This window comes from Arthrobacter rhamnosi, assembly GCF_054510975.1.
Window position 1 is genome coordinate 114,367 of record NZ_JBTNDN010000002.1, and the last position, 56,445, is coordinate 170,811.

A 56,445-nucleotide genomic window follows, 5' to 3' on the forward strand; every position below is an offset into this window, starting at 1 on the left:
TATGAGGATTTGCGACCTGCCGGAATTGCCTGCCACGCTCATCTGTCATTAACTGGACATGTCATGTTTTTTCCTGCGCAATGATGCCGCTGGCATCACAGCGGCCCGGACAAGGACTGCCTATGCTGGACGCGACGTCGCTCGAGGTCTACCGGTACGCCGTCGGACATCCCGGCTGGACCCGCTCCGAAGCCTCGGATGCGCTGGGCCTGACCCTGCGCCGCATCGACCAGGCCATCGCCGCCCTCTCCGACCGCCGCCTGCTCAGCCCGCAGGCCGGCAGCGCCGCGGGACTGGTCGCGGTGTCCCCCGACGTCGCCCTCGCCGACCTCGTCGACGCGGACGAGCGTGCCATGCAGGAACTGAAGTCGCGCATCAGCAGCCAGCGGCGTGAACTCTCCAGCCTCCTGCCCACGTTCCTCGAGGCGCGGAAGAACGTGCTCGCCAGTACCTCCGTGGAGACGCTCGAGGACCCCCACCTCATCCACCGGGTCCTCATCGACTACGGGCGTGACGTCACGGAGAAGGTCTACATCGCCCAGCCGGGACAGGGCTCGACGGCGGATGTCCACGAGGAGAGCGTCCGCAAGGACCTGGAACTGCTGGAGAACGGCGTACGACGGCGTACGCTCTACGACACGAGCACGCGGGACCACGTGCCGACCCGCAAGGCCGTCGAGGCGATCGCGGCCGGGGGCGGCGAATTCGGCGTCCTGCCCTTCATCCCCCTGCGCATGCTCATCTTCGATGACAAGCTGGCCCTGGTGGCGCGCCAGCTGACGCGGGACGACAAGGCCGCCCTGGTCATTCGGGACCACAGCCTGATCAACATCTTCACGCAGCTGTTCGACATCGCCTGGGAACTCAGCGAGTCCTTCCTCGCTCCCGACCAGGTCGGGTCGCCCCTGAGCAGCCTGCAGCGCTCGATTATCCAGGGACTGGCGAACGGCCTGTCGGACGAGTCGATCGCACGGCGCCTGGATATCAACGTGCGGACCTGTCGTCGGCACATCGCCTGGATGCTGGAAACGCTCCGCGCGGAGAGCCGGTTCCAGGCCGCCCTGAAGGCCCGCGAGGCGGGCTGGGTCTGAGCGGGGCATCCCGGCGCGGCAGACCGGGGCCTCTGGTCAACAGCTGTTGCCTCTTGGTGAACCCGCGCCTAGACTCGCGGGATGTCCTCCAGTGAAGCCTCCGCAGACCTCCTGCCCGCCGAGACCGAAGCAGCTCTCGAACGGGCAGTCGATTCGCACAACCGCCACGAGCAGCTCTTCTCGGTACGGGCGGCGAACATCAAGCAGTCCGCCGTACGCGACGTCTTCGACATCTCGATCCGCCCCGGGCTCGTCTCCCTCGCAGGCGGCAGCCCGTACCTGAAGTCCCTGCCGCTCGAGGAGCTCGGCCGCACGGCCCAGACGATCATCGCGGAGCACGGCCTCGAGGCGCTCCAGTACGGCGGCGGGCAGGGCATGGAGCAACTCCGTCAGCTCGTTTGCGACGTCATGGCGGCGGAGGGCATCGAGGGGGCCGACCCCGACGACGTCGTGATCACCACGGGGTCGCAATCCGCCCAGGACGTCGCCGCCAAGGTCTTCTGCAATCCGGGGGACGTCATCCTCTGCGAGGACCCGACCTATGTCGGGGCGCTCAACACCTTCGAGGCGTACGAGGTGGACGTCGTCGCGGTCCCCATGGACGACGACGGCCTGATCCCCGATGAACTGGAGCGCACCATCACGGCGCTCGAGGCGCAGGGACGGGTGATCAAGATGCTCTACACGATCCCCAGCTTCAACAACCCGAGCGGCATCACCCTGGCCGCGGACCGACGGCAGCGCGTCGTCGACATCTGCCGCGCGCACAACATCCTCGTCCTCGAGGACAACCCCTACGGCATGCTGCGCTTCGACGGCGAGCCGCTGCGGCCCATGCGCGCGGACAACCCCCACGACGTCATCTACCTGGGCTCCTTCTCGAAGATCTTCGCGCCCGGCGTGAGGCTCGGCTGGGCCCTGGTGCCCAAGCACCTCTACCGCCGGTTCTACCTCGCCTGCGAGGCCGTGGTGCTCTGCCCGTCCCCCCTCACGCAGATGCTGGTGACCGCCTACCTCACCGACTACGACTGGCGCGGGCACCTGCACACCATGCGCAGCCTCTACCGCGAGCGGTGCGATGCCATGCTCACCGCCCTGGCCGAGGAATTGCCCGACGGGGTCCACTGGACCACCCCCGACGGTGGATTCTTCGTCTGGGTCACCCTTCCCGAGGGCATCGACACCTATCCCCTGCTCTACAGGGCGATCGACGCCGGCGTGGTCTTCATCCCCGGAGCCGCCTTCACCCCGTCGGACGAGCCGTCCAACAAGCTGCGCCTCGCCTTCAGCGCCGTGGCACCCGAGGACATCGTCGAGGGCGTCCGGCGCCTCGCACCGATCCTGCGTGCAGCGATCGAGGAGAGCCGGGCCTGATTCCCGGCAAGCGGGGGCCCGGCGTGCGCGTGCCGCCGGGCCTCCTGCCGCGGCGTCAGCAGGGCGGCCCTCCGCCGGGCACCTGCTGGTTCATGCGCCCCTAGTCGAGCAGCAGGGCGGGCTCCTCGAGGATGGAGGCGACGTCGGCCATGAAACGGGCACTGAGGTCGCCGTCCACCACGCGGTGGTCGAAGGAGCCGCCCAGGGTCGTGATCCAGCGGGGGATGACTTCGCCGTCGAGCACCCAGGGCTTCTGCTTGATCGTGCCGAACGCCACGATCGCCACCTCGCCCGGGTTGATGATCGGCGTTCCAGTGTCGATGCCGAGTGCCCCGATGTTGGTGATGGTCAGCGTGCCGCCCTGCATCTGGGCCGGCTGCGTCTTGCCCGCCCTCGCCGTCGTCGCGAGGTCGTTCAGGGCCAGCGCCAGTTCCTTCAGGGACAGGTCCTGCGCGTCCTTGATGTTCGGAACCATGAGGCCGCGCGGGGTGGCGGCGGCGATGCCGAGGTTCATGAAGTGCTTCACATGGATCTCGTCCTCCGCCCAGGTGGCGTTGACCGACGGGTTGCGTGCCGCGGCCCAGATGACGGCCTTGGAGAGGATGAGCAGGGGCGAGACCCGGATGCCCTCGAAGTCGCGGGATGCCTTGAGCCGCTTCACGAATTCCATGGTCCGGGAGGCGTCGACGTCCACGAAGATGCTGACGTGGGGGGCCGTGAAGGCGCTCTGGACCATGGCCTTCGCCGTGGCCTTGCGCACGCCCTTCACCGGGATGCGCTCGATCCGCCCGCCGCCGAGGAGCTTGCGGTCGGCCCAGAAGGAATCGGCCCCGTCCTGCTCCGCGTCGCGCTGCGACTGGTAGCTCATGAGGTCCTGCTTCGTGACCTCCCCCGCGGATCCCGTGGCGGGGACGTCGGCGAGGTTGATGCCCAGGTCGCGCGCTGCCTTGCGGACCGGGGGTTTCGCCAGGACGCGGTTGATCAGCTGGTTGAGCGGATTGCTCCGCGAGGGCGTGCCCGCCTCCGCGGGCTGCGCGGCAGACGTGCCTGCCGTCGGATTCGCCGGAGGATTCGCCGGAGGATTCGCCGCAGGGCTCGGCAGCTCCGTGCCGGCGCCGGCGGCTGCCGGCGCCTTCCGCGGCCGGCGCTTGACGGCGTCGGCCTTCGGTCCGGTGCCCACGAGGGGACCCGGGGCCGATTCGGATGCGGCTGGTTCGGGGGCGTCGGCCCCCGGGCCGGCCGGGTGACCCGCCTCCAGCCCTCCGAGCTCGCCGGGCATGCCGGGCACCGGCAGCTCGCCGTCCGGCACGTGGCCTTTAGCCGGCGGCTGGTGGTCCACGCCGCCCTGCACCCCGTTCCCGGGCGCTGCCGCACCGTCCTGGGATCCGCGCGCTGCGCCGCCACTCCCGCCGACACCCGGCACGGAGACGGCGGAGTCCTCGACGGAGATGATCGGCGTGCCGACCTCGATGGTCTCCCCCTCGGCCACGAGCAGTTCGGCGACGGTCCCCGCATAGGGCGAGGAGAGCTCGACGAGGGACTTGGCGGTCTCGATCTCGCAGATGACGTCGTTCACGGACACCGTAGCCCCGGGAGCCACCTTCCACTGCACGATCTCTGCCTCGGTGAGGCCCTCACCGACGTCGGGCAGGTTGAACGTATTGAGCGTCATGATGGTCCTTCAGTAAGCGAAGGCACGGTCGAGTGCCTCGAGGATGCGGTCGATGTCCGGCAGGTACTGTTCCTCCACACGGGCCACGGGGTAGGGCATGTGGAAGCCGCCTACGCGGATGACGGGCGATTCGAGGGACAGGAAGGCACGCTCGGAGATCCGCGCGGCGATCTCGCCGCCGATGCCGCCGAAGGTGGGAGCCTCGTGCGCGACGATCAGCCGGCCGGTGCGGGTGACCGACTCCGTGACGGTGTCGAAGTCGATCGGCGAGATGGAGCGGAGGTCGATGACCTCGATGCTCCGGCCGTCCGCCTCCGCAGCCGCTGCAGCGGCGAGGGCCACGGGGACCAGCGGTCCGTAGGCGACGACGGTCGCGTCCGTTCCCCGGCGCAGGACCTGGGCGGAGAACGGGTCCCCCGCGGGGGCGGACGTGTCCACCTCACCCTTGAGCCAGTAACGCCGCTTCGGCTCGAAGACGATCACGGGGTCCTCGCAGTTGACGGCCTGCTGGATCATCCAGTAGGCGTCCTGGGGGTTCGACGGCGTGATGATCCGGAGTCCGGCCGTGTGCGCGAAGAGCGCCTCGGGGGACTCCGAGTGGTGCTCGACGCTGCCGATGCCGCCGCCGTACGGGATGCGGATGACAACGGGAGCGCTGAGCATGCCGTCGCTGCGGGTCCGCAGCTTGGCGAGCTGCGTGGTGATCTGGTTGAAGCCCGGGAAGACGAAGCCGTCGAACTGGATCTCGCAGATGGGACGGTACCCGCGCAGGGCCAGGCCGATGGCCGTGCCGATGATGCCGGACTCGGCCAGCGGCGAGTCGACCACCCGCAGCGCCCCGAAGTCCCGCTTCAGGCCGTCCGTCACGCGGTACACGCCCCCGAGCTCCCCGATGTCCTCACCCATCAGCAGGGTCTTCGGATCCGACGCGAGCGACGCCCGCAGCCCCTCGTTGATCGCCTTCGCGATCGTCATCGTCGCCATCAGGCGTGTTTCCCTTCATCGGCGAACCCGGCCTCGTACTCCTGGAAGAACCGCAGCTCCTCCTGGACGAGCGGATGCGGTTCTGCGTAGACGGTGGCGAAACGGTCCGCGAGTTCCGGGGCCGTCATCGACAGCACGGCCTGGCGCAGCTCCGTGGCCATGGCACGGGCCTCCGCGCCGAGCTCCTCGAAGAAGGCATCGTCCGCCATCCCTGCCGATCGGAGGTAGGACTCGAGCCGCACCAGGGGGTCCCGGGGCTGCCACTCCTGCTCGTCGCGTGACAGCCGGTACTTCGTCGGGTCGTCCGCGGTCGTGTGGGCGCTCATGCGGTAGGTGTAGGCCTCGATCAGGACCGGGCCCTGTCCGGACCGGGCATGTTCGAGCGCCCAGCGCGTGACGGCCTCGACGGCGACCACGTCGTTGCCGTCCACGCGGATGCCCGGGAACCCGTAGCCCTCCGCCCGCTGGGCGAGGGGCACCCGGGTCTGGACGCTGGACGGGACGGAGATGGCCCACTGGTTGTTCTGGCAGAAGAACACGACGGGGGCGTTGAAGGACGCGGCGAACACCATCGACTCGTGGATGTCACCCTCGGAACTCGCCCCGTCGCCGAAGTAGGCGATGGAAGCCGCCGGCGGCAGGGACGGGTCGGCGAGCTGGTCCCGCTGCATGCCCATCGCATAGCCGACGGCGTGCAGGGACTGCGCCGCGAGCACCAGCGTGTAGAGGTGGAAGTTCCGCTCGCGCGGATCCCAGCCGCCGTTGGTCACGCCTCGGAACAGGCGGAGGATGTCCGGGAGTTCGACGCCGCGCGTCAGGGCCACGCCGTGCTCCCGGTAGGTGGGGAAGGCGTAGTCCTGCGGCTCCAGGGCACGTCCGGAGCCGATCTGCGCGGCCTCCTGCCCGGTCAGCGGCACCCAGAGGGCGAGCTGGCCCTGGCGCTGCAGGGCCGTGGACTCCTGGTCGAAGCGACGGATCAGGAACATGTCGCGGTAGAGCGAACGCAGATGTGCGGCATCGGAGGCCGAGAGGTACGGGGAGAAGTCGATGGTGCTGCCGGCGATCTCCGCCGTCAGCCCGCCGGCCATGGTCCCGTCGGCCGAGAGGATCTGCAGCATCCCGGCGTCGGGTTCCTGCCGGCCACCGGCGGAGTGCACAGCACGCCCGACTTCCTCGACCTCGAATTCCGCTGCCGGCAATCGGCTGCTGTTCATCCCTGCTCCTCACCCGACGCAGAACATTCCCTTCGAGGAATGTATGCTGTAAGCCATACACCGAAGAACATATGTCCCGGCGACGTACTGATCAAGACTAGTCAGCGCGGGGCCCTGGGCCTATTTAAGACCGCATCACTCGCTGACGGGCCGGTGCGTGTAGCCTCTGCACAGCTCGAGGAAGCGCGTATTCGCGGCCTCCTCGCCGATGGAGACCCGCACGCCCTCCGAGCCGAAGGGGCGTACCGACAGGGCCCGTTCCCCTGCCTTCGCCGCGAAGTCCTCGCTGTGCTCGCCCAGCGCCAGCCAGACGAAGTTCCCCTCGGCTTCGGGCACGGTCCACCCGAGACCGCGCAGCCCCTCCACCACACGGGTGCGCTCGTCGACGATCGACTGCACGCGCGCCTCGACATCCCCGATGTGGTGCAGCGAGGTGACGGCAGCGTGCTCGGCGATCTGTGACACGGCGAACGGGACGGCGCTGACCCTCAGGTGCTCGGTGAGCGCCTGCTGGGAGACGGAGTACCCGACCCGCAGCCCCGCCAGGCCGTGGGCCTTGGAGAAGGTGCGGAGCACGATCACGTTCGGGTAGTCCCGGTAGAGGTCGATGCCGTTGACGGCGTCCGGGCGGCGGACGAACTCCTGGTAGGCCTCGTCGATCACGACCACGACGTGCGGGGGCACCTCCGCCAGGAAGTCGACGACCTCCCGGCGGGTGAGGATGGGACCGGTGGGGTTGTTGGGCGTGCAGAGCAGGACGACGCGCGTCCGGTCGGTGATCGCCGCGGCCATGGCCTCGAGGTCGTGCGTGCCGTCCGCCCGGACCGGCACCTGGACGCCGGCCGCACCGGCGAGTCCGACGCTGATGGGATAGGCCTCGAACGACCGCCAGGCGTAGACCACCTCGTCGGGTGCATCGAAATCGTTCTGCCCCGCGAAGGTGGCGAGGATCTGGTTGAGGGCGCCCAGGCTGCCCGCGCCGGTCACGATGTCGGTGGCGGGGACACCCAGGTAGCCCGCCAGTTCGGTCCGCAGGGCTGTGGTCAGCGGGTCCGGGTACCGGTTGATCGACGTCTCGGACGCGATCGCCTCGAGGACGGCGGGCAGCGGCGGCAGGGGGTTCTCGTTCGACGAGAGCTTGAAGCTCTCCAGCCCCTCGACGACGACCGGCGGCTTGCCGGCCGCGTAGCGGGGAAGCTTGCCGAGGACACCGCGGGGACGGATTCCGGCGGGGCCGCTGCCCGCGCCCGGCTCGTCGGAGGGCGTTACCGGCAGGTCATCGATCGACGTCATGGCCATAGCCTAGACCGGCTTCCCTGCGCCCCGTGTGCACGCGGGGTCCCGGTGCCCCTGCCGGGCGGGGACGCCGGAACGCCCTGAAGGAATAGCGGCGCGCGGTTCCGGCGGCGCCGGCCGCGGCGAGGAGGGCCGTCGCGGGCGCAAGCGACGGCGCCTCGCTCGCGTCGACGAGGCGGGCCCCTTCCGCGTAGTTGTCCAGCTTGTGCGCCGGGCCGAGGCCCCACGGCTCCTGCGACCCGTCCGTGCTGCGCCCGGGGTCCGGCACCGGGGTGTGCAGGGTGACGGTGGTGCGGTGGCGGTCGTCGCTGTTGAGGGTCGAATCGAGCTCCGGGACGGCGTCGGCGCTGTGTTCCAGGTGGAGGTACTCGCTGCTGCCGGATGCGTGCCAGCCGGTGGGAGAACCCACCGTCAGGACGAGCTGCACGTCGTACCGCCCGCCCATCGCGCCGGCGAGGTTGACGGCGTGGAGGCCACCCTGGCTGTACCCCGCGACGATCAGGGAATCACCGGGATGGGCGCCGGCCCGCCCGAGGGCATCCAGGACGGCCGCCCCGGTGAAGCGGCTGTCTTCCGCGAGCGCCTCCGCGATGCCGCCGATGTCGAAGGGATTGCTTCCCGCCGCCTCCCCCGGTCCGGGCTGCGTTCCCGGCAGCACGACGACGTAGACCGGGCTGCCCGCGGTGCCTGCCCGGAGGACCTCGAAGGTCCCCGGGTCGTCGGCCTCCACCGAGGCCAACCGGCCGACGACGCCCTCGACCGTCCCGTCGAACGCCACCGGAGTGCCGGCCGCCCGGTTCCGCAGTGCGATCGGACCGACCTCCACCACTCCCCCGCTGATCGCTCCGCGGGCAACCGCGCGGATCGTCGCCGCACTCCCGGCCCGCGCCGCATCCGCGGCCGCTGTCGCCACGGTATCCGCCATCCGGTAGGCCCGCAGGCTCGCCCGGAGCCGTTCCTCCGTCGAGGCCAGGGAGCGCCCGTTGTCGGCAGCGGTCGTCCGCGCGCCGTCGAGCTGCGAGAGTGCGTCCTGGTAGTGCAGTCCCGCACCGGCCCCGAGGGGCTGGAGGTGCAGGACCCGCCAGGGCAGTTCGCACACCTCGCGATCGAGGCGCGCGAGGGAGACTGCGACATCCCCTGCCTCCACTGCGAGGAGGGAGAGCACGCGGGCCGCCTCCTCGAGTTCCTCCCACTGGAAACGGATACCGCCGACGCCGCCGCGGACGGTCAGGGGGCCGTCGTCGCCCTCCACGGGGCGGAGCCCGTCCGTCACAGTCCTGCCTGCCGCCGGAATGCTTCCGCCTCGAGGACCAGCCGGCCGTACTCGTCGAGGTCGCGGGCTGCCGACTCGAGCAGGTCGATCGTCCGGGAGAGTTCCCTGCAGCGCTCGCCGAGGTAGGACCTGAAGTTGTCCCCTGCCGGGGATTCCCAGGACCACAGGGAGACGGACAGTGCATGCCGCCGGATGCCGGCGAGCCTGCCGGCATGCCACCGCACGGCTGCCGTCAGGGCGGCGACGTCCGCGCCCGCCGCCGCTCCGTGTCCGAACGCCGGACCCGCCTCCAGCCGCTCCATCGCCGTGCCCCTTTCCTGGCCGTTCCCCAACGCTAGGAACACGCAGGGCGCCGGGCCGGCGGGGCCGCAGGTATGTGGACAGCAGCGTGAACTCCGGGGCCGGCCTCGTGAAAGAATGGCGCAATGGCTGACTCCACGCTCTCCCGGGTTGAATTCGCTGCACAGTCCCGAGGGGAGGCCACGTCCCTGACCCTCGGTCCGCTCGACGGCCGGTACCGTGAAGCGGTTGCCCCGCTCATCGACTTCCTCTCGGAAGCGGCCCTCAACCGCGACCGCGTCCATGTCGAGGTCGAATGGCTGATCCACCTCACACGGTCCGCCGTGCTGCCCGGCACGGAGCCGCTCAACGAGGACCAGGAGGCCCGGCTCCGCGCCGTCGTCACGTCCTTCGACGCGGACTCGGTCACCGAACTCGGCGAGATCGAGAAGGTCACGGTCCACGACGTCAAGGCCGTGGAGTACTACATCGGACGGCGCCTCGAGGGCATCGGCATCGGCCGGTTGAAGCCCCTGGTCCACTTCGGCTGCACCTCGGAGGACATCAACAACCTGTCCTATGCCCTCGGCATCAAGGGTGCCGTGCTGGACATCTGGCTCCCCGCCGCACGGGACCTCGTCGCCTCGATCGCGGAGCTGGCCAGGACCTCGAGGGACACCCCGATGCTCTCGCGCACGCACGGCCAGCCGGCGACGCCCACCACGCTCGGCAAGGAGATGGCCGTCGTCGCCCATCGCCTGAACCGGCAGCTGGACCGCATCGCCTCGACGGAGTTCCTCGGCAAGATCAACGGCGCAACGGGCACCTATGCCGCGCACTACGCCTCGGTCCCGCAGGCCGACTGGCAGGAGGTGTCTCGGTCCTTCGTCGAGGGTCTCGGGCTGACCTGGAACCCCCTCACGACGCAGATCGAATCGCACGACTGGCAGGCGGAGCTGTACTCGGACGTCGCCCGGTTCAACCGGATCCTGCACAACTTCTGCACCGACGTCTGGAGCTACATCTCCATCGGCTACTTCGCCCAGATCCCGGTGGCCGGCGCGACGGGCTCGTCCACCATGCCCCACAAGGTCAACCCGATCCGCTTCGAGAACGCGGAAGCCAACCTGGAGATCTCCTCGGCACTGCTCGACGTCCTGGCGTCGACCCTCGTGACCTCACGCTGGCAGCGGGACCTCACGGACTCCTCGAGCCAGCGCAACATCGGCGTGGCCCTGGGCCATTCACTGCTCGCCATCTCGAACGTGGCAAAGGGACTCGCCCGCCTCGACGTGGCCGAGGACGTCCTCGCTGCGGACCTCGACGGCAACTGGGAGGTCCTCGGGGAGGCCGTGCAGATGGTCATGCGGGCCGAGGCGATCGCCGGGGTGCCGGGGCTCGACGATCCGTACGAGCGCCTGAAGGAACTGACCCGCGGCCACCGCGTGGACGCGGGACGCATGCGGGAGTTCGTCGGCAGCCTGGGGCTCAGCGCCGAGGCCGAGCAGCGGCTCCTGGACCTCTCCCCCGCCACCTACACCGGGATCGCCGCGCAGCTCGTGGACCACCTGGGCTGATCCGGCCCGGGCCGGTGCCCGCAGGCCCGCCAGGGAGCGTCCGAAGAACGGTCCGACGCCGCTAGCACGACGCACCGCTCCATGGCGTACGGACGTGTCCTTGACGCTGCCTCGGCGGCAACAGGACGCTGGAGGAATGGAGTGGTTGACCGACGTCCTGGCGGCCGAGGACTACGAGGTGGGCCGGCAGATCGTGCAGCGCGGCGTCGCGGCCGTGTACCTCGTGGCATTCCTGTCCGCGGTGGCGCAGTTCCCGGCGCTCCTCGGCGAGAAGGGCCTGATGCCCGTCCCGGAGTTCCTCGAACGGGCCGGGAAGCGGGCCGGTCCCTCACTGTTCCACCGGCGCTACTCCGACCGGCTGCTGCTGACCGTCGCCTGGTCCGGGGCGGCCATCGCCGCACTGCTCGTGGCCGGGCTCCCGCAGGCGGGGCCGCCATGGCTGCCCCTGGTGGCCTTCCTCGTCATCTGGTGGCTCTACACCTCGATCGTCAACGTGGGACAGACCTTCTACGGCTTCGGCTGGGAGAGCCTCCTCCTCGAGGCCGGGTTCATCGTCGCGTTCCTCGGATCGAACGAGGTCGCCCCGCCCTTCCTGGTCCTGCTGATGATCCGCTGGCTCGTCTTCCGCCTCGAATTCGGGGCGGGCATGATCAAGATGCGCGGCGACCGCTCCTGGCGCGACCTGACGGCGCTGTACTACCACCACGAGACCCAGCCCATGCCGAACCCGGCCAGCCGCTTCTTCCACCTGCTGCCCAAGCCGCTGCACCGCCTGGAGGTGGCGGGCAACCACGTGACGCAGCTCGTGGTCCCGTTCCTCCTCTTCGCACCGCAGCCCGTCGCCGGATTCGCGGCCCTCGTCATGATCCTCACGCAGGGCTGGCTCGTGCTGTCGGGCAACTTCGCGTGGCTCAACACGCTGACGATCATCCTGGCCTTCGCCGCCGTCCCCGATTCCTTCTACGCCGCGGTGGTCCCGGCCTTCGACGCCGCCGGGACCTACGAGGGGACCCCGCTGGAGTTCACCGCCGTCGTCGTGCTCGCCATGCTGTTCCTCGCCTATCTGAGCTGGCCGTCGCTCCTGAACCTGTTCGCGAAACGGCAGCTGATGAACGCGAGCTTCAACCGCTGGCACCTCGGCAACGCCTACGGCGCGTTCGGCAGCGTCACGAAGGTCCGTTACGAGGTGATCGTCGAGGGAACGCTCGACGACGTCGGACCGGGCGCCCAGTGGCGGGAGTACGAGTTCAAGGGCAAGCCGGGAGACCCGTCCCGCATGCCGCGCCAGTTCGCCCCGTACCACCTGCGGCTCGACTGGATGATGTGGTTCCTGGCCCTCGGCTCCGAGCGGGGCTGGTTCACACCGTTCCTGGTCAAGCTGCTGCAGGCGGATCCGCTGATCCTGAAGCTGCTGCGCAAGGACCCGTTCGACGGCGCCCGGCCGCGCTATGTCCGGGCCCGCATCTTCCTGTACCGCTTCTCGACGCGCGCGGAGAAGCGCGCGACCGGGCTCTGGTGGATCCGCGAACCGCAGGGCGTCCTGGTCCATCCGGCGTCACTGCGGGCCGAGGTCTCCTGAGCGCGGAGGCCCCGCTCCCCCGCCCAGCTGGATGAGGCGCTTCTCCTTCGCGTCCCAGCGCCGGACGATCCCGGCGTCGAGCCGCTCCGGCGGACGGTCCCGCAGGATGCCGAGGGCTACGGCCAACTGGTCCGCGGTGAGTCCGTGACCGAGCGTGATGTGCGGCGTCCAGGACCCGGGAACGGTGGTCGGCACGACGTCCGGGACGCCGTCGAGGGCTCCCCAGAGGCGACGGTGCAGATCGGTCAGGGCGGGGTCTGCCACGACCTGCCGCGCGAGAACGAACTTCCGTCGCGTCGGGAAGACGAGGAAGCCGGCCGTCACCAGTTCCAGCGCTTCCCCCACGGCGGCGGCGGCGAGGTCGGCGTCGTAGCGGTCGTCGATCCGTGCGGCAGCCGCGAGCGTGATGTGCGGGGCGTTGCTGAAGGACTGGTGCTGTGACTGGTTGGGCAGGCCTGCTGCCTCCAGCGCGGCCCAGTCGTCGAGCAGGAATCCCTCCGACGCCGGGCCCAGCAGGAGTTCGACGCTATCGGCCATGCCGTGCTTGTCCTCCTACCGGTCCCTGCGACGCGTCCGGTGCATGCACCGTGCTCAGCGCGGCGGGCGCCGGAAGTCGCCGACGCCCGTGGATCCGTCCACCTCGGTACTGCCCGTCCGTGGATCACGCTGCGGCCGCTGGTAGGCGAGTTCCCCGCCGTTGCGCCCGCCGAAGGGCCGACCGTGGTCGGCGTACTCCTCACGGAAGTAGGCCAGCGCCCACTCGCCGAGCAGGATGCGCGCGCCGGTGCGGAGGACCGATTCCTGCCGGCCCCCCATGCTTCCCGTGACGACCCCGTGGGGGACGAGCACGTACTCGTCGTCCTCCGTGTGGAGGACCTCGGCGTGGAGGTCGTCCAGGCCTGCCAGGTGCAGCATCGCGTCGTCACCGCTTCCGATCGTGGTGCGATCGGCGGTGAGTTCGAATTCACGCGGAACCTGGCCGTTCCAGGTCGCGGAGTTCTGCACGAAGATCAGCCGCGGGCGGCCCCCGCCGCGCACGTAGTGCGTCGTCGTGATCGTCCGCCTGATCCGTCGGTTGACGGTTGGCACCAGCGGGAGCGGCGTCGACGGGGGAAGGAGCGACTGCGAAGGGGCCGAGGGCGACGCACCCTTCTCGAGTGCGCGGCGGCCGACGCCGAGCAGCGGCGCGAGCGTGCCGGGCGAGCCGAGCCTGATGTGCGGGGACCTCGTGATCAGCCGCTGCGCGAGGGAGGGTTTCACTGCGCCGAGGCTGATCAGGGGCCCATTGGGCCCGGTCACCGAGAGTGCGAGGCCGCGCGCTGCGAGCTGCTCGGCGAAACCGCGCACCTGCCCCAGGCTGGGGAGGTTGGTGCCGCGGAAGGACCCGGGATCGTCGACGAAGACGTCGACCGTGGTGCCGGCCGCCTTCACGGTGCCGGACAGTCTCGCCTCCGGTTTGCCGTCGGTGGCCGGCTCCGCCAGCGAGAAGTCGATGTCGATGTCGAACCTGAGTGACGAGGCCATGTCGGTCGGGGCGGTTCAGCTCTGGGAGGTGCCGGCGGTGTTGTCGCTCGTGGTGATGCGCAGCGTGCCGTCGAACTTCCAGGTGGCGCGGGGAGCGTCGGGGCCGATATCGCGCGGCACCTCGATGGTCATGTCCTGCAGGGTGTAGTTGATCGCGGCGCCCCGGCCGGTCAGGTAGGACCACATCTCCTCGGCGAGGTCGGTCCAGTCGCGGATGGTGTGCGATTCGCCGGCGGGCGAGGTGTTCTCAGTCATGTCGATTCCTTCGTGGATGAGCCAACAATGACAGACGTCCTCTAACTCCGTCTGACTTAGGTACTGCACACCCTAGCCCAGGGCCGGGGTTACCGGAACCCGTCCCGAAGGACGGGTTCCGGCCCGCGGGTCACCGGCCGCGGGTCACCACTTCGGATGGACGGTGGCCCGGAAGTGGCGGTCGTAGATGTCGGCCACGGCGGCGCTGATCTCCGCACCGAGGCCCACGGAGTCGGCGGCCGCAGCATTGGCCCGGGCCTGCTCGGGATTGCGCGCTCCGGGGATCACGGTGCTGACGCCGTCCTGCGCGATGATCCAGGCAAGCGCGGCCTGCGCCGTGCTCACGCCCTCCGGGACGAGTTCCGCGAAGTCACGTGCTGCCTGCAGTCCGGTCTCGTAGTCCACGCCGGAGAAGGTCTCGCCGACGTCGAACGCCGCGCCGGTCCGGTTGTAGTTCCGGTGGTCGTTCTCGGCGAACGCGGTGTCCTTCGTGTACTTGCCGGACAGCAGGCCCGATGCCAGGGGCACGCGGGCGATGATGCCGACCCCCGCCGCCTTGGCTGCCGGCAGGACCTCGTCGAGCGGCTTCAGCCGGAACGCATTGAGGATGATCTGCACGCTGGCGGTGTTGCCCCGGGCGATCGCGGCGAGCGCCTCGTCCGTGCGCTCCACGCTGACGCCGTAGTTCCTGATGACACCGTCGTCGACGAGGGTGTCGAGGGCGTCGAACACCTCGTCGGAACCGTAGACGGCGGTCGGCGGGCAGTGCAGCTGAACGAGGTCGAGGGCGTCGACGCTGAGGTTCTTCCGCGAGCGGTCGATCCACTGCCGGAAGTTGGACAGGGTGTAGTTCTCGGGCACCTGGTCGACCCGGCGGCCCATCTTGGTGCCCACGAGGATGTCGAGGTCCGGATTGGCGGCGAGGAATGACCCGATCGTCGTCTCGCTCCGCCCGTCACCGTACACGTCCGCCGTGTCGAAGAACGTCACGCCGGCTTCGACGGCCGCGTCGAGGACGGCGACGGCGTCCTTGTCCTCCACCTCACCCCAGTCGGCGCCGAGCTGCCAGGTACCGAGGCCGACGACGGAGACGGGCCTGTTGGTTCTTCCAAGGGTTCGTTGTTCCATGCTTTCGACTATAGGCCGGGCAGGGTGGACTGGGTCACCGGTGCCTCCTGCGCCGGCCGCGCGTCCGCCGGGCGCTCCTCCAGCGGTGCCCTCGCCTCCGTCCGCGTGCGCGCGCCGGTGTGCACGCCGTGGCGGTACCCGTCCGCCGCCGTCGATTCCTCACCCGGGATCCATCGTGCCGCCTCCTGACGCAGGTCGGATCGCCGCTCGGCGTCCATGCGGTCGTAGAGCATCACGCTCATGCGCGACCTCGGATTGCGGGCGAACAGTTCCCGGTAATCGCCGACGAACTCCCAGTAGAGCGCGTCCCAACTGAACCGCCAGGGGCCGTCCTTGAAGTCGCTCATCTTCTTGATGTAGTTGCTGCCGCTGACATAGGGCTTGGTCGTGATCATGGTGCCGGCCGCATATTGGCTCATGGCATAGACGTTGGGCACCATCACCCAGTCGTACGCGTCGATGAACATCTCCATGAACCACTCGTAGACGGCGTCGGGCCGAGCCCGCATCAGCAGGGCCGCGTTGCCGAGCACCATGAGGCGCTCGATGTGGTGGGCGTACGCGGTGTCGAGGACACGCGTGATGACGGAGTCCACCGGTTCCAGCCCGGTATCCCCGGTCCACCAGCGGGGGTCCAGGTCGGCCGTCAGCTCCAGGGTGTTGCCGGTCCGCATCTCCCGGCCGCGGAGTACGTAGGACGCACGGATGTACTCCCGCCAGCCGATGACCTGGCGGAGAAAACCCTCCACACTGGCGATCGGCGTCTCATGCCGCTCGGCGAAGTCGAGCGCGAGGTCCACCACGTCGGCAGGGCTGAGGAGCCCGGTGTTCATGCTGGAACTCAGCGCCGAGTGGAACAGGTAGGTCTGGCTGACGGCGATCGAGTCCTCGTACGGGCCGAAGAGCTCGAACCGTTCGACGAGGAAGGCTTCCAGGGCGTCGAAGGCCTGGCCGTGGGTCACGGGCCAGTTGAAGGACTCCGCGTTGCCGGGATTGTCGGGGAACGCCGACTGCACCCAGGCGATGGCTGCCGTGACGTCCGGCAGCCGCTCGAACTGCGGCAGGTCCGGCAGGGCGATCGTTTTCGGCAGCTTCTTCCGGTTCTCGGTGTCGAAGCTCCACTTCCCGCCCGTCGGGGAGCCGTCGGCCTCCACCAGGATGCCCAGTCGCTTGCGCTGCCACTCGTAGAAGGTCTGCATCCGCCAGTTGTGCGAGGAGAAGTAGGTGCCGATGAGCTCCCGCGGCGTGAGGAACTGCGGCGTCTCCAGGATGCGTGCCTCGACCGCGGCGTCGGCGAGGGTGCGAGTGAGGCGGCGCTCGAGCCAATCATCCACGACGTCATAGTGGGTCACGAGGGTGGCCCCGCGATCGGCGAGCACGGCGGACAGGCGTTCCTGGCTGGCGTGCTCGGCCGAGGTCTCCACGTAGTCCACGCCGAAGCCGGCGTCCTCCACGCGGCGCGCGAAGAGGGTCATGGCCGCCCGGTGCAGGACGAGTTTCTGCTGGTGGAACCGGAGGCTGCGGAACAGGAGGTCGTCCTCGAGGAACACGAAGTGCGTGTCCGGGGACGCCTCGAGGTGCTCCTCGAACAGCTGCTGCGGGAGGACGAGCTGGACGTGCACGGAGGGTGCCTTCCTGAAGGGAATGGTCGTCGCGGGCAACCCTATCGCCCGCCTCCGACAGGCCCTCGGACCGCTTGACTGTAAGCATGCTTAGTGGTTCCGTGGGAAGACCGATCGGCTCGCGAAGGGACCACCATGAGATCGCTCTGGCTCGACACCGCTCCGCACATTCCGTCCGACACCCTGCAGGACGGCGCCGCGTACGACTCCGTGGTGGTGGGAGCGGGACTGACGGGCCTGACGACGGCGCTCCTGCTGGCACGGGCGGGCCACCGTGTGGCGGTCCTCGAGGCCCGGACCGCCGGAGCCGTGACCACGGGCAACACCACGGCGAAGCTCTCCCTCCTGCAGGGAACCAGCATCTCGACCATCCTGCAACACCACGACGCCGAACTCGCCCGTGCCTACGTTCTGGGCAACCGCGAGGGCCAGAGCTGGCTCCTGCGCTTCTGCGACGAGCACGGGATTGGCTACGAGACGCGCGACGCCGTCAACTACGCGACCACCGACACCGGCGCCCGCAAGCTCGTCGCCGAGCACGAGGCATGCACTGAGGCGGGCCTCGCCACCGAACTCGGCGTTGCCGCCGACCTTCCCTTCCCCGTCCGCAAGACGCTGCGCCTGAAGAACCAGGCGCAGTTCCACCCGCTCGAGGTGTTGGCCGGCCTGGCGTCGGAGCTCCGGCGGCACGGCGGTGCACTGATCGAGGGCGTCCGGGTCGAGGGCGTCGCGAAGACCGGGTCCGAGGGCGTGGAGCTGAAGACCAGTGCTGGTGCCGTGACGGCGTCGAACGTGGTGCTCGCCACGGGCATCCCGATCCTGGACCGGGGCGGCTACTTCGCCGTCCTGCAGCCCATGCGCTCGTACTGCGTCGCCCTGACCGTGCAGGACGACGTCCCCGAGGACATGTACCTCAGCGTCGATTCGCCCACCCGTTCCCTGCGCACGGCGACGGTGGACGGGACCAAGTACCTGATCGCGGGCGGCAACGGCCACCGGGTGGGGCACAGCTCGAACACCCAGGGCCGGGTGGACGACCTCACGCGCTGGGCGCAGGAGTACTTCCCCACGGCGCGGCCCGCCTACGCCTGGTCCGCCCAGGACTACGCCCCTGCCGCCGCCGTGCCCTACGTCGGCAAGGTCCCGGCCGGCGGCGGGCACATCTACGCGGCGACGGGCTACAACAAGTGGGGCATGACGAACGCCGTCGCGGCGTCACTGGCTCTGTCCTCCGAGATCCTCGGGGGCAACATGCCGTGGGCCCAGACGCTCTACCGGACGAAGGTCAGCCCTGCGGACGCGCTCCAGACCGCCCAGGCGAACGCCGTCGTGGGCGTGGGCCTGGTGACCGGGTGGCTGTCGGGTCTCGCGAAGACCGGCTCCTCAGCACCCGGCGAGGGCGAGGGGCGCGTCATCCGGGAGGGTGCACGGCCCGTCGGGATCTGCACGGTCGACGGCGTCCAGCATCGCGTCTCGGCCGTCTGCCCGCACCTGCGCGGCGTCCTGGCCTGGAACGACGCCGAGCGGTCCTGGGACTGCCCGCTCCATGGTTCGCGTTTCACGGCCGACGGGAAGCTGCTCGAAGGGCCGTCGACTTCCGACCTGGCGGACACGCGGCGCTGACGTCCCGCAGCCGGCCGCGAGCCCTCGCCCGCACTGCACCCGGCCCGGAAGCGTCGGTCGCCGCGACCGGCAGATCCCGCGGACGGACTCAGGCCGGGGCGGCGTCGGAGCTGTCCACCTGGAGCCGGACGGCGTAGTCGTAGGCCTCGAGCAGGAACACGGTCCACTCGCGGTCCTGGTCCTCGGTCCCCGACCCCTCCGGCGCGATGCTCACCCATTCACGGGCCGTCCCTCGTCCGATCCGCGCCGGAACCGCAGCACCCTGGGCGACGAGGTCCGCTGCGCGTTCCGCGGGCACCTTGACCATGAGCCGGCCCTCCCTGTCGACCAGGGCGAACAGCTTTCCACTCAGGGAGATCGCAGCACTCCCGAACATCGTGGTGCGCCCGACGCCGGCACGGTCCAGCAGCCCGCCGGCCAGGCGGTCGAGCCGCGCACCCGCCGCGGCGCGCTGGGTGCGGCGGCGCGCAGCGTCGTCGTTCATCGAACCCTCCCCGGGAGCGGTGCTGCGGATCCGTCGCTCCCATCCGCGACCGGAACCGGAGGGGCGACGCGCACCGCCGCCTCCTGCCCCCTCATTGCCGGACGTCCCGACCCGCCATGTCCTTCAGCAGGTCGCGCATCTCCGTCAGCAGGGCGATATCCACAGGAATCGGCTCCTCCGCCGGCTCCGGGGCAGCGGTGCGGTGGTGGAGGCGCCGGTGCGCGTGGTTCAGGGGGACGACGAAGAGGAAGTAGACCACGGCCGCCGTGATGAGGAACGAGACCGCCGCCGTGATGACGGCACCGATGTCGACGAAGGTGGCATCGTTGCCCGGCCGGATGCGGAAACCGAACCCGGCGGCATCGACGCCGCCCGCGGACGCGATGATCGGGTTGATGATGTTCGCGGTGAAGGCCCCCACGAGGGCGGTGAAGGCGCCGCCGATCACGACGGCGATGGCCAGTTCGACGACATTGCCGCGGAGAATAAAGTCCTTGAAACCCTTGATCATCGTCATCCCTGGTCGGTGGTTGCTGGGTGTGCAGGGTATTCCTGCACGGCCCACTCTAGGGTCGGATCCTCCTGGACGCATGGCTGGAGCGGCGGTCAGGAGCCGGCGGCCCTGCGGGCGGAGACGATCAGGTCGACGACGTCGAGCAGTTCCTCGATCTCCTCGCTGCTGGTCCGGCCGGCACCGGCGGAGGCGAAGAACGCGGCATCGTAGTAGAGCCCGTCGCCCAGCAGCTTGACGGCGCGCGCCGTCGTGCGATCACCGAGCTGGGCCTCGAGGGCGTCCAGCCACCGTTCCTGGATCCCGGCGAGGGAGGCCTTCGCCGTGGGGTGGCCCTGCTGGGCGAGACGGGCCATCGAGACGAGGGCCCGGTCGAGGGCGCTGTCCTCGAACACGGAGGTGCGGACGTAGTAGCGGGCCGCTCCGTCCGGCGCCGACGTCATGGCCTCGCGGTCCTTGTCGGCCAGTCCCCGGAGCCGGTCCGCGAGCCCGTCCACCAGCGCCTCCTTGGAGGGGAAGTGATACAGCAGGCCGCCCTTGGAGACGTCGGCGGCGGCGGCGACCGCCTCCATGGTGGCGGCCCTCTCACCGTCGCGGATCAGCGCGTGCTCGAAGCTGTCGAGGATGCGTTCACGGGAACTGGACACTCCTCGATGATACCGGTCACTTTTGTTGTACTGTACCGGCTGGACGGTATAGCTTGGATGGATGACCACCACACCCTCCACCTCCGCACGCACCGGGGTGAACCCGCGTGCCGTTTCCCCCTCCTCCTCTCCCTCCCTTGCCGGCCGCCGCGAATGGTTCTCCCTGGCCGTGCTGATGCTGCCGGTGCTGCTGGTCTCGGTCGACAACACCGTCCTGAGCTTCGCGCTGCCGGAGATCTCCCGCTACTTCGCAACGAGCGGCACCACACTGCTCTGGATCGTGGACAGCTACCCCCTCGTCCTCGCGGGACTCCTGGTCGCGATGGGCAGCCTGGGCGACCGCTTCGGCCGCCGGCGCCTGCTCATGATCGGCGCGGCCGGCTTCGCCCTCTTCTCCGTGGTGGCAGCCTTCGCCCCGACCGCGGCCTTCCTCGTCGCGTCCCGCGTCGGCCTCGGTGTGTTCGGTGCCATGCTCATGCCGTCGACCCTGTCGCTGATCCGCAACATCTTCGCCGACCGGAACCAGCGGCGGATCGCCATCGCGGTCTGGGCCGCGGGATTCTCGGCCGGCGCCGCCCTCGGCCCCCTGCTCGGCGGTGTCCTGCTCGAGCACTTCTGGTGGGGCTCGGTGTTCCTCCTCGCAGTGCCCGTCCTCGTCCTCATGCTCGCGCTGACCCCGGCCGTCGTGCCCGAGTCCAGGGACTCGAACCCGGGCCGCGTGGACTACGCCAGCATCGTGCTGTCCATCGCGACGATGCTGCCGGTCGTCTACGCCATCAAGAACCTGGCGAAGGGAGGCCCGCTGCTCGTCTCGGTGACCGCGGCATTCATCGGCCTCGCCGCTGGCACCGCGTTCGTCGTGCGCCAGCTCCAGCGGCGCGACCCGATGCTCGACGTCCGCCTGTTCACGGTGCGAGCCTTCACGGGAGCCGTCCTCGTGAACCTCCTCGCGATCTTCTCGCTCGTCGGGTTCCTGTTCTTCGTCTCGCAGCACCTGCAGCTGATCCTGGGCTACACCCCGCTCGACGCCGGGCTCGTGCTGCTGCCGGGCCTCCTGGTGACCATCGTCGCCGGCCTCGGCGTCGTGCCGCTCGCCCGGCGGCTGCCACCGCATGCCGTCGTCTCGGTGTCGCTGCTCTTCTCGGCCGTTGCCTACGCGATGATCGCCCTGCTCGGCGAGGGCGGATCCGCGGGCTTCCTCCTGGTCGCCTTCGTCATCCTCGGGATCGGCGTGGGAGCGTCGGAGACGGTCTCCAATGACCTGATCCTGTCCACGGTGCCGGCCGACAAGGCCGGAGCCGCCTCCGCCGTCTCGGAGACGGCCTACGAGGTCGGCTCGGTCCTCGGCACCGCGGTGCTGGGCAGCATCCTGCTCGCCTCCTACCAGCGCAACCTGATGCTCCCCGCGGGCCTCACCTCCGCACAGGTGGAGTCGTCCACGGAGACCCTCGGCGGTGCCGTCGAGGTCGGGACGCAGCTCGGCCCGGCCTCCGCCGCGCTCCTGCGGGATTCGGCGTTCGCCGCCTTCGACAGCGGCGTGACGGTCACCTCCGGCATCGCAGCCCTGCTCATGGTGGGGGCGTCCGTGCTGGCGGCGTGGAGCCTGCGCGGCGAGGCGAAGGCCGGACCGGCGCGGGCGACCGCCGACCACTAGGACACCAGGATGCACCCGGCGAGTACCGACCCGCCGGGTGCATTCGGATGTTCCGGCCGGCATCGGACGCCGGATGACTCGCCCCTAGCGGCGGGCGGTCTTCTCGCACGCGCTGACGAGGAGGACCGCGCAGCTGAACCAGATGGCGCCGGCCGCGCCCAGCGGGGCGGCGAGAAAACCGGCGGTGATCGGCATGACGACCTGTCCTACGCGGTTGCCGGTCAGCCGGACGGCAAGAGCCGTCCCCCGCCACCCGTCGGGGACGGCGGTGGAGACGAGCGTCATCGTCAACGGCTGCCCGAGACCGAGGCAGAACCCGCCGACGACCAGCAGCGGTACGACGATCCACGGCTGGCCGACGGTCAGCGGGGGGAAGATCAGGGCCACTCCGGATCCGTACAGGCTGACGAGCAGCAGCGCCCGCGACGACAGTCGGGAGGACAGCCAGGGCAGGCAGGATCGGGACAGGATGGAAGCAGCCCCGCGGATGGCCAGCAGCACCCCGATCTGGGCGGGTGGGATGCCCGCCTCCTCCCCCGCAAGCGGAAGGAAGGCGGTCAGGATGTCCAGCATTGCCAGCAGCGACAGGGATGCCAGCATGTGTGACGGCACACCCGTTCGGCCCAGGATCGCCGAGAGCGTCGCCCGTTCCCGGGCAGGCAGGGAGCGTCCGTCGTCGGGCTGTTCGGGACCCCCGGGAGTGCCGGCGGCAGGGGTCTTGCTCCCGGGTGGCCGGACGGTGCGGATCAGCACGACCGGAGCCGCCAGCAGCGACAGGCACGCACCGACCCACAGGGCTACCGTGATGCTGGCGGAGCGCTCGGCGGAGACCGTTCCGAGGCTGGATCCCAGCAGGAGGCCTGCGATCAGTGGGCCGGCGAGTTGCCCGGCGGAGAAGGCCGCCGTGAACCATCCGAAGGCGGCGTTCATCTGCCCGGGACGGGCGTGGCGGGTGATCAGGGTCTGACCGGCGATGGTGAAGACCAGATGCCCGAACCCCAGCAGTGCATTGGCTCCTGCCACGAGGGCGATGCTGGAGGACAGCGCAAGCGCCAGGGAGCCCAGGCCGAGCAGGGCCGCTCCCAGGGCGACCAGCCGGCTCAGCCGCCGCATCCTGTCACTGAGGCGTCCGAGCGGCAACGCACTGAGCAGGGGGATGAGGGCGTAGGCGGCAGTCACCAGGCCGATGGTGGTGGTGTCGGCGTCGAGGGCCAGAAGCTTGTAGGTGGTGACGGGCCGTACGAGGTTGAGTGCGGTCTGGGTCAACAGGGCGCCGCCCGCAAGGATCCACAACCAACCCCACGAGCGCCGGGGCGCGATGCTAGGAGACATCCGGACGATCTGGGAGAAACAGTGCGGCCCGCGTTCCTATGCCGTACCCGATTCTCATACTCGGTCGAGCCCGGCCCGCGAGACCTCCAGGTAGCTGATCGCCGCCCGGATCCCCAGACGCAGGCCTTCCCCGATGCGGTCCGGGGCGGCCTCCGAGGCGCCGGCCCCGTGCAGTGCGGGATGCGCGTCCGCGGTGGACAGCCAGAGCGGATCGGGGGACGCAGCGTCGAGAGCCGATCCGAAGACCAGGGCGTCGAGCATGGAGATCACCGCCAGGTGCTGCTCCCGCGGCACGCCGGCCTCGACGAGAGCCGATGCCAAGACCTCGTACAGGGCCAGCGTCGGCGCGTCATCGACCATGCGCCCCAGGAGCAGCGGGATCGCCGAAGGGTAGCGGGCCACGGCCTCCCGGTAGGCCAGGACCCAGTACTCGATCCTCGACTGCCAGCTCGCGTCCGCCCCACCCAGCGCGCCGAGGTCGATCTCGCGGTAGATCCGCTCCCGGAGGGCTTCGATGATCTCGTCCCTGCCCCCGATCATGTGGTGATACAGCGAGGAGGGATTGACGCCGAGGTGCTGGGCGATCCCGGTGATCGTGAAGTCGCGGTGCCTGCCGACGAGCTCCAGGGCGGCTTCGAGGATGATGTCCCGCGACAACAGTTGCTTGCGTGGCCGTGCCATTCTCCGAGTATGGCAGACCCGGATTCTCCTTCCCCAGCGAGCACGAGGAATGCCGGATCGCGTTACCAAATAGTATTTGGTTAAGTGTGAACCACGTCATATTCTGGGGCAACGCCTGTTCCTCCCGGGAGCAGGCGCCGTCCCCGACCTGCAGCCCGCCGCCAGCACGGCGACGACGGCGGCCCTTCCAGCCCCTACCGACGAAGGTGACCATGTCGCACGTTCCGAACGACCAGACCTCCGCCCCGGCTCCCCCGCTGATCGAGGCCCGCTCGATCGACTGGGTCCCCGAGAACGAACGCCACGGGAAGCTGTGGCATCAGGCACCCCTGTGGTTCCTGGGCAACTTCCAGTACTTCTCCATCCCGATCGGCTTCATCGGCCCCTCCCTGGGACTGTCCTTCGGCTGGACCGTGCTCGCCAGCATCCTGGGCATCGCCGTCGGCACCGTGTTCATGGCCTTCCACGCGTCCCAGGGCCCGACCATGGGCCTCCCCCAGCTGATCCAGTCACGGGCGCAGTTCGGCTATCGCGGCGTGATCGTGCCGCTCCTGGCCACGCTGTTCACCTACATGGCCTTCAACGTCGCCGACACCGTGCTTCTCAGCGAAGGCCTCAGCGGCTCCTTCGGCTGGAACCCCACCGTGATCGCCGTGCTGGCAACCCTCGCCGGGGTGGTCCTGGCCATCTTCGGCCACGACTGGCTGCATAAGGCGTTCCGCATCCTGCTGTACGTCTCGCTGCCGATCATGACGATCCTGACCATCGGCGTCATCACCGGCGCTGCCGGTGGGTCGTTGAGCGGCGGGGAGTACGGATTCTCCTGGCCGGCCTTCATGGCCCAGTTCGCCGCCTGCGCTGCCTACAACATCACGTATGCCCCGTACGTCTCTGACTACTCCCGCTACCTGCCCACCACCACCCGTGCCCGGTCGGTGATCGCCGCGGTCTTCTTCGGCGCCTCGTCTTCGGCGATCTGGCTGATCATCCTCGGCGCCTGGCTGTCGATCGCGCTGGGTGCGACGGACGGGCTCGTCGGGCTCCAGACCGCGGGCAACTCCGTCTTTGCCCGCCTGGGGGACGCGGCCGCCCTGCTCTCCGCGCTTGCGCTCACGGCGACCATGGGCATGAACGCCTACGGCGGGATGCTGACGGTGCTCACGACCATCGATTCGATCCGACCCATCAAGCCGAGGACGACCGCGCGCGTGGTGACCATCCTGGCTCTGGCCGTCGCCTGGTACGCCATCGCCGCGTCCATCAACTCGGGTGCGGTCGCGACCGTCTTCTCGGCCCTGACCCTGATGCTCTACATCCTGGTGCCGTGGACGGCCACGAACCTCGTCGACTTCTTCCTCGTCCGGAAGGGCCACTACGCCATCACCGACCTGTTCACCCCGAAGGGCATCTACGGGGCCTGGGGCTGGCAGGGGCTGGCGGCCTTCGCCATCGGCCTGCTGACCGAGATTCCGTTCATGCTGCTGCCGGCCGTCGGGAACTGGAGCTACGTGGGCCCCATGGCCACGGCCCTCGGGGGCGTGGACATCGCCTGGTTCGTGGGCCTCCTGACCACGTCCGTGGCCTACCTGCTGCTCAGCCGGACCATCGACCGTGGTGCCGAGGAAGCACACCTGCGGGAGAGCAACGAGACGCTCTCCAAGACCATCACCACCGACTAGGAACAGCCCGTGACCGACACCTCCGCATTCACCTTCCGGCCCGGGGCCGGACCGTCCCTCGAACCCGTCCAGGTCCGGCCCCCGGACCGCGGGCAGGTCCGCGTGGAGATCCGCGCCACCGGGGTCTGCCATTCCGATCTGCACATCGTCAACGGGGACTGGCCCACGGAACGCCCCCTGGTCCTGGGCCACGAGGCGTCCGGCGTGGTGCAGGAGACGGGGCCCGACGTCACGGACCTGGCGCCCGGGGACCATGTGGTCCTGTCCTGGTTCGCCCCGTGCAGGAAGTGCGTCAACTGCGCGGCGGGCCGGGGCTGGCTCTGCACCGGGACCACAGCCCTGGACCACACACTGCCGGACGGGAGCACGCCGTTCTCCGACGGGAACGGGCAGGACCTGTGGCCCTATCTCGGGCTCGGGACCTTCACCAGCGAGGTCGTCGTCCCTGAGACGGCCGCCGTGAAGGTGGGTAAGGACGTCCCGTTCACCGTTGGGGCGCTGCTCGGCTGCTCGGTGACGACCGGCGTGGGCGCCGTGCTCAACACCGCCGATGTTCCGGCCGGATCGTCGGCGGTCGTCATCGGCTGCGGCGGGGTGGGCCTGTCGGTCATCATGGGCCTCAAGCTCGCCGGCGCGTACCCGATCATCGCCGTCGACCTGTCCGAGGCCAAACGCACCAAGGCGGAAGAACTGGGCGCAACCCTCACCGTCGACCCGCGGACGACGGACCTCGCGTCCTACGTCAGCGAGGAACTCGGAGGGGTGGACTTCGCGTTCGAGGCCATTGGCAACGAGAAGGTCATCGAGACCCTGCCGGGGCTGCTGGCCCCCGGCGGGGCTGCGGTGCTGGTCGGGATGACGCGCATCGGTGCGCGGGCCTCCATCGACCCCTTCGATCTCGCCGACCAGGGCAAGCGGATCCTCGGCTGCAACTACGGGTCCAGCGTCGCGCACGTCGACATCCCCCGCCTGTCACGTCTCTACCTCGCCGGGCAGCTGCCGCTGGAGGAACTCATCGACACCGTCCGCCCGCTGGGTGATGCACAACAGGCGCTGGACGAACTGGCGGCAGGCTCCGGGCTGCGGTCGATCCTGATCCCCGGCGGTCGATGACGCACTACCGGCGGTTCCGCACCCGGACCAGGGGCGGCGGGTCAGCCGTGCACTACCCGGTTCACTTCCTGGACCACTTCCCGGACCAGGGACTCGTCCGTCCCGTAGGAGGCGCCGCCCGGGTCGGCGGAACCGACCGACACGCGGTTCTCCAGGGCCTGCCGTACCGGTTTCTTCGCCGACAGGTGCACCCCGTGCACGCCGACCGCGATGATGCGGCGCAGCTGGTCGGGCGTGACGCCGCCCCCGGCCTGGATCTCGAGGCCTGTTCCCCGCGCCAGCATGGTCCCGATCGTCGCCAGTCCCTGACCGACGGTGGGGGCGCCACCGGAGGTGAGGACCCGGTCGACGCCCGCTGCGGCGAGGTCGTCGAGGTGCTCAGCCGGAGCCCGGAGCTGATCGATGGCGCGGTGGAACGTCACCTCCGTGCCGGCATCGACGGCCCGGGCCCCCTCGGTGATCCGCGCGAGCGAGGGAGTGTCGATCCGCCCGTGCGCAGTCAGGGCGCCGACCACCACGCCCGCTGCGCCTCCGCGTACGGCGCCGGCAGCCTCATCGGTCATCCACCCGATCTCCTCGGACGAGTAGACGAATCCGCCCGGCCTGCAGCGAATCAGCACGTGCACCGGGATGCCGGTTGCGACCGTCTCCTGGATCATCGTCCCGCTGGGGGTCAGTCCGCCGAGTTCGAGGGCGATGCAGAGTTCGACGCGGTCCGCTCCCCCTGCGATCGCCGCACGCGCCCCGGCGGGTGACGTGACGGCGATCTCGACGGCAGGCCGCCGCACCGCGTCAGCCGCCACCTACTTCACCGATCCTGCCGTCAGCCCTCCGATGAGCCGCTTCTCGATGAGGGCGAAGAGGAGGATCACCGGGACGATCGCGACGATCGACACCCCGAAGACGTACTGCCAGCTCGTCGCGTACTGACCGATGAACTTGGTGAGGGCGACGGAGAGCGGCTGGTTCTCCGCGGTGGACATGATGACCAGGCTGGCGGCGAACTCGTTCCACGAGGCGACGAACGTGAAGATGATGGCCGTGACGATACCCGGCCAGACGAGCGGCAGGTTGATCCGGAAGAGCACGGCCAGGCGGCTCGCCCCGTCCAGCTGGGCTGCCTCGTCCACTTCCTTCGGGATCCCGGCGAAGAAGCTGTGCATGATCCAGAGCGCGAAGGACAGGTTGAAGGCCGCGTTGATCAGGATCATGGCGAGCCAGGTGTCGTTGAGGTCGAGCACGAGCATCTGCCGGAAGAGCCCCGCCGTCAGCACGGCCGGCTGGAGCATCTGCGTCACGATGACGAGGAACAGGAACGCCCACTTGCCGGGGAAGTTGAAGCGGGCCGTGTAGTAGGCGGCGGGCGTCGCGACGAGCAGGACGAGCAGGGTGGCGAACACCGCGATGATCACCGTCGAGATGAGGTTGTACGTCAGCGGCGTCTCGGGGGTGGACCACATGGTCGCGTAGTTGCCGGCCTGCAGTCCGTCCTGTGGGAAGTAGCGCGGCGGGACCGCGAGGATCTCCGACCGGGTCTTCAGCGACCCCACGAGCATGATGAGGTACGGGACGAGGAAGACGATGGCGATCAGTATCCCGACGACGACGCGGGCCGCCATCCGTCCGCCGGTGGCTCCGTCGGCACCGTACTTCCTGGCGCGGCCGTCCGCCGGCGCCTGCGCAGGAACCGTCTGGGGTGTCGCGATGGCCATGTCAGTCCTCCTTCATCGGCTTGACGATCTTCACGTACGCGGCCACGATCACGATCACGATGGCGAAGTTGATCACGCTCAGTGCACTGGCGAGGTCCAGGCGCCGGTCGAACTGGAGGACCTTGAAGATGTAGGTCATGAGGGTGTCGGCGCTGTAGCCGGGGATCGAGCCGGTCATGATGCGCAGGATGGGCAGGTTGTTGAAGACGTTGATGACGTTGATGAGCACGGCGACGGCGAGCGCGCTGCGCAGCTGCGGCAGGACCACCAGGAAGTAGGTGCGCACCCTCCCGGCGCCGTCCATCTTCGCGGCTTCGAGGATGTCCCCCGGCACCGCCTGCAGCCCCGCGAGCAGGGTGTAGGTGGTGAAGGGGATGGAGACGAAGATGCCGACGACGATGGCAGCGCCGAGTGCGGTCGCGACGTTCTTCGTGAAGCCGTAGGGGCTGTCGAGCACCCCGATGTCGACGAGGAAGGTGTTCATGATGCCGTAGTCGCGGTCCAGGCCGTAGTAGAAGACGGTCGTCGTCATGACCACGCTCGCGGCCCAGGGGACCACGACCGCCATGCGCACCAGGGTCCGCCCCGGGAAGGGCTTGTTGAGGAAACTCGCGAGCGCGAGCGAGAGGAGAACGGTGACGGTCACGACCACCACGACCCACACCAGCGTGTTCAGGAGGATCCGGGGCAGGTTGGGATCGGCCAGGACCCTGCTGAAATTCGCGAAGCCGACGCCCTCGATGTTGGTTCCCGCCTGGCTGATCCGCCGGGTGGAGTTGTAGATCATGTAGGCGGCGGGGAACAGGACGACGCCGAAGATCAGGATCAGGACCGGCCCGATCCAGGGAAGCGCAGCGACGAGGCTTTCCCGGTTCTGGCCGCGGGCCGTACGGATCCGCGTGATGGGCGGCTGCTGGAAGGTACTCATGGGTGCTGACCGTTCTCTTCGGACAGGAGGGGAGCCGACGAGGACACGCCGGCTCCCCTCCCGCTGGTGCCTCAGGCCGCGGCGTCGGCCTTTGCCTGGATCTGCTCGAGCACGGATGCGGGTTCCTGTGTCTCCAGCAGGCCCATGAGGGACTTGAAGGCGCCATCGGTGGCATTCCACGCGGGGTTGGACGTGGGGTAGAACTTCGCGTTGGGCAGCATCTCGAGGAACGGCTTCAGCGTCTCGTCGGAGGCCATGGCCTCGGATCCCGACTTCGTCGTCGGGAGGAAGCCCTCGCTCTGCACCCAGTCCACGTACTGGTCCTCGGCGAAGAAGAAGTCCATGAACGAGGTGATGGCTTCCTGCTTCGTCTCGTCGTTCTTGAAGGCCATGAGGCGGTCGGCGACACCGAGGGTGGCGGGCTCCCCGGTGTTCGTGGGGACATTCGCGACGCCGTAGTTCAGGTCGGGGTTGGCATCCTCGATCTGCCCGACGGTCTGCGGAAGGCCGTAGACCATGCCGATCTTGCCCTGCAGGAACACGTTGATCATGGGCGTACGCTGCGTGGCACCGGGGTCGGGCTGCGTGACGCCGTCCGTGATCATCTTCTTCATGAACTCGGCGGCCTCGAGGTTCTCGGGAGTGTCGACCGTGATCTTCGACGCATCACCGAACCCGCCGCCGTTGCCGGCGAACCAGATGAGGGATTCGCCCTGCGCCTCCTCGGAACCGAGCGGCATGCCGTATCCGGGGGTGCCCGTCGCCGTGATCTTCTGGGCGGCGTCGTGCAGTTCCTCCCAGGTGGTGGGCGGAGCCTCGACGCCTGCGGCATCGAACAGGTCCTGGTTGTAGAACAGGGCACGGGCGGAGGCCAGGAGAGGCAGTCCGTACTGGGTGCCGTCGAAGCTCTCGTTCTCCGCGAACGACTCCTGGAAATCGCCCAGGGTGTCCTCGGACGCGATGTCCTCGGCGGGATAGAGCAGTCCCTCGGAGGCGAAGGCCGAGAACGCGCCGCCGTTGTAGATGTCGGGCGCCTCCCCCGCCTGGATCTTGGTCTGGAGCACCGATTCGAGGTTCTCCCAGGATTCGATCTGCAGGTTGACCGTCACGCCGTCGTTGGCTGCCTCGAAGTCCTCGATGACGCCTTCCCAGAGGGCCTTGGTGTCGTCGGAGTAGCTGGGGACCAGCATGTTGATCGTCGTGTCACCACCCTCCGACTCGGTCGACGCGCCGCCGCCGAAACCGCAGGAGGACACAGCGAGTGTCCCGACGGCGGCCATCGCCACCATGCCCATCCTCAGCTTGCTCTTCATTGCATGATTCCTTCTCGAGAGGGTCCCAGAACAGGGAGGTACCGCGGACTCGGCAGGTCCCGACTCCGGCCGCTGGTGAGTGAATGTGATCAGTAGGAGGACCAAGCAATCAGCAGCGAGCAGTTTGTCCTCCATAGCATGCCGTGACGTACGTCTCAGGTCAAGCATTCCGGGAAGAAGCAATACGACCGAAACACAGGGTGCCGCGTCCGCCCCCTACCTCCCGTCCGTGATCGAAGATGATTTCTGGACAGCTGCTTCGCTCATGGGTAATCATGGAGCAATTCGAACCGGCCTCCAGGAGAACCCCGTGTCCCAGCTTCCCGAATCATCGACCGCAGCCCCCGTCCCCGGCCTGCACATGGACAGCGAGCTGTCCTCGCAGCCGGAGTGCTGGGAACGCGCCATCGCCCAGGCGAACCAGGAACAGCTCCTTCCGGCCCCGGGCCGGAGGGTCGCCGTCGTGGGGTGTGGGACGTCGTGGTTCATGGCGCAGTCCTATGCCGCCGCCCGCGAAGCCTCCGGCAGCGGCGAGACCGATGCGTATGCGGCATCGGAGGCATCCGCCGTCACGTCCCGTGCGTACGACGCCGTCGTCGCCATCACGCGTTCGGGCACCACCAGTGAGATCCTCTCCCTGCTGTCGGAGCTGAAGGGAAAGGTGCCCACCGTCGTGGTCCTCGGGGACGTCGACTCGCCTGCCGTCGCCCTCGCCGACGCCGTCGTCGGGTTGCCCTACGCGGACGAGTCGTCCGTCGTCCAGACCCGCTTCGCCACCTCCGCTTTGGTGTACCTGCTGACCTCCGTGGGCGTGGACCTCGGGTCCGCCGTCGCCGATGCACGCACTGCGGTCACGACGGACACACCGGACGAGTTGCTGGCCGCGGACCAGTTCAGTTTCCTCGGCACGGGCTGGACCGTCGGGCTCGCCCACGAGGCCGCCCTCAAGATGCGCGAGGGAGTGCAGGGCTGGACGGAGTCCTACCCCGCCATGGAATACCGGCACGGCCCCATCGCCATCGCACAGCCCGGCAGGGTCACCTGGGTGTTCGGCCAGGAGCCGGACGGCCTGCGGGAGGAGGTCGCGGCCACCGGCGCCCTGTACGTCAGCACCGGCGCCCATCCGCTGGCGGACCTCGCGCGCGTCCACAGGATCACCCTGGACCGTGCCCGCTCCCGCAGCCTGGATCCCGACGCCCCGCGCCACCTCTCGCGCTCCGTGGTCCTCGAGAGCTGAGCCCATGCCCCCGAACGCGCACCCCGCGCCTGCGGGGCCGGCCGATCCCGGACCCGCGGTCCTGGCTGTCGACGTCGGCGGCACCGACACGAAATCCGCGGTGATGGATCGGGACGGCAGCCTCCACGGAATCGCCCGTGTCCCCTCGGCCCACGACGAGCGACACCCGGGTGACGTGGTGGTGGAGCAGGTCGTCGAGCTGGCCAGGACCTACACCGCCCGATACCCCGACACAGGAATCCGCGCCCTGGGCCTGGTGGTCCCGGGACTCGTGGACGACGCCGCCGGCGTGGGGCTCTTCGCCAGCAACTTCGGCTGGGACCGCTACCCGTTCCGGGACCGCGTCAGCGAGGCCACCGGGCTCCCTGTCGCCTTCGGCCACGACGTGAGCGCCGCGGGAGACGCCGAGATGCGCGCGGGCGCGGGGTTGGGCGCCGACGACGCCGTCGTGCTCATCATCGGGACGGGAATCGCCGGCGCGGTGTTCAGCGGGGGGCGCCCCGTCCGCGCGGGCGGCTACGCAGGGGAGATCGGCCATGCGCAGGTCCCGGGCGGGCTGCCCTGCCCCTGCGGCGCGTCGGGCTGCCTGGAGACCATCGGATCGGCCGGCGCCATCGCGCGCCGCTACACCTCGCGCACCGGTCGCGCCGTCTCCGGCGCGCGTGAGGTCCTGGCGGCCGGCCAGGCCGGAGACGAGGACGCCCGCGAGATCTGGTCCGACGCCGTGGAGGCCCTCGCCTTCAGCATCCGGCAGCTCGTCGCCATGATCGGCACCGAGACGGTGATCCTGGGCGGCGGACTGGCGCAGGCGGGACCGGCCCTCCTGGAGCCGCTGCGCCGGCGGCTCGAGGAGGACATCTCGTTCCTTCGGCTGCCGCGCCTGACGACGTCCCTGCTCGGCCAGGATGCGGGCCTCATCGGCGCAGCCCTGCGCGCCCGGGACCTCGTGGCGGTCCACTGATGACTCCGGCACCGGTCCTGACCGTCACCCCGAATCCGGCGCTGGACACCACCTACAGCGTGCCGGCCCTGCACCCCGGCCACTCCCACCGTGTTGCACCCCCTGTGGTGAAGGCAGGCGGCAAGGGCCTGAACGTCGCGCGCGTGATCCACCAGAGCGGGTACGGGGTCCACGCGGTCCTCCCCGTCGGCGGGGATCCGGGCGCCCTCCTCCGGGCCGACCTCGCGGAAAGCGGCATCCCGCACTCCCTGGTGGACGTCACCCCGCCCACGCGGCGGAGCATCGCGATCCATGACCGGGCCACCGGCGCCGCGACCCTCCTGAACGAGGAGGGCGGGGAACTCGCGGCCGACGAGTGGCGCCGGATCTCGGACGCCGTCCTGCACCGGCTGCCGCAGTCCGGCTGCCTGACCGCCTCGGGCAGCCTTCCCCCTCACGCCCCGCAGGACTTCTACGCGCGCCTGGTCGAGGAGGCACGGCGCGGAGGCCTGCCGACGATCATCGACACGTCCGGACCCGCCCTGCTGGCCGCTGCCCGCGCGGGGGCCACGGTGCTGAAACCGAACCACCACGAACTGCTCGAGACCACGGGCGAAACCGACCCGGAACGGGGAGCCAGGGCGCTGCTGGCCCTCGGCGCCGGGCTCGTCCTCGTGAGCCAGGGCGAGGAGGGCATGCTCGCCTTCGCGGCCGACGACCGGGAGGGCTGGCACGCCCGCTTCCCCACGGTGCTCGCCGGCAATCCGACCGGCGCCGGCGACGCCGCCGTGGCCGCCGTGGCAGTTCTGCTCGCCCAGGGTTCCACCAGCGTCCCGGACCTCCTGCGCGCCGCGACGTCGTGGTCCGCCGCGGCCGTCCTGATGCCGACCGCCGGAGTGCTCCACGAGGAGTACCGCGTCATGGCGGACGCCGTGGTCCTGCGCCGCCTCGGCACTCCCCCGGGTCCGGCACGAACCCCATCGACGGTCGAACGCCCCACAGACGAGGATGCCCCATGGGACTGACCCCCACCCGCACGCTGATCGACGCGGCCGTCGCCTCCGGTGGCGGACTCGGCAGTTTCAACGTCCTGCACCTCGAGACGGCCGAGGCCATCGTTGCAGGAGCGGAAGCCGTCGGGCTCCCGGTCATCCTCCAGATCTCGCAGAACTGCGCCGCCTACCACGGCGCGCTCGAGCCGATCGCCGCAGGTACCGCTGCGGTCGCCCGGGCTGCCCGGGTTCCGGTGGCCCTCCATCTGGACCACGCGGAGGACGAGCGGCTGGTGTACGAGGCGTTCGACCTCGGATTCGGATCGGTGATGTACGACGGCGCCCACCTGCCCTTCGAGGACAATGTCGCCGCCACCGCACGGGTCGTCGAACGTGCCCATACCGCGGGCGTCTTCGTGGAAGCCGAGCTCGGGAAGGTCGGGGGCAAGGACGGCGCCCACGCCCCGGGAGTACGGACGGACCCCGAGGAGGCGGCTGCCTTTTTGGGAGCCACCGGAGTCGATGCCCTGGCGGTCGCCGTCGGATCCTCGCACGCGATGCTGGACCGCGGCGCTGCCCTGGACCTGGACCTGATCGCACGCCTGAAGTCCTCGGTCCCCGTACCGCTGGTGCTCCACGGCTCCTCCGGGGTGCCCGACGACGTCCTCGTCCAGGCCATCCGCGCGGGAATGACGAAGATCAACGTCTCCACCCACCTCAACGGGTTCTTCACGCGGGCGGTGCGCGAGGTGCTCACGGCCCGGCCCGACCTCGTCGACTCCCGCACCTATGTCGCGGCGGGGCGCGACGCTCTTGCCGCAGAGGCGGCGCGCCTGCTCGCGCTTCTCGCCCTGCGCCCGTCCCGAGCGAACGCCTAAGGTTGAGCAGGTGGAAAAGACCGAAAGACTTAACGCCATCCTCGACCTCCTCGCGGCCGAGGGGACGGTCCTGGTCGACGACATAGTCACCCGCCTCGCGGTCTCCCCTGCCACGGCCCGGCGTGATCTCGACAGCCTCGCCGCCCAGCGGCTGCTGACGAGGACGCGGGGCGGAGCGACCATGGAGGCCGTCGCCTACGACCTGCCCACCCGGTACAGCCGCGACGACCACACGCTCCAGAAGCAGGCGATCGCGCGGGTCGCCAGCACGCTCGTACCGAAGGGTGCCGTGGTGGGCCTGTGCGGCGGGACCACCAGTACGGCGATCGCCCAGGTCCTGGGCATGCGACCGGACCTGATGGAACCGTCCAGCAAGCCCGCCCTCACCGTGGTCACCAACGCGATCAACATCGCGGCCCAGCTCGTGGTCCGGCCGAACATCCGCATCATGGTGACCGGCGGCGTGGTCAACCCGCGGTCCTACGAGCTCGTGGGGCCCTACACGGACGTGATCCTCCAGCGCGTCGCCCTCGACTTCGCGTTCATCGGCGTCAACGGACTCGACCCGGACATCGGACCGACCGTCAGCGACGAGGGGGAGGCGGAGGTCAACACCCTCATGGCGCGGCGGGCCTCCGAGACCTTCATCGTCGCCGACTCCTCGAAGATCGGCACCCGCGCGTTCGCCACGATGACCGGCTACAGCTTCACCAACCTGATCACCGACAGCGGTATCACCGATGAGCAGAAAGCCGCGTTCGAAGCCGGCGGAACGAAGGTCATCGTGGCACCGGAGCACACCTGACGTCCTCAATCCCCTGCACAGATCGGAGTCCACGATGCGTGTCGTCATCCTCGACAGCGCCGAGGACATCGGCGCCTTCGGTGCCGGCGTCATCCTCGACGGCGTGCGCAGCGGCAGGATCCACACGCTCGGCGTCGCCACCGGGTCCTCTCCGCTGACCATCTACCGCGCTCTGGCAGACCAGTGGATCCCCGCCCTGGCCCGGCTGAAAGCCTTCGCGCTGGACGAGTACGTCGGCCTCCCGGCGGACGATCCCCAGAGCTACCGGTCGGTGATCCGGCAGGAAGTGACCGACCGGCTCCGCCTCGACCCGGCCAACGTCCATGTCCCCGACGGCTGCGCAGCCGATCTGAACGTCGAATGCGAGCGGTACGAGGCGGCGATGGCCGAAGCGGGGGGTGTGGACCTGCAGCTGCTGGGCATAGGGCGGAACGGGCACATCGGCTTCAACGAGCCGAGTTCCTCCCTGTCCTCGCGCACCCGGCCGAAGACACTGATGGCAGCCACCCGCAGGGACAACGCCCGCTTCTTCGCCGACCCCGCCGACGTCCCCCGCCACTGCCTCACCCAGGGGCTCGGCACGATCCTCGATGCCGCCGAGGTGCTGCTCGTCGCGCAGGGCTCGGCCAAGGCGGAGGCGGTCCGCGCAGCACTCGAGGGGCCACTGACCAGCATGTGCCCGGGGTCCGTGCTGCAGTTGCACCGCCGCGCGACCGTCGTCCTGGACGAGGAGGCCGCGCAGCATCTCGCGCTGCGGGAGTACTACCTCGACACGGAAAGGAACCGGATCGAGGGTATCCGCGCGTGAGTACCGTCGCGTTCCACAGCACCACGAAGATCGACGCCGACGGCGAGACCCCCGACTTCTGGGCGGTGACCGAGGGGAGGACGATCACGGCCACCGGCACAGGGACGGGGTGGCGGGGACGCGCCGCGGACACCGTGATCGACGGCACCGGGCACGTCCTCACCCCCGGATTCATCGACCTGCACGTGCATGGCGGCGGTGGCTCCAGCCACGAGGACGGCCCCGACGCGGTGCTGCAGTCGCTCGCCGCCCACCATCCGCACGGGACCACACGCGCCGTGGCGAGTTTGGTCTCCAACCCCCTGGGGCAGCTGGAGCGCTCGCTGTCCGGCATCGCCGACCTGACGGAGACCCACCCCCTGCTGCTCGGCAGCCACCTCGAGGGGCCGTTCCTGTCCGTCGGCAAGCGCGGCGCCCATAATGCGGACTACCTCACCGATCCCTCCCCGGACAGCGTCGACCGCCTGCTCGAGGCTGCCCGCGGCACCCTGCGGCAGATCACCCTCGACCCGGAGCGCGCCGGCGCCCTGCAGTCGATCGGCCGCATGACCGCTGCGGGCGTCACCGTTGCCCTCGGCCACACCGAGGCGGGGTACGAGCAGTCCCTCTCCGCATTCCGCGCCGGCGCCACCCTCCTGACCCACGCGTTCAACGGCATGCCCGGCCTGCACCACCGCGATCCCGGGCCGGTCGGTGCCGCCCTCGTCGGGGGAGCCTGCCTCGAGGTGATCCTCGACGGGCACCACGTCCACCCCGCCGTCGCCGCGATGCTCTTCACCCTCGCCCCGCACCGCATCGTCCTGGTCACCGACGCCATGGCCGCCGCCGCCGCACCCGACGGGCACTACGTGCTGGGCGGGCTGACCGTCGACGTCCGGGACCGGGTCGCGAGGCTGCAGGGCAACGGCTCACTCGCCGGATCCACGCTGACGCTCGACGCGGCACTGAGGAATGCGCTCGCCGCCGGGGTCCCCGCGGTGGCGGTCATCGAAGCCCTCACCCTCACGCCGGCGCGCGTCCTCGGGCTCTCGGGGATCCTCGGCCGGGTCCGGCCCGGCTTCGCAGCCGACCTCGTGCTCTTCGATGCCGCCTGGAACACCGCGTCGGTCCTCGCCGACGGCCGGTGGCTCTACCGGGCGGCGTCGTAGCTGCGCCGCGGCTGCGTCCCGCCGTCAGGGCAGTTCAGTCCCGCGGCTCAGTCCCGTGCCCTCAGTCCCGCGGGTCTTTCACCTGGAAGGACATCGGCACCGGCGAAGCGGAGTGGCGGGCGGTCCTGGCATCCCTCTCCAGGCCCGAGGGCTGCGTCAAGATCGAGTACAGCTCCGGGCGGCGCCCCAGGAGCCAGCGCCGGCCGGTGGCGAGGGGCAGCAGCTCCAGATCCAGGTCGGCCGTGACGACGGCGGTGTCCGCGACCGGCGTCTCGGCGATGATGCGGCCGTAGGGGTCGAGGATCATGGCGTTCCCGGTCCGGATCTCGTCATCGTCGGGCCCGATACCGTTGCTGAACAGGACGAACAGGCCGTTGTCGTGGGCGCGGGACGGCAGCCAGCGCATCAGCCACCCGCGCCCGGAGGGCCCGTTGACCGCTGCCTCGAGCGCTTCCGGATCCTGATGGCGGTTGTCCCAGAGGGACCGTGGGAGCGGGCGCATGCCGTGGGGACTCATCGATCGTGTGCCGCCGGTCTGATGGGGCGCGAGAAGAACGGTGGCCCCCAGGAGCGCGACGGCCCGTACGTTCTCGACGAGGTTGTTGTCCCAGCAGATGAGTATTCCCATCCGCACACCCCAGGGCGTGTCGAAGACGGTGTACGAGTCCCCGCTGGAGATCGCTTCGTGCTCGAACGCATGGAGCTTGCGGTGCACGTGCACGCTGCCGTCCGGCAGGCACACGGCGTAGGAATTGTAGAGGCGGTCCCCCTCCGCCTCGAGGAATCCCACGCCGATCCCCAGCCCCAGCTCGCCGGCCAGCCGCTGCACCTCGGTGACGGCGGCACCGTCGCGGCGCTGGGCGAGTTCCCGCAGGCGGTGCGCGGGCTGTCGGGTCAGGTGCCAGTACCCCAGCAGGCACAGCTCCGGGAACACGATGATCTGCACACCGTCGGCGGCCGCCCGGCGGGACAGGTTCCGGACGGTCTCCAGATTGGCGGCCACGTCATCAGGGACGGCTTCGAACTGGACGACGGCGGCCCGGAGCGTCGAGGGAGCATCGTTCATCGGTACCTCGCTGATACTCGTGGGTCCGGGTCCCTCGACGCCTCGTCGGTCCGGGGGATCCCGCTGGGGATCCAGTCAACCAACCCGGAGGTGTCCCGTCCATCAGCGGGGTGAGGAAAGGGTGGCTCTGCAGTTGATGCAGGACCACCCTTCCTCCTGGCCGGCAGGGACTCAGGAACCCAGTCCGGGCGGGTTCAGCTCGGACTTGTCGATCGCCTCGGTGGTCAGGCCCCAGCGGTCCAGGATCTTGCCATAGGTGCCGTTGTCGATCAGGTGGTTCAGCCCCGACTGCGCGGCCGCGGCGAAGCCGTTGCCCTTCTTCGTGGCCACGGCGATGTTGGCCTTCTTCGGCCAACCGCCGTCGACCAGGCCCACCAACTTGGTTTCACCATCGGCCCGGGCCTTGTAGGCGCCCGTGGCGTTCGGACCGAAGGACACGTCAGCCCGGCCGGACTGCAGGGCCAGCGTGGACGCCGAGTCGTCGTCGTAGTACTGGAAGTCGACCGGCTCCAGCCCGTTCTTCGTGTTCTCGGCGTCCCACTCCAGCAGGATCTTCTCCTGGTTCGTCCCGGAGCCCACGATCACGCGAAGGCCCGCAACGTCCTTCGCCTCCTTGATCTCGCTGACCGGGGAATCGGACGGAGCGTAGAAGCCGAGCAGGTCATTGCGGTAGCTGGCGAAGTCGAACTTCTGCTTGCGCTCCTCGGTGACCGTTACGTTGCTGATCACGGCCTCGTACTTGCCGGACTCCACGCCGAGCGGCCAGTCGGCCCAGGCCACCGGGATCACCTCGGCCTCCAGGCCCAGTGACTCGGCGAGCGCGTAGGCGATGTCCACCTCGTTGCCGATCGCGGTCGTGTTGTCGGTCGCGTAGAGCGCCAGCGGGGCGGCGAAGGGGCTCACGGCCACACTGAGCTTGCCGTCCGCGCTGACCTCCTCCGGCACCAGGGCCTGCGCGTCGGCGGAGGCATCGGAGGTGAACCGGTCCTGCTCCGGCGAGAGGTTGAATTCGTCTGCGGAGGAAGCGGAGGACGCCGAGGACGCGGCGTCCGCCGGTTCCGCCGCCGAGCCGGGATCCGCGCAACCGGCCAGGCCGAGCAGTGCCGGGCCGAGCAGGGTGACGCCGAGCAGTGCATGGGGCCGGGAGCGGCGGGGTGAGGAAGCGGTGCTGTTCATGGTGCAGGCCTTCCGGTCTGTCTGGACGGGTGGGTGGTGCTGGACGGGTGGGTGGGTCAGCGGACGGCTGGTTCCCCGGCTGCGGCACGCTCCGGGACCGCGAGGCCCAGGTTCTCGCGCAGGGTGGTCCCCCGGTACTCCGTGGGGTAGACCCCGCGTTCCTGCAGTTCGGGGACCAGGTGGTTGACGATGTCGTCGAGGCCGGTGGGGATCAGCCAGGGGGAGATGTTGAAGCCGTCCACGGCGCCGACGCGCGCGTAGGCGGCCAGCGTGTCGGCCACCTCCGAGTACGAGCCCACGAAGGAGGCGTCCGACCGCGCGGCTTTCGCGCGGACGAACTGCAGGATGGTCTGCCCCTTCTCCGCAGCCTCCTGGCGCCACTGCGCGGTCAGTTCTCCGGCCTTGGCCCCGTGGAAGCCGCTGCCCCGGGTCTCCGAGGTCTCCTCGACCGCCGGGTCGATGTCCGGCAGTGGACCGTCCGGATCCCAGCCGTCCAGCTGCCGACCCCAGAACTGCTCGAGGTAGGCGATGGCCTGCTGCGGCCCGATCTGAAGTTCGCGGACCCAGGCCTTCTTCTCCGCTGCCTCCGCGCTGGTCGGGGCCAGGATGAATTCGCTGGCGGGCATGATCTTCACGGCGTCGGCGGGACGCCCTGCGTGGAGCGTGCGCTCGACGATGTCGGCGCGGAAGGCCACGGCGGCGTCGAACTGGGGGTGGGCGGAGAAGATGACATCGGCCTGCCGCGCCGCGAAGTCCCGCCCGGCAGGGGAATCCCCCGCCTGGAACAGCACCGGGTGGTGCTGCGGGCTGCGCGGCAGCCGAGGGGTGTAGTCCACGGTGTAGTGCTGTCCCTCGTGGTGCACGCGGCGTACCGCTCCGTCCGCTGCTCCGTCCGCCGGCCGGTTCCCGGCCGTCCCGGCGATGGCGTCCGGGGACCAGGAGTCCCAGATGGCCTTGGCCGTCCGCACGAACGCCTCGGCATGGACGTAGCGGTCGGCGTGGTCCAGGTAGCCGCCGCGGCGGAAGTTCTCCCCGGTCCAGGCGTTGTCGGTCGTCACCATGTTCCAGGCGGCACGGCCGCCGGAGATCAGGTCCAGCGAGGACAGGCGATGGGCCAGGTCCGCCGGGTCGTTGTAGGTCGTGTTCTGGGTAGCCGCGAGCCCGATGTGGGTGGTGACCGAGGCCAGCGCGGCGAGCATGGTCTGCGCGTCCGGCCTGCCCACGACGTCCAGGGCGTGGGGCCTGCCGAGGTGTTCCCTCAGGCGGAGTCCTTCGCCGAGGAAGAACGCGGCGAACAGTCCGCGCTCGGCCGTCTGCGCTATGCGGCGGAAGGACTCGAAGTCGGTCTGGGAGCCGGATTCGGCCGCCTTCCAGATCGTGCCGGAGTTGACTCCCTGGAAGAAGACACCGAGCTGTAGCGTGCCCGATGGAGTGAAGGCGCTGCTGTGCTGTGGCATGGGATCCCCTAGTTTCCGGCGGTGGTGGACGGGTGGGCGTAGCGGCTGGCCGGGCGTGGAAGTCCCAGCAGGTCACGGAAGGTGCTGTCCTGGAGCGGTGCGCGGAGTGCGCCGCGGCGCCTCAGTTCGGGCAGGACCCACCGGGCGAGTTCGTCCAGTTCCACGGCGAGCGACGCCGGGTGCAGACGGACGCCGTCGGCTTCCGCCAGGAGCGGTTCGAGGAAGTCCACGAGGCCGGCTGCAGAACCGACGTACCGTGCGCGGCCGCTCGCCGGACCGGTGGCCCGTTCTCCGGCGGTCTGACCTCGGGCGTCCAGGACGACGTCGAGCTCGCCGACGATCGCCACTGCTGCTCCCAGTCGGTGCCGGACGTCCCAGATCTCCGCGATCAGCAATTCTGGCGTCGGAGCGGAGACGAGCACGGCATCGACGGCGTCCGCCAGGACCTGCCCCGTACCCACGATGGAGGCGGGAGCAAGGATGGGCAGCTGTCCCTGCAGCGGTCGGGGGATGATGGACGGGCCCTTGACGGAGTAGGGGGCGCCGAAGCCCGCCGGGGTCTCGTAGTCGACGTAGTGCAGCTTGTCCGCATCGATGTACCGGCCCGTGGCGACATCGCGGATCACGGAGTCGTCCTCCCACGAGTCCCACATGCGGCGGGAGACTTCGATCGAGGCGGCAGCCTCCTGCGCCAGGTCGGTGCCGCTCACGTTCTCGCGGCCCACGGCAGCTGCCGTCTCGGGGAATTCCGCTGCCGTTGCGATCCACCCGGCACGGCCACCGGAGACGTAGTCGAGGCTGGCCAGCTGCGTGGAGACGTGGAACGGCTCGGTGTAGACGGTGTCCACCTCGGGAACCAGCGCGATGGTCCGCGTGACCGGTCCGGCGTAGGCAGCGCGCTGCAGGGCGTTTGCACGGCCGGCACGCGGTGCGTCGGCGAAGGTGGCCACGTGGAATCCTGCGGATTCTGCGGCGAGAACGGCTTCAGCCAGGCTTGCAAAGCCTTCAGTACGTCCGAACTCCGTTCCGTCCCATCCGGCTCCGTCGAGCTCGATGGCCAGGAACCCGGCCCTGGCTGCTGTCGCGGTGCGGTCGTCGATTGCGCTCACTGCTGGTCCTGACGCTCGTAGGGGATCTTCTCGCCGGCTTCGACGGCCACCGGCAGCCGGTTCTCCGCGGGTGGCAGCGGGCAGGTTGCGAGGTCCGTGTAGGCGCAGGGCAGGTTCACGGCCCGGTTGAAATCCAGCTGCACGGACCCGTCCGCGGCCGGGACCACGGACAGCGAGCGGTTGGCGGCATACGTCGTGCGGCCGGACGTGCGGTCGGTGAACAGCACGAGGAGCGCTCCGGGGGCGAAGCCGTTGAACGCCGTCAGGGTCAGTTCCTGGCCGGCAAGCTCGAAGCGGATCTCGCCCGGCGCTTCGTATACGTGCTGGATGCCTTCGACGGCGGCGCCCACCGTGGTGGGGCGGGGTTCGGGGAACGGCACGAAGGTGCCGGTGACGGAGAACTCGGTGTTCGGTGCGTAGGCGGGTGTCCCGCGGTAATCGCGCAGCAGGGCCGCGTGCGGACTGCGGGGCCTGACGATGTACTCCCCGCCACGCTTTGCAACCTCGATCACCGAGTCGCCTGCGACGAGGTCGATCCCGCCCCGCTCCTCGATGGGGCCGAGGAGGATCGCAGTGCCGGCCTCCGTGTTCAGCTCCTGCCCGTCGCGCTGCAGGCTCTCACCCGGCTCCAGGACGATCCGCACGGCGTCGTCCTCGACGCTCCACGCGCCGGGGGCACCGTCCAGCCGGACGGAGGTGTTGCCCAGCCAGTGCAGGTGGGTGACGGCAAGGAAACCGTGCGGGTGGGCGCGGTGGCGTTCGTGCGCAGCGTGCCACTGCTCCCAGGCGGCGGTGAAGGGCGGGATCTCAGTGTGCTTAGGCATGGTTGCTCCTGCTGGTGTGGGCGGCGGCGCTCCCGGTCACCGTGTTCCTCAGGTGAGGAATGATGTCCAGGACCTGGAATTTCATGGCCGGTCCTACTTGCCGAAGTTCGCGGCGTTCACCACGGTCGATTCGGGGATGGCCTCGTCGGCCAGGCCCCAGCGCTCCAGCACCTCGGCGTAGCTGCCGTCCTCGATGGCGGAATTGATGGCCGCCGCGAGCGGCTCGGCCAGCCCGTTGTCGCGCAGCGTGGTGGCTGCGACCAGGGTCTCCGACGGCCAGCCGGCGTTGACCTTGCCGACGATCTTCAGGTCGTCCCGGGTGTTCTCCCGGTAGGTGGCGCTCGGGTACGGGGAGAGGTTGAGGTCCAGCCGGCCGGAGGAGAGCGCCAGGATAGTGTCCGCGTCGCTGCCGTAGTACTGCAGTTCGGCGGGGGCCTTGCCGGCGTCCTCGAGCTCCTTGTTCCAGGCCAGCAGGATCTTCTCCTGGTTGGTGCCGGAGCCGACGGCGACCTTCTTGCCGGAGATGTCCGCGGACCCGGCGACGGTGAGGTCGGAGTCCTGGCGGGCTTCGAAGGCCATGAACGCGGCACGGTACGGGGCGAAATCGAAGAGCTGCACGCGGTCCCCGTTGATGCCGACATTGGAGAACACGGCTTCGAAGTCCCCGGACTGCGTCTTCAGCGGCCAGTTCTCCCAGGAGGTGGCCTGCAGGTCCAGTTCGAGGCCGAGCTTGTCGGCGACCAGCTGGGCGATGTCGGTCTCGTTGCCGATCACGGTCTTGTCGTCCGTGGCGTAGACCGACAGCGGGACCGCGAACGGGCTCACCCCGACGGTCAGCTTGCCGTCCTCGGCGATGTCGGCCGGGACCTGCGCGGCGAGGTCGTCATCCTTCTCCGCGCGGACGCGGTCCTGCTCCGGCGCCAGGTTGTAGACGATGCCGTTCTCGGCCGGCGCGGCGGACTCACCGGTTCCGGACGCTGCCGCTTCCGGGTCGGCGCAGCCGGCCAGGGCCAGGAGGACGAGGGCTGCGGCGGACAGTGCCGGAAGCCGGCGAGGCTCGAGACATTTCATGGGTGTTCCCCTTGCTTGCGGACGGAATACGGGATTCGGGAGGTTCTTGGAGTTCAGAGGTTGAAGGCCGGTTCGATGACCTTCGAGAGGAAGGCCTTGGTGCGCTCGTGTTGCGGGGCGCCGAAGATCTGCAGCGGGGTGCCCTCCTCGACGATCTGCCCCTGGTCCATGAACACCACGCGGTCGGCCACGTCGCGGGCGAAGCCCATCTCGTGCGTGACGACGATCAGCGTCGTGCCCGAATCCGCCAGGCTGCGGATCACGTCCAGCACCTCACCGACCAGTTCCGGGTCGAGCGCGGACGTGGGCTCGTCGAACAGGACGATCTTCGGATCCAGCGCCAACGCCCGGGCGATCGCCACGCGCTGCTGCTGACCCCCCGAGAGCTGGCGCGGGTAGACGTCGACCTTGTCCGACAGACCGACGCGTTCGAGCAGCTCCAGGGCCCGCGCCCGTGCCTGGGCGTGCGGGCGGTGCTGGGCGTAGACCGGGGCTTCGATGATGTTCTCGACGGCGGTCAGGTGCGGGAAGAGGTTGAAGTTCTGGAACACCATGCCGATGTGGGTGCGCTGGGCCAGGATCTCCTTCTCCCGCAGCTCGTGGAGTTTGCCCCCGCGTGCCTTGTACCCCACCAGCTCGCCGTCCACGGAGATGTGGCCGGCGTCGACCTTCTCCAGGTGGTTGATGGTGCGCAGGAGGGTGGACTTGCCCGACCCCGAGGGACCGAGGATCACCACCACCTCGCCCGGCTCGACGGTGAGCGAGACACCGCGCAGCACCTCGATTTGGCCGAAGGACTTGTGCACGTCGCTGATCTCGACGAGTCCGCGGGTGGCGGCTGCAGCGGCGGCCGGAAGGGCTGGCGAATTCATCGTGCGACCTCGGATGTCTTGGCGTGGGTGGAGAAGAAGCGCCGGACCCGCTGCAACGGGGTCGGGGGCAGTGTGCGCACGGCACCCTTGGAGTAGTGGCGCTCGATGTAGTACTGGAAGACGCTGAGCACGGAGGTGATCACCACGTACCAGACGGTGGCCACCAGCAGCAGGGGCAGCACCTGCTGGGTGCGGTTGTAGATGACCTGCACGGTGTAGAACAGCTCCGAGTAGGCCAGCACGTAGACGATCGACGTGCCCTTGACCAGGCCGATGATCTCGTTGAAAGCCGTGGGCAGGATGGACCGCATGGCCTGCGGCAGCACGATCCGGGTGGACCGCCGCCAGGCGGGGATGCCGAGTGCCGCAGCGGCCTCGAGCTGGCCCTGGTCGACGGCGAGGATGCCGCCGCGGATGATCTCCGACGAATAGGCGGCCTGGTTCAGCGTCAGCCCCAGGATGGCGGCGGCGAACTGGCTGATCAGCGTGGTGGTCTGCACCTCGAAGAACCGCACGTCGGTGAACGGGATCCCCAGCGAGACCTTCTCGTAGAGGTAGCCGAGGTTGTACCAGAGCAGCAGCTGCACCAGGAGCGGTGCGGAGCGGAAGATCCAGGAGAACGTCCAGGACACCGAGACCAGCAGCGGCGAGGAGGACAGCCGCATCAGCGCCAGGATGAAGCCCAGGACGAAGCCGAGGGTTCCGGCGATGGCCGTCAGTTTCAGGGTCTCGCCCAGGCCGCGGAGCACGGACTCGGCGGTGAACCACTGCGCGACGACGTCCCATTCCCACCGCGGGTTGGTCAGCAGCGACCACAGGACCGCAGCGACGAAGAGTGCCACGAGTGCCGTGCCGGCCCAGCGCCAGGGGTGGCGGGCGGCCACCACGGGATACCCGGAGTAGTCGCGGGCGGTGCGGGAACCGGTTCCGCCCGACGGCGGAGGGCCGGCGGACCCGGTGGGGTCCGGGGCCGGGGGTAGGGCAGCGTCCGGTGCCGAAGCCGAGGCCGGGGCCGAGGCGGCGTCCGGGGCCGAAGCCGGGGGCAGGGCAGCGTCCGGGGCCGTCGTCTCCGGGCGGGTCTCACTTCTCGGTGCTGCGGCACTCATGCGCCACCTCCCTCTCGTCCTGCGGCCTTGCCTGGGCGGTGCAGCCGGCTTCCGGATCCGAAGGAATCGGGCCGGTGGCCTGAACCTAGAACAGGGAGGGCGGCGCCCCCAAAACGGGGTTCACGTGGAGTAAACCGGCGACGTATTGGGTCCGCCGGGCGACCTTCCAGGACGGTTCATGACCTCTCATTGCGTAATGTTTCGGCCGGTGAAGGCGGGTTACCGACCCCCTGCGGCAGCTCCCCGCCGGCTCCTAGGATGGGCAGGACCGCGGGCCCGAATGCTGCCCGGGAAGGAGTACCATGACGATCGACAGCGTGCCGGGCGGACCGCCCGATGGCCGGAAGGCCGCCGTCGTCATCATCGGCGGCGGTCCGCGGGCGGCCCTGATCCTGGAACGGCTCGCCGCCAACCGGCCCGGGCTCTTTGCCGGCCCTCTGGCGGTGCACGTCGTGGAGCCGCACCGGCCGGGCTCCGGCCGGATCTGGCGGCGTGACCAGAGCCCGCTGCTCATGCTCAATTCCCTGGCCGCCGACGTCACCATGTTCACCGACGAGTCGGTGCAGTGCGCCGGTCCTGCTGTCGCGGGGCCCGGGCTCGTCGACTGGGCGCGGGGCGTCGTGGACGGCACCATTTCGGACGTGGAGGTGCCGGATGAGGACCTGCGCCGGCAGCTGCGTGCCCTCCTCCCCACGACGTTCCCCACGCGCCGCCTGCAGAGCCTGTACCTCGAGTGGTTCTTCGCCCGTGCCGTTCGAGCCCTCGGTCCGCAGGTGCCGGTGACCGTCCACCGGGACCAGGCCGTGGAGGTGGCGGCCGACGGCGCCGGTCACCGCGTGGTGCTGGCGTCGGGCGCCGTGCTGCGCGCGGACGTCGTGGTGGTGACCGTCGGCCATACCGATTCGGAACCGGAGCCCCGGTCCGTCGCCTATGCCGGCTTCGCCGCCCGGCACGGCCTGTTCCATGCGCCGCCGGCCTACACGAACGACGTCGACTTCTCCGCCCTGCGCCCCGGGCAGGAGGCCATCGTCTCCGGCATGGGGCTGGCGTTCATCGACCTGGTGGTACTGCTGATGGAAGGCCGCGGCGGCCAGTTCGTCGACGCGCCCGGCGGCACCCTCCGGTACATCGCCTCCGGGAACGAACCGGTGCTGTGGGCCGGGTCCCGCCGGGGCGTCCCGTATCGCTCCAAGATCAGTTCGCTGCTGCGCGGGGGACCGGCCGGTCCCCCGCGCTACCTGACCGCCGGCGCCGTCGCCGCGCTGCTCGAGGTGCACGGCCGGCTGGATTTCCGGCAGCATCTGTGGCCGCTGCTGGCCAAGGACGCAGCCTTCGGCTACTACCGCGAGCTGTTCACCGGGCACCCGGAGCGGGTGGCGCTGCCCTGGTCCGACTTCCTGCCCCGTTTCGACGCCGCTGACTGGTACTCGGACGATCGGCGCACACTCGTGGACCAGGCCGTCCCCGCCGCGGCGGACCGGCTGGAACTCGAGGAACTCGACCACCCGCTGGCGGGGATGCACTTCCACGGCCTCGAGGAGGTGCAGGACACCGTGGCGGACCACATCCGCGAGGACCTGCGGCTGCGCGACGGCGGTGCCAATTCGGAGACCCTCGGGCTGTTCCTGGGGCTGCTGTACGTGTACTTCGAACTGGGCCGGCTGGTGCCGATGGACGCGCTCACACCTGCCTCGCGCCCGCTGGTCAGCGGCTGGTGGCATGGGTTTTTCAGCTACGTCGACTCCGGCCCACCGGCCCGCCGGCTGCAGGAACTGCTGGCGCTGCACGAGGCCGGCTTTGTCAGGTTCCTCGGTCCCCAGCTGCAGGTGGGCACCGACGAGCAACTGGGACTCTTCACGGCGTCCTCCCCGCAGGTGCCCTCCACCGTGACGGCGAGCGCGCTCATCGAGGCGCGGCTGCCCGGCCCGTCCCTGGCCGGCTCTGCGAACCCGCTGCTGCGGTCACTGTCGGAATCGGGCCTCGGTTCCGAGGAACGCACGGGCAGCGAGGCGACGGCTGGCGGCACCGGGAAGGTGCTGGTCGATTCCTCGTCCCGGCTCGTCGCCGCGGACGGCAGCACCCGGCGGGGCCTGTACGCCGTCGGGCCCGCGGCTTCCGGTTGGAACGGCGGGGCGTTCTCCCGCCCTTCCAGCAACGCGGCCCCGTTCCGTGACAGCGATACCCTGGCGCGGAGGATCCTGACGGACCTGACGGAACTGCCCGATCCTGCTCCGGAGAGCTTCTCCAGCGCCCGGCTGGCCGCCAGCATCACCCAGCTCCACTCATCCCTGACCTGACCGAACCTGAGCCGACCTGACCTGACCTGACCTGACCCGAAGGATCCCTGATGACGAACTCGCTGCCCCTCGGGGCCCTCCCGGAACTGACGGTGCTGCACCTGCCGCTGGAGGATTCGCGCGTGCAGCCGCTCGTGGACGGGCTGATCGAGGAATACGACAGCAGGTACGGGACCCTGTTCGGTGGCGCCGGCAAGGAGATGCGCCGCTACCCCGCGGAGGAATTCGCCGCCCCGCACGGCGCGCTGCTGATCCTGCAGGAGGAGGGGCAGACCGTGGCCGGTGGGGCCTTCCGCCGGTACGACGAGCAGACGGCCGAGCTCAAACGGATCTGGACCCACGCCGAGCACCGCCGTCGTGGCCTGGCCCGCCGTGTGCTGGCCGAACTCGAGGCGGAGGCCGAGCGTCGCGGCTACCGCCGGATCTACCTCACCACGGGTCCGCGCCAGCCGGAGGCGAAGAATCTCTACCTCGCCACCGGCTACCGCCCGGGCTTCGACCTGGCCGCCGATCCGGAGACCGTTCTGCACCTGGCGTTCACCAAGGACCTGGCCGCCCCGCAGGAGTAGCGAAGCTGAGCCCCGACCCCGGGGTGGCGGAGCCGAGAGCTCCGCCACCCGGGTGGCGGAGCTGAGCCCCGCAATCTGGGGCAGCGGAGCTGAGCCCCGCCACCCGGGGCAGCGGAGTCGGCCCCGGGTTATTCCGTGGTCGGGTGGGTTCCCGGGCAGGACCGGGAGGGTCCTGCCCGGAGGCGACGGCAGAACCCGCGGTGACCTGCGGGTCCTGTGGGACGTCAGGAACGCGCCAGGGCCTGCTCCGCCGTCGAGAGGCGGACGCTCTTGCGCGCAGTCCTGGTCGCGGCGACGAGGTTGCGCAGCGAGAGAACCGTTTCGTCGTAGCCGCGGGTCTTCAGGCCGCAGTCGGGGTTGATCCACAGCTGCTGTGCCGGGAGGGCGGCCAGCGCCGTGCCGATGAGACCGGCGATCTCCTGTTCGGAGGGCACGCGCGGTGAGTGGATGTCGTAGACGCCTGGGCCGATTCCGCGGGAGTAGCCGAAGCGGGCCAGGTCCGTGACGACCTCGAGCCGGGAGCGGGCCGCCTCGATGCTCGTGACGTCCGCGTCCAGCCCGTCGATGGCCGAGATGACCTCACCGAATTCCGAGTAGCACAGGTGCGTGTGGATCTGGGTCCCGTCCCCGGCGCCGGCGGTGGCGAGCCGGAACGCACGGACGGACCAGTCCAGGTATGCCCGGTGGTCGGCCGAGCGGAGCGGCAGCAGTTCGCGGAGGGCGGGCTCGTCCACCTGGACGATGGCGATACCGGCGGCCTCGAGGTCGGCGATCTCGTCCCGCAGGGCCAGCGCCACCTGGTTGGCCGTCTCGCCCAGCGGCTGGTCGTCGCGGACGAAGGACCAGGCGAGGATCGTGACCGGGCCGGTGAGCATGCCCTTGAGCGGGCGCTCGGTCAGCGACTGCGCGAAGCTGATCCACGGAACCGTGAACGCCTGAGGACGCGACACGTCCCCCCACAGGATGGACGGACGTGTGCAGCGCGACCCGTAGGACTGCACCCACCCCTGCTCCGTGGCGGCGAAGCCGTCGAGGTTCTCCGCGAAATACTGGACCATGTCGTTGCGCTCCGGCTCGCCGTGCACCAGCACATCCAGTCCGAGGCCCTCCTGCAACCGCACCACGTTCGCGATCTCCTGGCGCAGGAACTGCTCGTACTCCGCCGGCGAGATGCTGCCGCTGCGGACCGCGGCGCGGGCGGCGCGCACCTCGCCGGTCTGCGGGAAGGACCCGATGGTGGTGGTCGGCAGCAACGGCAACCCCAGCCGCTCCTGCTGCACCGCTGCCCGTCGCTCGGCAGGGCTGCGGGTGAAGGCATCCTCGATCAGGCCGCCGGTGCGCGTCCGGACCCGGTCCACCACGACGCCGTCGAACCGCGCCCGGAGGTTCAGCGCCTCCTCCGCCTCCTGGAGTTCCGCGGCGACGGCCGGGCGTCCCCCGGTCAGGCCGCGCGCCAGTACCACTGCCTCATGCACCTTCTGGTCCGCGAAGGCCAGCCAGGCCGGCAGGTGCTCCGGCAGCCCCGTCTCGGCCTGCACGTCGTGCGGCACGTGCAGCAGGGAGGTGGACGTCGCCGTCGTGACCGCCGCTCCCGTCTCCTGCTGCAGGTCCTCCAGCGCCCCCAGCGAGACCCGCAGGTCGTTGCGCCACACGTTCCGGCCGTCCACGACGCCGGCAACCAGACGGGTGCCGCCCAGCGCCTGCAGTGCCTCGGTGGAGGGCCTGGCTCCCCGGACCAGGTCCGCATGGACTGCCTCCATGCCCGCGGCGGCGAGCACGGCGAGCGCCTGGCCCGGCCTCGCCGGATCGCCGGCGGTGCCGTAGCCGGTGGTGACCAGCAGGGCCGGCCGTCCCGCCGTACCGGCCAGTTGCCGGTACACCCGCTCCACCAGCCCGCCCGGTGCTGCCAGCTCGCCGCCGCGGTCGCCGACCAGGCCCGGCTCGTCCAGCTGCACCCACTCGGCCCCCGCTTCCGCCAGCGACGCGAGGATGCCCGCGTAGGCCGTCACGGCATCGTCGATCCGGTCCAGCGGGTCGAAACCTGCGGGTGCGCCGTCCTCGGGCTTGGCCAGCAGCAGGTAGGTCACGGGGCCCACGAGCACCGGGCGCAGCACGGCGCCGTGCTCGCGCTGCCGGCGGACGATCGCGGTCAGGCGGTGCGCCACCGCGGCGAACGGTGTCCCCGGACCGATCTCGGGCACCAGGTAGTGGTAGTTGGTGTCGAACCACTTGGTCAGCTCCAGCGGCGCGCGGTCGCCGTCGCCCCGGGCGAGCGTGAAGTAGCCGGCGGTGTCCACGGAACCGTCCTCCCCGGCCAGGTCGGCGAACCGGGCCGGCAGCGCTCCCAGCGCCGCGGTCGCGTCCAGGACCTGGTCGTAGAGCGCGAAGTCGGCCGGGATGGAGTAATCACCGCGATCCAGTCCCAGTTCCACGAGTCGGGCGACAGTGCGGTCCTGCAGCTGGTCGGCAGCGTGCTGCAGTCCGGCCTCGTCCAGACGGCCTGCCCAGTAGGCCTCGACGGCCTTCTTCAGCTCCCGGCCGGGCCCGATGCGCGGGTAGCCGAGGATCGTGGCGGCGGGGAAGGTGTTCTCGGTGCTCATGGTGTTCTCCTCTGGAAGGTGTGTCAGGTCGCAATTCGGAATGGGGGCAGGCTCAGGCCGGGACGGCGACCGGCGAGCGCGCCGCCGGCAGGTCGATCTCCTCGATGACCGCGATGGACGCGCGATGGTCGTTGAAGGTGTAGAGGTGCACGCCCGGGGCCCCTGCCTCGAACGCCGCCCGGGCCAGCACGGCCGCTGCCCGCACGCCGATCCGCCGGCGTTCGGCCTCGCCCGAGGCGGTCTCCAGGCGGTGCAGCAGGACAGGGTCGGGACGGACGCCGGTCATTCCGGCCAGCCTTTCGAGCCGGCGGATGTTCCCCAGGGGCATCACCCCGGGGATGATCGGGATGGTGACGCCCGCGGCCCGGGCCGCGGTGAGCAGGCGGACGTACTGGGCGGGATCGAAGTACACCTGCGTGATGGCGAAGTCGGCACCGGCGCGCTGCTTGGAGACCAGCACCTCGACGTCGTGCAGGAACGACGGCGATTCCGGGTGTCGGTTCGGGTAGGCCGCCACCCCCACCGCCAGCCGACCGCCGGCGAGGGTGGCCACGTGCCGGGCCTCGACCTCCCGGATCAGTTCCACCAGGAACTGGGCGAAGGGAAGCTCGCCGCGCAGTGCCTGCGGGTCCTGCGGCAGGTCTCCGCGCAGGGCCAGCACGCCCCTCACCCCCAGTGCGACGAGCTGCCGTACCAGCAGGTCCAGGCTCGCCCGTGTCTCTCCCTCACAACAGAGGTGGGCCAGCGGGCGCAGCCTGGTGTTGCTGGTCAGGTGCCCGATCAGCTCCATCGAGGCCCGGCGCCTCGCCGGCGTGCCGCTGTAGGTCACCGAGACGTAGTCGGGATGGGTGGCCCCGAGTTCGTCGATCGTCCACAGTATGGCCTCCCCGGCTTCCGGGGTGGCCGGCGGATACAGCTCGTAGGACAGCGACGGCGGTACCGCTGCCCGTTTCTTCAATGTCATCCCCGCTCCTCGGTAGGTCCGAGGGAGTGCACCAGGATGCGTGCCGGAAACCGGCGATCCCGGCGTGCCGGGATCGCTGGTGGGTGCGCTGATGCATGTCCATCGGTTCTGGCATTAGCACCGGTTCCACTGCTCTCCCGAGGGGAGGGCAGTGGAATGGTTGCTGCGGCGTCAACAAGCCAGATCTCTCGGCCGCTCGTGATGGTTGGTGGGATCACTGTAAGCGGCGCTCCGGCCCGGGGTGCAGAACGTGCGGCGACAAGGCGCCGCATGACGTTCCAGGTCGCCGGCTTCGTCACATACCGCATCCCTGGCGACATATGACGAACCCGCGTCATCCGGTCATCCCGGATCATCCCAGGGCCGAACCCTATCCCTCATCGCCTCCGTTGTGTTCGTACGTGCGTAATGATGCACGTATAGTGAAGGAACTTGTTCCTGCACGAGACGGGCTTCTCCTCATGCTTTCTGTACTGCGCCACTCGGCGTACCGCAATCTCTTCACCGCGCAGGTCGTCGCCCTGCTCGGGACCGGCCTCCTCACGGTCGCGCTGGGCCTGCTCGCCTTCGATCTGGCCGGCGGGCAGGCCGGCGCCGTGCTCGGCACGGCCCTGACGATCAAGATGATCGCCTACGTGTTCGTCGCCCCGGTGATGGCGGCCCTGGTCGAGCGCCTGCCCCGAAAGGGTGTCCTCGTCGGCGCGGACCTGGTGCGCGCGGCGATCGCCCTGAGCCTGCCCTTCATCGATCAGGTGTGGCAGATCTACGTGCTGGTGTTCATCCTGCAGTCCGCGTCCGCGACCTTCACCCCGGCGTTCCAGGCGCTGATCCCCGTGGTCCTGCCGGAGGAGAAGGACTACACCAAGGCCCTGTCCCTGTCCCGGCTCGCCTACGACCTCGAGTCCCTGGTAAGCCCGCTGCTCGCCGCGGCCCTGCTGACGGTGATGAGCTTCCACAACCTCTTCGTCGGCACGATGGCCGGATTCCTGGTCTCCGCAGCAATGGTCCTCGCCACCCGCCTGCCGGCCGTCCCCGCAGCCCAGCAACAGGGTTCCCTGCTGCACCGCACCACCCTGGGCATCCGGATCTTCCTCCGCGAACCATCCCTACGCGGGCTGATGGCCCTGAACCTCGTCGTCGCCACGGCGACGGCCCTCGTGCTGGTGAACACCGTCGTCTACGCCCGGGACCTGTTCGGCGGAACCAACACCGACGTCGCGATCGCTCTTGCGTTCTACGGGGCAGGGTCGATGCTGATCGCGTTCGTTGCACCACGGGCCCTGGAACGCACACCGGACCGCACCTTCATGCTCCTCGGTGGCGCTGTCCTGACGGTCGGACTGCTCGCCGCGGCGTTCCTTGCCTCCACCGAGCAAAGCGGTGCGGATCCCTCGGGCACTTCGTGGGTGCTCTTCCTCGGGCTTTGGGTCGTCCTGGGCATCGGCACCTCCATGATCAGCACCCCGTCCTCGCGCCTGCTTCGCCGGGTTGCCACCGATGACACGCGCAGCTACCTGTTCACCGCCCAGTTCTCCCTCTCCCACGCCTGCTACCTCCTCGCCTACCCCCTCGCCGGGTGGGTCGGAGCCGCCGCCGGCCTGAGCGTCGCCGCCATCGTCCTCGGAGCACTCGCCCTCATCGGCACGATCACAGCACTGATGCTCTGGGCCGCTCCCCGACCGGCAGCCTCAGCTACAGGCGCTGGTGCAGACAGGACCGATGTTGCCGCCAGGGCCGGCACCGATACACACAGCGACTCAGCAGCACCGGCACCAGCAGCTCCCCGTCCAGGGGGAACGACGCGTGGTGGTGGGCGTGGGCAGTAACGTGAACCGTGACCAGGACAGAGGCCCGGACGGTGACCAGCACAGTGGTCAGGACGATGGCCTGAACGGTGATGTGGAGAAGAAGTACACCGTGCGGACATCGGTGTTCGGTCTGAGGTACCGGTACGAGCCGGGCGACAAGGGGGGCGAGGAACATCATGAACACAGCACCGGCTGACCCGCCGACGGGTCCTGCCGCCGCCCTTCATCCGGTGATCGAGGAGGACACCGACCAGTTCCGTCAGGTGGCGCCGAGCCTTGTCCACCCCGTCGAGCCGGATGCTCAGCGCCTCGAAGCGGGTGCGTCGACCTTCCGGATGCTTTCCGATCCCACCCGCCTGCACATCCTGTGGATCCTCACCCAGGGGCCCGCGGACGTCGGGACGATGGTCGCCGCGACCGGGGCGAACCGCACCGCGGTCAGCCAGCATCTGGCCAAACTCCGTCTCTCCGGGCTCGTCTCGACCCGCAAGGACGCCCGCAACGTCATCTACAGCATCATCGACGGACACCTCACCCGGCTCATCCTCGAAGGGATGAACCACGCGGACCACCGCGTGACCGGCGAACCCACCCACGAATAAGACAGAACGAGGCGCGACACGGCCGCCGGCTGTCGCCAGGTGTTGGCAGTCGGTGCCGTGTTGCCTGCTTACCTGCTGGCGGCGTCCTCGAGGTGCAGGTAACAATTGCCTCACCCTGTTTCGGGTGTGGGCCGGTATCGCAGGGCTACTGCCCCCGATTGGAACTGGTGGCTGTTCACGAACTCGAGCTGGACGTGTTCGCGCAGACCGGCGAGTAACGTCGGCCCGTGTCCGGCAAGAACCGGCTGCACCAGGAATTCGTACTCGTCGATCAGTCCCAGATCGGCCAACGCGAGGGGGAGCGTCACGCCGCCGACCCACAGGCTCTTGCCTGGCTCCTGCTTGAGCCGCTGAACCGCTGGCCCCAGGTCACCTCCCACGAGCTCGGCATTCCAATCGACCCCGCTCAGCGTGCTCGACACGACGTGCTTTTTCGCCCCATCGATGGCCTCGGCGAACGGAATCTCCAATTCACCCATCCACGCGGGCCACGCGCCCGTGGCCGGCCGCCGCCACGCCGACTCCATCATCTCGTACGTCACCCGACCGAATAACAGGGCATCGGCTCGCTTCATCTCCGCGGTCCAGTAACGCATCGACTCCTCATTGGGAGGGAGCCCCGCCTCATGGTGACAGCAGCCATCGAGCGTGACGTTGATGGAGTATCGGAGTTGTCTCATCTGGTTGCCCTCCCTTACTACGCGCAGCGCGTGTTCACCGGACAGTATTCACACAATCGTCGGCGATCAATGGTCGCCATATGCGTTGGCCTGGCGGAGTGGAGTGGGTCGGTAGGCCTTCTTCTCTGGTGATTTTGGTGCTTGTGGTGGTTCAGGCCGGGGTGATGATGACTTTCCCGGTGATGCGGCCGGCGCCGGCTTCGGCGTGGAGGGCGGGCAGTTCCGGGAGTGTGATCCTGCGGGTCACCTCGACGGTGAGCGCGCCGTCGTCGACGAGGGCTACCAGCTGCGCAAGGCGGCCCTGGTTGCGCAGGACGAACACCGTCTTTGCCTGGACACCTCGGGTGTCGTCGCCAGGGGTGGCCATGAACGCTGTGGTGCTAACCACCACGCCGCCGTCGAGCACGGCGGCGACGTACGCGGCGAATTGTGCCGGATCGATCGGAGCGAGGTTCAGCAGCACGTCGACCTGCCCCTCCAGGGCGCCGAGCAGGTCAGTGTCCGTGTGGTCGATGATCTGGTCCGCGCCGGCAGCGCGGACGGCCTCGATGCTGCGCGGGCTGGCCGTCGCGACCACCTGCACGCCTGCCCGCTTCGCGAGCTGGATGGCGTACTTGCCCACGACGCCACCGGCACCGACTATGAGCACGCGCTGACCCGCCTGAAGTCCGCCCTCGTCGAACAATGCCTGCCACGCCGTCAAAGCCACCGACGGCAACGCCGCAGCATCGGTCAGCGGAATACTCGTCGGGGCTGCGACAACGGCATCCGTGGGCGCTACGACATACTCGGCCGCTCCGCCGTCGCGTTCCATCGGTAGGAAGGCGATCACCGGGTCGCCGATCGTGAAACCGTCGACGCTCTCGCCGACCGCGTCGATGGTACCCGAGA

The 56,445-nt window shown here is 69.7% G+C and carries 51 protein-coding genes and 1 riboswitch (1 of these 52 only partly in view); of the genes, 19 read left to right on the plus strand and 32 right to left on the minus strand.

The genetic code is table 11. The annotated features are described in order from the left end of the window. Positions 1-122: 122 nt before the first annotated feature. Both ACX80J_RS04820 and ACX80J_RS04825 read left to right on the plus strand, forming a co-directional pair. The gene (locus ACX80J_RS04820) at positions 123-1,091 is read left to right on the plus strand and encodes a helix-turn-helix transcriptional regulator (RefSeq protein ID WP_459347037.1); all 969 of its coding nucleotides are present in this window, start codon (positions 123-125) and stop codon (positions 1,089-1,091) included. 81 nt (positions 1,092-1,172) lie between these two features. Continuing rightward, complete coding sequence (locus tag ACX80J_RS04825; protein ID WP_459347038.1) at positions 1,173-2,465, plus strand: aminotransferase-like domain-containing protein; 1,293 nt, start codon at positions 1,173-1,175, stop codon at positions 2,463-2,465. Between the two features lie 100 nt (positions 2,466-2,565). Here ACX80J_RS04825 and ACX80J_RS04830 read toward each other — a convergent pair whose 3' ends face one another. The 6 genes from ACX80J_RS04830 to ACX80J_RS04855 form a co-directional block, all read right to left on the minus strand. Then, a complete protein-coding gene (locus ACX80J_RS04830) occupies positions 2,566-4,137 on the minus strand; it encodes a dihydrolipoamide acetyltransferase family protein (RefSeq protein ID WP_459347039.1) in 1,572 nt (523 codons plus the stop codon). Between the two features lie 9 nt (positions 4,138-4,146). Next, positions 4,147-5,121, minus strand: coding sequence for an alpha-ketoacid dehydrogenase subunit beta (locus ACX80J_RS04835; RefSeq protein ID WP_459347040.1), 975 nt, complete (start codon positions 5,119-5,121; stop codon positions 4,147-4,149). Then, positions 5,121-6,335, minus strand: a complete 1,215-nt coding sequence (pdhA, locus tag ACX80J_RS04840) for a pyruvate dehydrogenase (acetyl-transferring) E1 component subunit alpha (RefSeq protein WP_459347041.1) — start codon at positions 6,333-6,335, stop codon at positions 5,121-5,123. The genes ACX80J_RS04835 and pdhA overlap by 1 nt, the downstream gene beginning before the upstream one ends. Before the next feature lie 135 nt (positions 6,336-6,470). Then, complete coding sequence (locus ACX80J_RS04845) at positions 6,471-7,628, minus strand: histidinol-phosphate transaminase (protein ID WP_459347042.1); 1,158 nt, start codon at positions 7,626-7,628, stop codon at positions 6,471-6,473. Then, entirely contained in the window at positions 7,612-8,904 is a 1,293-nt protein-coding gene (locus ACX80J_RS04850; RefSeq protein WP_459347043.1) for a hypothetical protein, read from the minus strand. The genes ACX80J_RS04845 and ACX80J_RS04850 overlap by 17 nt, the downstream gene beginning before the upstream one ends. After that, entirely contained in the window at positions 8,901-9,206 is a 306-nt protein-coding gene (locus tag ACX80J_RS04855; protein WP_459347044.1) for a hypothetical protein, read from the minus strand. The genes ACX80J_RS04850 and ACX80J_RS04855 overlap by 4 nt, the downstream gene beginning before the upstream one ends. Positions 9,207-9,329: 123 nt before the next feature. On the opposite strand from ACX80J_RS04855, the gene purB reads away from it, so the two are divergent. Then, positions 9,330-10,760, plus strand: coding sequence for an adenylosuccinate lyase (purB, locus tag ACX80J_RS04860; protein ID WP_459347045.1), 1,431 nt, complete (start codon positions 9,330-9,332; stop codon positions 10,758-10,760). A 136-nt stretch (positions 10,761-10,896) separates the two neighbouring features. Beyond that, positions 10,897-12,339, plus strand: a complete 1,443-nt coding sequence (locus tag ACX80J_RS04865) for a lipase maturation factor family protein (protein ID WP_459343933.1) — start codon at positions 10,897-10,899, stop codon at positions 12,337-12,339. Here the strand turns inward: ACX80J_RS04865 and ACX80J_RS04870 are convergent. The 5 genes from ACX80J_RS04870 to ACX80J_RS04890 form a co-directional block, all read right to left on the minus strand. Then, positions 12,316-12,876 carry a 2'-5' RNA ligase family protein gene (locus ACX80J_RS04870; protein WP_459347046.1) on the minus strand — a complete coding sequence of 187 codons (561 nt, stop codon included), beginning with the start codon at positions 12,874-12,876 and terminating at the stop codon, positions 12,316-12,318. The two genes, ACX80J_RS04865 and ACX80J_RS04870, sit on opposite strands and share 24 nt — an antisense overlap. A gap of 54 nt (positions 12,877-12,930) precedes the next feature. Beyond that, the gene (locus ACX80J_RS04875; RefSeq protein ID WP_459347047.1) at positions 12,931-13,863 is read right to left on the minus strand and encodes an FHA domain-containing protein; all 933 of its coding nucleotides are present in this window, start codon (positions 13,861-13,863) and stop codon (positions 12,931-12,933) included. A gap of 15 nt (positions 13,864-13,878) precedes the next feature. After that, the gene (locus tag ACX80J_RS04880; RefSeq protein WP_459343936.1) at positions 13,879-14,118 is read right to left on the minus strand and encodes a hypothetical protein; all 240 of its coding nucleotides are present in this window, start codon (positions 14,116-14,118) and stop codon (positions 13,879-13,881) included. Between the two features lie 144 nt (positions 14,119-14,262). Next, positions 14,263-15,246, minus strand: coding sequence for an aldo/keto reductase (locus ACX80J_RS04885; protein WP_459347048.1), 984 nt, complete (start codon positions 15,244-15,246; stop codon positions 14,263-14,265). 8 nt (positions 15,247-15,254) lie between these two features. Further along, the gene (locus ACX80J_RS04890) at positions 15,255-16,868 is read right to left on the minus strand and encodes a cryptochrome/photolyase family protein (RefSeq protein WP_459347049.1); all 1,614 of its coding nucleotides are present in this window, start codon (positions 16,866-16,868) and stop codon (positions 15,255-15,257) included. A 135-nt stretch (positions 16,869-17,003) separates the two neighbouring features. On the opposite strand from ACX80J_RS04890, the gene ACX80J_RS04895 reads away from it, so the two are divergent. Then, positions 17,004-18,491, plus strand: a complete 1,488-nt coding sequence (locus tag ACX80J_RS04895; RefSeq protein WP_459347050.1) for an FAD-dependent oxidoreductase — start codon at positions 17,004-17,006, stop codon at positions 18,489-18,491. A gap of 88 nt (positions 18,492-18,579) precedes the next feature. Here the strand turns inward: ACX80J_RS04895 and ACX80J_RS04900 are convergent, their stop codons facing one another. The 3 genes from ACX80J_RS04900 to ACX80J_RS04910 all read right to left on the minus strand — a co-directional run bounded on the left by ACX80J_RS04900 (position 18,580) and on the right by ACX80J_RS04910 (position 20,133). After that, a complete protein-coding gene (locus ACX80J_RS04900) occupies positions 18,580-18,975 on the minus strand; it encodes a TfoX/Sxy family protein (RefSeq protein ID WP_459343940.1) in 396 nt (131 codons plus the stop codon). A 91-nt stretch (positions 18,976-19,066) separates the two neighbouring features. Beyond that, complete coding sequence (mscL, locus tag ACX80J_RS04905) at positions 19,067-19,486, minus strand: large conductance mechanosensitive channel protein MscL (RefSeq protein ID WP_459343941.1); 420 nt, start codon at positions 19,484-19,486, stop codon at positions 19,067-19,069. Positions 19,487-19,581: 95 nt separating this feature from the next. Further along, entirely contained in the window at positions 19,582-20,133 is a 552-nt protein-coding gene (locus tag ACX80J_RS04910; protein ID WP_459347051.1) for a TetR/AcrR family transcriptional regulator, read from the minus strand. Between the two features lie 61 nt (positions 20,134-20,194). On the opposite strand from ACX80J_RS04910, the gene ACX80J_RS04915 reads away from it, so the two are divergent. Then, positions 20,195-21,787, plus strand: coding sequence for an MFS transporter (locus ACX80J_RS04915; RefSeq protein WP_459347052.1), 1,593 nt, complete (start codon positions 20,195-20,197; stop codon positions 21,785-21,787). A gap of 84 nt (positions 21,788-21,871) precedes the next feature. Here ACX80J_RS04915 and ACX80J_RS04920 read toward each other — a convergent pair whose 3' ends face one another. Further along, positions 21,872-23,119, minus strand: coding sequence for an MFS transporter (locus tag ACX80J_RS04920; protein ID WP_459347053.1), 1,248 nt, complete (start codon positions 23,117-23,119; stop codon positions 21,872-21,874). A gap of 54 nt (positions 23,120-23,173) precedes the next feature. Next, positions 23,174-23,800 (minus strand): TetR/AcrR family transcriptional regulator, encoded by a 627-nt coding sequence (locus ACX80J_RS04925; RefSeq protein ID WP_459347054.1) that lies wholly within the window; start codon positions 23,798-23,800, stop codon positions 23,174-23,176. 212 nt (positions 23,801-24,012) lie between these two features. On the opposite strand from ACX80J_RS04925, the gene ACX80J_RS04930 reads away from it, so the two are divergent. Together ACX80J_RS04930 and ACX80J_RS04935 are read left to right on the plus strand one after the other, a co-directional pair. Continuing rightward, on the plus strand, positions 24,013-25,479 hold the full coding sequence (locus ACX80J_RS04930) for a purine-cytosine permease family protein (protein WP_459347055.1): 1,467 nt from the start codon (positions 24,013-24,015) through the stop codon (positions 25,477-25,479). A gap of 9 nt (positions 25,480-25,488) precedes the next feature. After that, positions 25,489-26,592 (plus strand): alcohol dehydrogenase catalytic domain-containing protein, encoded by a 1,104-nt coding sequence (locus tag ACX80J_RS04935; protein WP_459347056.1) that lies wholly within the window; start codon positions 25,489-25,491, stop codon positions 26,590-26,592. A gap of 41 nt (positions 26,593-26,633) precedes the next feature. Here the strand turns inward: ACX80J_RS04935 and ACX80J_RS04940 are convergent, their stop codons facing one another. From ACX80J_RS04940 to ACX80J_RS04955, 4 genes are all read right to left on the minus strand, one after another. Continuing rightward, positions 26,634-27,395, minus strand: coding sequence for a copper homeostasis protein CutC (locus tag ACX80J_RS04940; RefSeq protein WP_459347057.1), 762 nt, complete (start codon positions 27,393-27,395; stop codon positions 26,634-26,636). Further along, entirely contained in the window at positions 27,396-28,304 is a 909-nt protein-coding gene (locus ACX80J_RS04945) for a carbohydrate ABC transporter permease (protein ID WP_459343949.1), read from the minus strand. Between the two features lies 1 nt (position 28,305). Then, on the minus strand, positions 28,306-29,232 hold the full coding sequence (locus ACX80J_RS04950; RefSeq protein ID WP_459343950.1) for a carbohydrate ABC transporter permease: 927 nt from the start codon (positions 29,230-29,232) through the stop codon (positions 28,306-28,308). Positions 29,233-29,303: 71 nt separating this feature from the next. Further along, the gene (locus ACX80J_RS04955) at positions 29,304-30,545 is read right to left on the minus strand and encodes an extracellular solute-binding protein (protein ID WP_459347058.1); all 1,242 of its coding nucleotides are present in this window, start codon (positions 30,543-30,545) and stop codon (positions 29,304-29,306) included. A gap of 361 nt (positions 30,546-30,906) precedes the next feature. Between ACX80J_RS04955 and ACX80J_RS04960 the strand changes: the two genes are divergently transcribed. The 7 genes from ACX80J_RS04960 to nagA are packed head-to-tail and all read left to right on the plus strand — an operon-like array spanning position 30,907 to position 37,353. Next, positions 30,907-31,782 carry an SIS domain-containing protein gene (locus ACX80J_RS04960; protein WP_459347442.1) on the plus strand — a complete coding sequence of 292 codons (876 nt, stop codon included), beginning with the start codon at positions 30,907-30,909 and terminating at the stop codon, positions 31,780-31,782. Positions 31,783-31,786: 4 nt separating this feature from the next. Next, positions 31,787-32,743: an ROK family protein gene (locus tag ACX80J_RS04965; RefSeq protein ID WP_459347059.1), complete on the plus strand. Its 957-nt coding sequence runs from the start codon at positions 31,787-31,789 to the stop codon at positions 32,741-32,743. Further along, positions 32,743-33,747 (plus strand): 1-phosphofructokinase family hexose kinase, encoded by a 1,005-nt coding sequence (locus tag ACX80J_RS04970; RefSeq protein WP_459347060.1) that lies wholly within the window; start codon positions 32,743-32,745, stop codon positions 33,745-33,747. Before ACX80J_RS04965 ends, ACX80J_RS04970 begins: the two co-directional genes overlap by 1 nt. Beyond that, positions 33,738-34,592, plus strand: a complete 855-nt coding sequence (locus tag ACX80J_RS04975; RefSeq protein WP_459347061.1) for a class II fructose-bisphosphate aldolase — start codon at positions 33,738-33,740, stop codon at positions 34,590-34,592. The genes ACX80J_RS04970 and ACX80J_RS04975 overlap by 10 nt, the downstream gene beginning before the upstream one ends. 10 nt (positions 34,593-34,602) lie before the next feature. Then, on the plus strand, positions 34,603-35,397 hold the full coding sequence (locus tag ACX80J_RS04980) for a DeoR/GlpR family DNA-binding transcription regulator (protein WP_459347062.1): 795 nt from the start codon (positions 34,603-34,605) through the stop codon (positions 35,395-35,397). A gap of 34 nt (positions 35,398-35,431) precedes the next feature. Next, complete coding sequence (gene nagB, locus ACX80J_RS04985) at positions 35,432-36,205, plus strand: glucosamine-6-phosphate deaminase (protein ID WP_459347063.1); 774 nt, start codon at positions 35,432-35,434, stop codon at positions 36,203-36,205. Further along, positions 36,202-37,353: an N-acetylglucosamine-6-phosphate deacetylase gene (gene nagA / locus ACX80J_RS04990; protein ID WP_459347064.1), complete on the plus strand. Its 1,152-nt coding sequence runs from the start codon at positions 36,202-36,204 to the stop codon at positions 37,351-37,353. The genes nagB and nagA overlap by 4 nt, the downstream gene beginning before the upstream one ends. A 61-nt stretch (positions 37,354-37,414) precedes the next feature. Here the strand turns inward: nagA and ACX80J_RS04995 are convergent, their stop codons facing one another. The 8 genes from ACX80J_RS04995 to ACX80J_RS05030 all read right to left on the minus strand — a co-directional run bounded on the left by ACX80J_RS04995 (position 37,415) and on the right by ACX80J_RS05030 (position 46,034). Further along, the gene (locus ACX80J_RS04995; RefSeq protein ID WP_459347065.1) at positions 37,415-38,419 is read right to left on the minus strand and encodes a nitrilase family protein; all 1,005 of its coding nucleotides are present in this window, start codon (positions 38,417-38,419) and stop codon (positions 37,415-37,417) included. 171 nt (positions 38,420-38,590) lie between these two features. Continuing rightward, complete coding sequence (locus ACX80J_RS05000; protein ID WP_459347066.1) at positions 38,591-39,595, minus strand: ABC transporter substrate-binding protein; 1,005 nt, start codon at positions 39,593-39,595, stop codon at positions 38,591-38,593. Between the two features lie 56 nt (positions 39,596-39,651). Then, the gene (locus tag ACX80J_RS05005; protein ID WP_459347067.1) at positions 39,652-41,052 is read right to left on the minus strand and encodes an NtaA/DmoA family FMN-dependent monooxygenase; all 1,401 of its coding nucleotides are present in this window, start codon (positions 41,050-41,052) and stop codon (positions 39,652-39,654) included. Between the two features lie 8 nt (positions 41,053-41,060). Beyond that, complete coding sequence (locus ACX80J_RS05010; RefSeq protein WP_459347068.1) at positions 41,061-42,161, minus strand: LLM class flavin-dependent oxidoreductase; 1,101 nt, start codon at positions 42,159-42,161, stop codon at positions 41,061-41,063. Then, positions 42,158-42,985 carry a DUF1684 domain-containing protein gene (locus ACX80J_RS05015; RefSeq protein WP_459347069.1) on the minus strand — a complete coding sequence of 276 codons (828 nt, stop codon included), beginning with the start codon at positions 42,983-42,985 and terminating at the stop codon, positions 42,158-42,160. The genes ACX80J_RS05010 and ACX80J_RS05015 overlap by 4 nt, the downstream gene beginning before the upstream one ends. 93 nt (positions 42,986-43,078) lie before the next feature. Further along, the gene (locus ACX80J_RS05020; RefSeq protein WP_459347070.1) at positions 43,079-44,056 is read right to left on the minus strand and encodes a transporter substrate-binding domain-containing protein; all 978 of its coding nucleotides are present in this window, start codon (positions 44,054-44,056) and stop codon (positions 43,079-43,081) included. A gap of 53 nt (positions 44,057-44,109) precedes the next feature. Continuing rightward, positions 44,110-44,928, minus strand: coding sequence for an amino acid ABC transporter ATP-binding protein (locus ACX80J_RS05025; RefSeq protein WP_459347071.1), 819 nt, complete (start codon positions 44,926-44,928; stop codon positions 44,110-44,112). Further along, positions 44,925-46,034 carry an amino acid ABC transporter permease gene (locus ACX80J_RS05030; RefSeq protein WP_459347072.1) on the minus strand — a complete coding sequence of 370 codons (1,110 nt, stop codon included), beginning with the start codon at positions 46,032-46,034 and terminating at the stop codon, positions 44,925-44,927. The genes ACX80J_RS05025 and ACX80J_RS05030 overlap by 4 nt, the downstream gene beginning before the upstream one ends. Before the next feature lie 302 nt (positions 46,035-46,336). On the opposite strand from ACX80J_RS05030, the gene ACX80J_RS05035 reads away from it, so the two are divergent. Then, a complete protein-coding gene (locus ACX80J_RS05035) occupies positions 46,337-48,331 on the plus strand; it encodes an FAD/NAD(P)-binding protein (RefSeq protein ID WP_459347073.1) in 1,995 nt (664 codons plus the stop codon). Positions 48,332-48,381: 50 nt separating this feature from the next. Next, positions 48,382-48,900 (plus strand): GNAT family N-acetyltransferase, encoded by a 519-nt coding sequence (locus tag ACX80J_RS05040; protein ID WP_459347074.1) that lies wholly within the window; start codon positions 48,382-48,384, stop codon positions 48,898-48,900. Positions 48,901-49,124: 224 nt separating this feature from the next. Here the strand turns inward: ACX80J_RS05040 and metE are convergent, their stop codons facing one another. Further along, positions 49,125-51,500 carry a 5-methyltetrahydropteroyltriglutamate--homocysteine S-methyltransferase gene (gene metE / locus ACX80J_RS05045; RefSeq protein WP_459347075.1) on the minus strand — a complete coding sequence of 792 codons (2,376 nt, stop codon included), beginning with the start codon at positions 51,498-51,500 and terminating at the stop codon, positions 49,125-49,127. 52 nt (positions 51,501-51,552) lie between these two features. Further along, positions 51,553-52,464 (minus strand): methylenetetrahydrofolate reductase, encoded by a 912-nt coding sequence (locus ACX80J_RS05050; protein WP_459347076.1) that lies wholly within the window; start codon positions 52,462-52,464, stop codon positions 51,553-51,555. 96 nt (positions 52,465-52,560) lie between these two features. Continuing rightward, positions 52,561-52,672, minus strand: a riboswitch (SAM riboswitch). A gap of 253 nt (positions 52,673-52,925) precedes the next feature. Here ACX80J_RS05050 and ACX80J_RS05055 point away from each other — a divergent pair. Beyond that, positions 52,926-54,290: an MFS transporter gene (locus ACX80J_RS05055; protein WP_459347077.1), complete on the plus strand. Its 1,365-nt coding sequence runs from the start codon at positions 52,926-52,928 to the stop codon at positions 54,288-54,290. A gap of 158 nt (positions 54,291-54,448) precedes the next feature. Beyond that, the gene (locus tag ACX80J_RS05060; protein WP_459343971.1) at positions 54,449-54,874 is read left to right on the plus strand and encodes an ArsR/SmtB family transcription factor; all 426 of its coding nucleotides are present in this window, start codon (positions 54,449-54,451) and stop codon (positions 54,872-54,874) included. Between the two features lie 110 nt (positions 54,875-54,984). Here ACX80J_RS05060 and ACX80J_RS05065 read toward each other — a convergent pair whose 3' ends face one another. Further along, the gene (locus tag ACX80J_RS05065; protein ID WP_459343972.1) at positions 54,985-55,554 is read right to left on the minus strand and encodes a dihydrofolate reductase family protein; all 570 of its coding nucleotides are present in this window, start codon (positions 55,552-55,554) and stop codon (positions 54,985-54,987) included. A gap of 151 nt (positions 55,555-55,705) precedes the next feature. Beyond that, positions 55,706-56,445 carry the 3' portion of an NADP-dependent oxidoreductase gene (locus ACX80J_RS05070; RefSeq protein WP_459347078.1) on the minus strand. Its footprint extends 193 nt past the window's final position, so 740 of the gene's 933 nt are visible here — the last part of the coding sequence; the start codon falls outside the window, past its right edge; its stop codon occupies positions 55,706-55,708.

Bases quoted from the DNA above. Each gene is read 5' to 3' on its own strand.
- ACX80J_RS04820 (WP_459347037.1), top strand. From the start codon at position 123: ATGCTGGACGCGACGTCGCTCGAGGTCTACCGGTACGCCGTCGGACAT.
- ACX80J_RS04825 (WP_459347038.1), top strand. From the start codon at position 1,173: ATGTCCTCCAGTGAAGCCTCCGCAGACCTCCTGCCCGCCGAGACCGAA.
- ACX80J_RS04830 (WP_459347039.1), bottom strand. From the start codon at position 4,137: ATGACGCTCAATACGTTCAACCTGCCCGACGTCGGTGAGGGCCTCACC.
- ACX80J_RS04835 (WP_459347040.1), bottom strand. From the start codon at position 5,121: ATGGCGACGATGACGATCGCGAAGGCGATCAACGAGGGGCTGCGGGCG.
- pdhA (WP_459347041.1), bottom strand. From the start codon at position 6,335: ATGAACAGCAGCCGATTGCCGGCAGCGGAATTCGAGGTCGAGGAAGTC.
- ACX80J_RS04845 (WP_459347042.1), bottom strand. From the start codon at position 7,628: ATGACGTCGATCGATGACCTGCCGGTAACGCCCTCCGACGAGCCGGGC.
- ACX80J_RS04855 (WP_459347044.1), bottom strand. From the start codon at position 9,206: ATGGAGCGGCTGGAGGCGGGTCCGGCGTTCGGACACGGAGCGGCGGCG.
- purB (WP_459347045.1), top strand. From the start codon at position 9,330: ATGGCTGACTCCACGCTCTCCCGGGTTGAATTCGCTGCACAGTCCCGA.
- ACX80J_RS04865 (WP_459343933.1), top strand. From the start codon at position 10,897: ATGGAGTGGTTGACCGACGTCCTGGCGGCCGAGGACTACGAGGTGGGC.
- ACX80J_RS04870 (WP_459347046.1), bottom strand. From the start codon at position 12,876: ATGGCCGATAGCGTCGAACTCCTGCTGGGCCCGGCGTCGGAGGGATTC.
- ACX80J_RS04875 (WP_459347047.1), bottom strand. From the start codon at position 13,863: ATGGCCTCGTCACTCAGGTTCGACATCGACATCGACTTCTCGCTGGCG.
- ACX80J_RS04880 (WP_459343936.1), bottom strand. From the start codon at position 14,118: ATGACTGAGAACACCTCGCCCGCCGGCGAATCGCACACCATCCGCGAC.
- ACX80J_RS04885 (WP_459347048.1), bottom strand. From the start codon at position 15,246: ATGGAACAACGAACCCTTGGAAGAACCAACAGGCCCGTCTCCGTCGTC.
- ACX80J_RS04895 (WP_459347050.1), top strand. From the start codon at position 17,004: ATGAGATCGCTCTGGCTCGACACCGCTCCGCACATTCCGTCCGACACC.
- ACX80J_RS04900 (WP_459343940.1), bottom strand. From the start codon at position 18,975: ATGAACGACGACGCTGCGCGCCGCCGCACCCAGCGCGCCGCGGCGGGT.
- mscL (WP_459343941.1), bottom strand. From the start codon at position 19,486: ATGATCAAGGGTTTCAAGGACTTTATTCTCCGCGGCAATGTCGTCGAA.
- ACX80J_RS04915 (WP_459347052.1), top strand. From the start codon at position 20,195: ATGACCACCACACCCTCCACCTCCGCACGCACCGGGGTGAACCCGCGT.
- ACX80J_RS04920 (WP_459347053.1), bottom strand. From the start codon at position 23,119: ATGTCTCCTAGCATCGCGCCCCGGCGCTCGTGGGGTTGGTTGTGGATC.
- ACX80J_RS04925 (WP_459347054.1), bottom strand. From the start codon at position 23,800: ATGGCACGGCCACGCAAGCAACTGTTGTCGCGGGACATCATCCTCGAA.
- ACX80J_RS04930 (WP_459347055.1), top strand. From the start codon at position 24,013: ATGTCGCACGTTCCGAACGACCAGACCTCCGCCCCGGCTCCCCCGCTG.
- ACX80J_RS04945 (WP_459343949.1), bottom strand. From the start codon at position 28,304: ATGGCCATCGCGACACCCCAGACGGTTCCTGCGCAGGCGCCGGCGGAC.
- ACX80J_RS04950 (WP_459343950.1), bottom strand. From the start codon at position 29,232: ATGAGTACCTTCCAGCAGCCGCCCATCACGCGGATCCGTACGGCCCGC.
- ACX80J_RS04955 (WP_459347058.1), bottom strand. From the start codon at position 30,545: ATGAAGAGCAAGCTGAGGATGGGCATGGTGGCGATGGCCGCCGTCGGG.
- ACX80J_RS04960 (WP_459347442.1), top strand. From the start codon at position 30,907: ATGGACAGCGAGCTGTCCTCGCAGCCGGAGTGCTGGGAACGCGCCATC.
- ACX80J_RS04965 (WP_459347059.1), top strand. From the start codon at position 31,787: ATGCCCCCGAACGCGCACCCCGCGCCTGCGGGGCCGGCCGATCCCGGA.
- ACX80J_RS04970 (WP_459347060.1), top strand. From the start codon at position 32,743: ATGACTCCGGCACCGGTCCTGACCGTCACCCCGAATCCGGCGCTGGAC.
- ACX80J_RS04975 (WP_459347061.1), top strand. From the start codon at position 33,738: ATGGGACTGACCCCCACCCGCACGCTGATCGACGCGGCCGTCGCCTCC.
- nagB (WP_459347063.1), top strand. From the start codon at position 35,432: ATGCGTGTCGTCATCCTCGACAGCGCCGAGGACATCGGCGCCTTCGGT.
- ACX80J_RS04995 (WP_459347065.1), bottom strand. From the start codon at position 38,419: ATGAACGATGCTCCCTCGACGCTCCGGGCCGCCGTCGTCCAGTTCGAA.
- ACX80J_RS05000 (WP_459347066.1), bottom strand. From the start codon at position 39,595: ATGAACAGCACCGCTTCCTCACCCCGCCGCTCCCGGCCCCATGCACTG.
- ACX80J_RS05005 (WP_459347067.1), bottom strand. From the start codon at position 41,052: ATGCCACAGCACAGCAGCGCCTTCACTCCATCGGGCACGCTACAGCTC.
- ACX80J_RS05015 (WP_459347069.1), bottom strand. From the start codon at position 42,985: ATGCCTAAGCACACTGAGATCCCGCCCTTCACCGCCGCCTGGGAGCAG.
- ACX80J_RS05020 (WP_459347070.1), bottom strand. From the start codon at position 44,056: ATGAAATGTCTCGAGCCTCGCCGGCTTCCGGCACTGTCCGCCGCAGCC.
- ACX80J_RS05025 (WP_459347071.1), bottom strand. From the start codon at position 44,928: ATGAATTCGCCAGCCCTTCCGGCCGCCGCTGCAGCCGCCACCCGCGGA.
- ACX80J_RS05030 (WP_459347072.1), bottom strand. From the start codon at position 46,034: ATGAGTGCCGCAGCACCGAGAAGTGAGACCCGCCCGGAGACGACGGCC.
- ACX80J_RS05035 (WP_459347073.1), top strand. From the start codon at position 46,337: ATGACGATCGACAGCGTGCCGGGCGGACCGCCCGATGGCCGGAAGGCC.
- ACX80J_RS05040 (WP_459347074.1), top strand. From the start codon at position 48,382: ATGACGAACTCGCTGCCCCTCGGGGCCCTCCCGGAACTGACGGTGCTG.
- metE (WP_459347075.1), bottom strand. From the start codon at position 51,500: ATGAGCACCGAGAACACCTTCCCCGCCGCCACGATCCTCGGCTACCCG.
- ACX80J_RS05050 (WP_459347076.1), bottom strand. From the start codon at position 52,464: ATGACATTGAAGAAACGGGCAGCGGTACCGCCGTCGCTGTCCTACGAG.
- ACX80J_RS05055 (WP_459347077.1), top strand. From the start codon at position 52,926: ATGCTTTCTGTACTGCGCCACTCGGCGTACCGCAATCTCTTCACCGCG.
- ACX80J_RS05060 (WP_459343971.1), top strand. From the start codon at position 54,449: ATGAACACAGCACCGGCTGACCCGCCGACGGGTCCTGCCGCCGCCCTT.
- ACX80J_RS05065 (WP_459343972.1), bottom strand. From the start codon at position 55,554: ATGAGACAACTCCGATACTCCATCAACGTCACGCTCGATGGCTGCTGT.